This is a genomic window from Gordonia jacobaea, from assembly GCF_001186365.1.
GTDB lineage: Bacteria > Actinomycetota > Actinomycetes > Mycobacteriales > Mycobacteriaceae > Gordonia > Gordonia jacobaea.
Genome location: NZ_LDTZ01000017.1, coordinates 57,345 through 115,015 on the forward strand (window position 1 = coordinate 57,345; position 57,671 = coordinate 115,015).

Here is a 57,671-nt window from a genome sequence, read left to right on the forward strand (position 1 = left end):
CTTGACACTATTCGAAGTTTCGCGCAAACTACTAATCGCACTTCCGCGCAAAGTCGCCTTGGTTGTTCATCCGGGCGGGAATCAGGAGCAGATCATGAAGTTCTCCACCGCCCTCGATGTCGACGTCGTCGCGCATGAGTCCGCCGACGAGGTTTCCGTTCTCATCGAACTCGAGGCTCCTGACGCGCCAGTCGTCGACCGCCCGCGGTCCGCGCTGCAGATCGTTCTGGATCGCAGTGGATCGATGAACGGCGCCCCCCTCGATGGCGCGAAGAAGGCGCTGGCGGACGTGATCGCACGGCTCGACCCGCAGGATGTCTTCGGCGTCGTCACGTTCGACGACCAAGCTGAAGTCGCCGTGCCCGCCGGCCCACTGTCCGACAAACAGCAGGCCACTCAACTCGTCGACGCGATCTTCGCTGGCGGGATGACCGATCTGTCCTCGGGATACCTGCGCGGCCTACAGGAACTGCGCCGCGCCGCCAAAGCATCCAAGATTCGCGGCGGCACGGTGCTTGTCGTCAGCGACGGGCACGTCAACAGTGGGATCTGCGAGGTCGACGAGTTCGCCTCGCTGACGTCGAAGGCTGCATCCGACGGGATCGTTACCTCGACGCTCGGCTACGGCGCCGGATACGACGAGACGCTGCTGTCGGCAATCGCGCGCTCCGGCAACGGGAATCACGTGTTCGCCGAGAATCCCGACGCCGCCGGATCTGCGATCTCCGGCGAGGTGGAGGGTCTGCTGTCCAAGGCGGTGCAGGCCGTGACACTGACGGTGCGGTTCGTTCCGGAAGTGCAGCTGAGTCTGTACAACGACCTTCCCGCACACCAAGTCGCCGACGGCGAAGTGTCGATCGAACTTGGCGACCTGTACGGGTCTGAGAAACGAAAGCTGTTGCTCAAGTTGGCCGTTGACGGAGTGTCGGGGTTGGGGGTCGCGCAGATCGCCGAACTCGAGCTGCGGTACGTCGAGTCGGCAACGCTGACCGAGCACACGGTGACGCTCCCGGTGACGGTGAACGTGGTGCCCGGCGACGAGACTGCTGGCCGCGTACCGAACCCGACCGTACAGTCGGAGAAGCTGTATCAGGAGGGCCAGGCAGCGAAGCTCCGGGCGTCCGAGGCATACGAGCGCGGCGACCTGGATGCTGGAAGTGCGTTCCTCGATGCCTCGAGGCAGAGCTTGATCTCATCTGCGCTGCTCGCTTCTGCACCTGAGCGCTCGGCGATCGACGACGAACTGCAGATGATCGAGGAGTTGGGATCTGTCGCGGCCACAGGCAGCGCCGGGTACGTCTCGAAGCGGACACGGGACTCGTACCACCTGAGCAACCGGAAGCGTGGTCGACGGTAAGTGAGAAATTTGAAGCGACATACCTCAAACCCAATACGTCGCTCCGCCAATACGAATCGGATACTACTTTCTAGCACAACCCCAGCGACTCGCGAAATCCCCGATGGACCCGGAAAGTCGTTGCGCTCCGCTTGAATTTGGCATCCGGTTCAGAATGTCGCCACACCGCAGACAGTTGCCCGTTGATATTTTCTAGGAACCCTAGAACAGAATGCTCGAAGAGATTCTCAAGCACATCGATCGGGCCGCTGTCACCTGAGCTCCAGTAGCCCAGATATACCTCTTCGAATCGGTCGAAGCCGAACTGTTCACTACCAACATCCTCTAGGACTCTCCAAATTTGATTGGGAATGGAACGATCGCCGGCAATTTCGTCCTTAGTCTCCTCCAGTAAGTACCGAGAGTAACTTTCCCTCGCGGAATCGAGGCAATCATTATCGAAGTAAGTCCCGTGCATGTGATCTTGAGTCCGCAGGTGAGCCAGCATGTCGTTGAGGAACTTTATTACGTCTCGAGGACGCATGAGAGTGCTTTCACATATCTCATTGAATACCGAAGAGGGGCTGGATTCATCGTCTTGCAATTCCCCGGAGTCAAAGATATCTTCCCATAGAACATCTTGGGCGTCCGCGTTCAGTACGCTAGTGAAACGACGCTCTACCAGTTCTTTTAGATTGTTCCCATCGTTCGGCGGCAGCGAGTTCCAACGTAGACGTATGGAAGAATTTTCTGTGATTTGGTTCTTTCGATCGAAGGTGAGAGAATCGTATATATCATCTCGTAGGAATATTACCGGACTGAACTTCAGTCCAGCTTGTTTGGATGCTGCGAAAAGCTCTCGCGACGCTCGTATTAAGCCCGCCAGCATGGCCATGTACCTAGGGTCTGCAACAGAGAAGCCCTCGTCAAGTTGGTCAAAGCACAGGAGGTACTGAATATCGGGATCCATACTTGACAGGACTTGCCCTTCGATCAACCTGTTTACTTCCTGTATATGAGGAGGAATATAGACTTCCTCACGTTCTCCCGCTAGGTGCAACATATTTGGCCCAGCGTTAACGCCTTTTGCTTTCCATGCTTTACGGCCACTATTGAACAGCTTGGAGAATTTTGGCTTTTTTGAGCCATATGCATCAGCTATGAACTCTTTCAGGCTTTTGATGGATCCACTCGAAAGCGCATCCCATCGCCGGCAGCTTTCATTCTCGACGACTAGTTCCGCTGCCCGCAGCAGCAGAAAGTACTTCCATGCGGAAGTATACCGCATGTTCTCCGGGATCTTCAGGCCATCCTGGAGATTGTCGTGACGCCAAGGATAGTCTTGCAGAGTAAAACTCTTTGCTAAGATCTCGGGGTCACGCCCTGAGGTCAACTGCTTGCACATCGCAGTCTTCCCTGTGCCTTTTCTTCCAAGCACAAGGAAACCCCGCATATCTAAAACTTCCAAGTATGCTGGGTGAGTTTCAAAGCAGTCCTCCAGCAGTTCATCGAATTCAGCCTCGAGACCACCAACATTATCGACAGCCTCGAGTCCAGCCCCTTCGGAGTCGAAAGAATCTGCTCCCCCCACGGAGCCATCGTCGTTCACTTGCTACCCATCAAAGCTCGCAACAGTTCTTGCGTTTCCGGGTCCGTCGAGTAGATCCGCATCCCCCGCATGCCGCGCGTCAGCAGCACCTTGTAGGTGTTCCGAATCGCACGATCGAACGAGGCATGGTCGGCCTTCTTGACCTGGTTGTCGAAGTTGTACTCCGGCCGCGCGACCCAGCGGTCGTTGCGCCACACCAGGTCGGGACCGAAAATGACAGCGCCGTAGTCGTACTCAAATCCTTGAGCGGTGTAAACGCATCCGATCTGACGGAAGCCAGCCGGGTCAGTCGCCCACAGTTCACGGCCGGGCGCATCACCGTGACGCGTCGACTTTGGGTTGTTCCATGGTCGTTTCCAGTCGCCGATGACGATGTCGGTCGCCAAGGGCTGGCCGGTCTCGGGGTTGCTCCATCGCCAGCAATAGCCTGCAACGATGCGCGCGGAGTAGCCTTCACCGAGCATCTGCTGGAGCTTGTCCTCGACCACAGACGGCGCCTCGTCGACGCTCACTTCGAAGGTTTCGTCACCCTCCCACTCGATCGGTCCGCCGGGTTCGAGCTCGAGAAGCCTTCGGACCCAGTGGTCGTAGGCGCTGCTGCCCCCGCATCGGAACTGGCCGTCAAGTTCGATCAGTTCGAACTCAGAGCCCAGCTTCCGAGCGGCCTGCTTGATCTCCTCGACGCTGCCGCGCTCGCTCGGCTTGACCACCTGGTGCTCGTCCAGCAGAAACACCGGGGTTCGAGCCGCGTCGATCAACTCCTCAACCTGGGGCCTCCCGGTCCGATTGATCGCTCGCGTAAACCGATTGGTCGACGTTTCGCGAATGCGATGCGCCTCGTCGCAGATCAAGACTTCTAAGTCGTTCGGTTCGGAGTTGATAAAATTGTTGTAGTACGTGAATAGTTTCTGCACCCTCGGCGATCGTGCACCCGCGACCTTGCGCAGAGTCTTCGTAAATGCCGACGATCCGGTGGCGTGCACTGCAGTACGGCCCTGTCGGTACAGCTCCCCTAGGAGGCTGAGCGCGATCACTGATTTTCCAGATCCGGGACCACCAACGATCGCGACCACGCGCTTTGTGTTCGAGCGTGCTGCATCCTGCACTGCTCGGAGAACCTGCGAATAGGCAACCTGCTGTTCGTCGAGAAGGACGAACTGCTCTCGGTGCTGGACTTCTTCAGCCGCGAGTGACATCAGCTGCTTACTCGGTCGGACCGCTGAGTTCAAGAGTTGGTCGGCAGCTTCAGCACCAGATGCCTCGGCCAGGCGAGAGCGAAGAAAGTCAACGAATTCCCCTCTGCGCTGGGAGGTAAACATCCGGCCAGTCGTCGATTGGGGTCGATTCCACAGCGTCCGGATATCGTCATCGGTCGCGTTGTGCAGATAAGCGACGCCGGCCAACTGTTGCGTACTGCCATTCAAAGTCGCCATGAAGTCAGCGATGTGCGTGCAGTACTTCTCGACCTGGTCCACCGGGTGCAGGCGCTCCCCCACGCCATCCAGGTTGACGACGTCGTCTGTTCCAGCGACCATCGACGCTTTCGTCCACTGCTTGAGTTCGACGACGACGTAAGACGATTCGCCAGTCTTCGGGTGACGCCCGCAGACGATGACGTCGGCACGCTTGCTAGTCAACGGGAGGCGATACTCGATGAGCACCTCCGCCGCGTCGAGACCAGCGTCTTCGAGATCGGCTACGAGCACACCAAGACTGCGCTCCCACGAGCGCACCTCGGCCTTCGACGGGTGATACCCGAATTCGTAGACGAACTGTTCAGTCAAGGCGGGTACGAGCTTGTCTGCGGCGATCTGGCTGCGTACACCAGACACCGAACCCCGATACAGCGACACTGCGGCTCCAGGAAGACACGAAGGACTTCCCGCCCGGGTTGGAGCCTTGTCTTAGTGACGCGTCTGTCGGGCCGTGGCGGATGACGTATCGCAGACTATCGGTTCACTCCGACATCGTGCCGGTTCAACGCGCAACGGTTTCGAGTTCTCGTCGGACCGCTGTGATCTACTCCTGTGATGATCGATCCGCTGGTTCCAGGTATCTACGAGTCGGTGCTCACCGCGAGACTTCAACAGCAACTCGCTTCGTCAGAGCTCGACGCCGAGTTTGAGCACCTCACCGAGGACGACGAACCGCACGTGTATGCGCGGCATATCGCTTCCGTCGTCGAGCGCCATCTACGGTCCGTCGACAAGTCCGAGCGTCGAGATGCCGCGAATGCAATCATCAGCCGGCTGGCCGATAGTGATGTTGATAGCGTCGCGCGCAATGAGGTGCTTGGGTCGTTACATCTCCCGGGTAGGCCTGCACCAGTCAGACCAGCGACACCACTCTCCGACGTCGCCCTCCTGACCAACACCCGGGGCGAGCCGAATATGGCCAGTGAGATCGCACGCGAGCTGACAAGCGCAGACCAGGTGGATCTCCTTTGCGCGTTCATCCGCTTCGCGGGCATTGCGGTGATCGGACGCGAGTTGAGAGCGCTGAGTGAGCGGGGCGTTCAGTTGCGAGTCATCACAACGACTTACCGCGGCGCCACCGAACGCAGAGCCGTCGACGATCTAGTCACAAAATATGGTGCCGACGTTCGGATTCGCTATGAGACGGCATCTACCCGACTACACGCAAAAGCCTGGCTATTTCGGCGCAATTCTGGATTCGACACTGGATATGTCGGCAGCTCCAACTTGTCACGGTCTGCGCTTGTCGACGGCCTGGAGTGGAACGTGCGTTTATCGAGCGTCACCACACCGGCGCTAACCCGCAAGTTCGAGGCCACGTTTGACACCTACTGGAACGACCGGGGCTTTAAGCGCTACGACCCCGCTGAGGACGCGGACCGACTCGACGCTGCCCTCGCCGAGGCAGGTGGGTCGGGATCTGGCCGCGAAACGATTACCGTGTCCGGCCTTGACGTGCAACCCTATCCGCACCAGGAACGCATCCTCGAGGCGCTCGATGTGGCCCGCGTAGTCCATGGCCAGCACCGCAACCTCGTGGTCGCTGCCACAGGTACCGGTAAGACAGTCGTTGCTGCGCTGGATTACCGCCGACTCCGCGACGAAATGGGCGCAGATCTGAGTCTGCTGTTTGTAGCCCACCGCAAAGAGATCCTGGAGCAGTCTCTGCGTAAGTATCGAGAGGTGCTTGGCGACGGTAGTTTCGGTGAGCTCTTTGTCGACGGTCGTCGCCCTACCCACTGGCGACAGGTATTCGCAAGCATCCAATCCTTGAGTGGTAGAGGCGGTGAGCCCGTCCGTCTCGAGGATTTCGATGTCGTGGTAATCGACGAGTTTCATCACGCCGCCGCGTCCACGTATACAAACCTGCTCTCTCGCATAGAACCTCGAGAACTGCTCGCCCTGACAGCAACCCCTGAACGAAGCGACTCGCTCGACATTCTGCACTGGTTCGGTGATCGTGCCACTTATGAGCTGCGCCTGTGGGACGCGTTGGAGCAAGATTTGCTGTGCCCCTTCCACTATTTCGGTGTCGCCGACAACACCGATCTGCGCGGTGTCACTTGGTCGCGTGGCGACTACAACCAACATGAGCTCGAAAACGTCTACACCGGAAATGATGCTCGGACGCGGCTCATCCTGAACGCAGTTCGTGACTACGTGACATCACCCACGCGCATGCGCGCACTCGGCTTCTGTGTGTCGATCTCGCACGCCGAGTACATGGCACGCGAGTTCACGCGGCAGGGGCTCCCTTCAATTGCGGTGTCCGCGAATACCAGCGGTCCTGAACGCGCCGACGCCTTCCGTCAGCTCCGACGCGGTGAAGTCACCTGTCTATTCGCGGTTGACATCTTCAATGAAGGGCTCGACATTCCTGATGTCGACACATTGCTGATGTTGCGGCCAACGCAGAGCGCCACAGTGTTCCTCCAGCAGTTGGGACGCGGACTGCGCCGTAGCAATGGCAAGTCTGTCCTCACCGTGGTCGACTTCATCGGCCACCAACGTGCAGAGTTCAACTTCGGGCCACGCTTCACGTCGCTCACAGGCGCCCGCGGGCAGCGGCTAGTCGACGAGATCAGTGACGAGTTTCCCTACCTACCCGGCGCCAGCCGACTAATTCTCGATCAGCAATCCCAGGAAATCATCCTCGACTCCGTTAAGCACTCGCTACCCAAGAACCGTCGGCGTGCGCTCGTCGAATCGGTGCGACAAGTGCGCGCGCCAGTCCTCGGCGACTACCTACACGCGACCGGAGGTGAACTTTCTGACATCTACTCTGGCAGCGGCACCCGCGCGTGGACACCGCTTCTCCGCCAGGCAGGGCTATCGATCCCTGCTACGGGGCCAGACGAGGAACCGCTGCTGCGACGCGTTCGCGCGCTGGCGCACGTCGACGATTTGGAGCGAGCCGCCAGCTACAGGCGTCTGATTGTGTCGGACGGTCCGCGCTACGAGACGCTCACACCTCGCGAACAAACTTTCGCGCGCATGCTCTTCATGACACTCTGGCCAGACCACGGCGGGTTCTCGAGCTACGACGCGGGATTGGCATTTTTACGGCACCATCCTGCTGTGTGCTTAGAGATTAGACAAGTACTCGACGTGTCGACAGCCGGCATTCATCACGTTCCCCGTGCCATCGATGGCGAGTCCGACGTGCCACTTCTGACCCACGCGCAGTACCGGCGCGAAGAGGTGCTTGCAGCCATCGGTTTTGCGAGCATTAAGCGCAAGGCGCGCGGTCAGGCTGGTGGCGTCACGTGGAACAACAACACCGGAGCGCTGTTCGTTAACCTGCACAAGGACGAACGAGAGTTCAGTCCGACGACGATGTACCGCGACTACCCTGTGTCGCGCACCGAATTCCATTGGGAGTCGCCAAATAACACAGCCATTGAATCGGATGTGGGTCAGCGATTCGTTGAGCAGCCGGCCAACGGCCGCGAGATCCTGTTGTTCGTCCGTGACCGTCCCCAAGGCGACTTCGGCGCTGCGCCATTCATCTTCCTCGGCCCGGTCGACTACGTCAGCCATCAAGGCGAACGTCCGATCGCAATCACGTGGAAGCTTCGCCGCCCGATGCCCATCGACGTCTTTGAGAGCGGGTCGGTGGTGGCGAGTTAGGTCGACAGAGCTTGCTGCTCGTCTCTACTGCGTTGTATCTCAGTAAGCCGACAGGAATGTCGCCACACCCGGGGCAGCGAACTCCGGCCGATCCTCCCGCGACAAAATCGGACACACCCCGCAGCCACGCACGCCCGACCCTGCATAATCGACACCGTGACCGGCGTCACGACGGCGCCCTGACCCCGCGGGCGCCACAGCCCGGCACGTGAGACACAGGAGCACCCATGCAGAGCACCATGCAAGACGCCCCGCTGCAGATCGCGCAGATCCTGCGCCACGGCAGCACGGTCCACGGCGACGCCGAGGTAGTGACCTGGACCGGAGACGGCGCGCGGCGTCGAACATATGCCGAGGTCGGACGACGCTGCGCACAGTTAGCGCACGCACTGCGCGGGCTCGGCGTCGACGGTGACCAGCGCGTCGCGACGTTCATGTGGAACAACGCCGAGCACCTCGAGGCCTACCTCGCCGTGCCCGCGATGGGTGCGGTGCTGCACACACTCAACATCCGACTCTTCCCCGAGCAGCTCATCCACGTGGCCAACCACGCCGAGGATCAGGTCATCATCGTCGACCCCTCACTGCTGCCGCTGCTCAACCCGCAATTGCCTCAGCTGACCACCGTCAAGCACGTCATCGTGACGGGCGAGTCCACCGACGGCGTCGACGCTCCCGACAGCGTGCAGGTTCATGCGTACGAAGCGCTGATCGCCGAGAAGTCCGTCGACTTCGACTGGCCCGAGGTCGACGAGCGTTCTGCCGCCGCGATGTGTTACACCTCCGGCACCACCGGTGACCCGAAAGGTGTTGCCTACAGCCATCGTTCGATCTACCTGCACTCCATGCAGGTGTGCATGACCGATGGTCCTGCGCTCAAGCAAGGCGACCGCGCGCTCGCCGTCGTACCGCAGTTCCACGCGATGTCGTGGGGTCTGCCGTATGCGGCATTCATGATCGGGGCGTCGCTCATCATGCCCGACCGCTTCCTGCAGCCCGAGCCGCTCGCCGCGCTCCTCGCCGCCGAGCAGCCCACCTTCGCGGCCGCGGTCCCGACCATCTGGCTGGGACTGCACCAGTACCTGGAGCAGCATCCGCAGGACATCTCGTCCATGAAGGACGTGCTCATCGGCGGATCGGCTGTGCCGCCGTCGTTGATGCATGTCTTCGAGAAAGACCACGGCATCACCGTGCTGCACGCGTGGGGCATGACCGAGACCTCGCCTCTCGGTTCCGTCGCCCGACCACCCGCCGGCACTGAGGGCGACGAGCGTTGGCACTACCGCTACACGCAGGGTCGTTTCCCGGCGTCGGTGGAAGCGCGACTCATCGGCGACAACGGCGAAACACTCCCCCACGACGGCAAGACCGTCGGCGAACTCGAGGTCCGCGGACCGTGGATCACCGGCGCCTACTACGGCGTCGACGCCGCCGACAAGTTCGACGACGGCTGGCTGCGCACCGGCGACGTCGGCTCGATCACCCCCGACGGCTACCTCACACTCACCGACCGAACCAAGGACATCATCAAGTCGGGCGGCGAATGGATCTCCTCGGTCGACCTCGAAAACGCCGTCATGGGACACCCCGACGTCCTCGAAGCCGCCGTCATCGGCGTGCCCGATCCCAAGTGGGACGAGCGGCCCCTCGTCGCCGTCGTGCTGCGTGACGGTTCCGATTCGACGCCGGAAACGTTGCGAGAGTTCTTGTCCGACAAGGTCGCAAAGTGGCAGCTCCCGGAGAACTGGACCATCATTCCCGAGGTTCCCAAGACCAGCGTCGGCAAGTTCGACAAGAAGCGCCTGCGCTCGACGTTCCACGACGGAGGACTCGACGTCACCCGGTTGTAGGTGAAGCGAGCCCTCCGCGCGGGGGGCGAGCTACGAGAAGAACTCGACCGAGCCCCAACCCCCACGATTCGGCTTCGACTTCGGAGCCTTCTTCGGCTTGGGTTGGGGCTTGGCCTGAGGTTTCGGCTGAGCTTGCGGAGCTGGCAGCGCTTGCGGAGCGGGCTGCGCCTGCGGGGCCGGCTTCGGCGCTGGTCGCGATCCGGTCTCACACGCGACGCCGTCGTCATCGCGATCAAGTGCCGAGCGGTATCCATCCTGGCCGCGGTAGATCGGTGCGACGCCCGCGTCACGGGCCGCCTGACAATTCTTGTAGTACGCCACCGGCGTGGGCGACGGAGCCGCCGACGCAACCGGGGCAAATCCCACCAGCCCGGCCGCGACGCCTCCGGCAACCAGCCCGGCGATGGCCGAGTACTTCTTGTTCATCTCTCACCCAATCTCTCGAATATCGATGAGTGACAGTACTGGACGCCGAGTACATCGTCGGCGGTCCCAGCGTCGGCCGAACAGACGAATCTTGCTGACGCACTGGCTGATGTCGACTGCAGAAGCGCGGCGCTCAGTCCTCACCAAACGGAACCACGACGACCTTACCCCGCAGCCGGCCCGCCTCGGCCTCTTCGTGCACCTTGATCAACTCAGGTAGCGGAACCCGCTGCGCGATTTCGACTTTCAGATCCCCACTGTCGACAAGGCCCACCAGTTCGGTGAGCACAGCGGCGTCGGGGTGGAGGAAGATGGTGACTGCACGCACGCCGCGCTCGTCGTCGCCGGGAGTCGGGACCATCGGCGTCGTCGACACCACGACGCCCCCGTCGCGAACCAGGGGCACGAGCGCCTTGAAGCCCTCCTCCGTGATCGGCCCGACGTTCAGCAGAACGTCGACCGGTTCGGTCACCACGTCGAGGATGGAAGTGGTTGTGTAGTCGACGATCTCGTCGGCGCCGGCACGCGTCACTGCCTCTGCGCTACGCGGACTCACCGTCGCGATGACATGCGCGCCCGCACGCTTGGCGAGTTGTACGGCGTATCCACCGACCGAACCACCGGCCCCGTTGATCAGCACCCGCTGGCCCGGCTTGAGTTCCCCCGCTTCGAACAACGCCTGATACGCGGTGAGCGCCACGGACGGTAGGCCAGCAGCGTCGGTGAGCGGAATCGTCGTCGGCGCTGCCACGAGTGAATCAGCAGGCGCCACAACGTATTCGGCGTCGGCTCCGTCGGCGTCCATTGGAATGAATCCGACGACGCTGTCGCCGACGTTCAGGCTGGTGACACCCTCGCCCACCTCGTCGACCGTGCCCGAGACGTCGTAACCCGGGGTGTGCGGGAGCGTGATCGGGATCGGGAGGAATCCGCCGCGCAGACCGCCATCCGCGGGGTTGAACGCCGAGCCCGCGACCCGGATTCGCACTGCACCCGGACCTGCCGTCGGAGTCTCGACGTCTTCGTAGCACAGAACCTCGGGACCACCCGTTTCGTGAAACCGTACAGCCTTCATGATGTCCTCCTCGTCGGTGGTGCTTCGAATTTGAAGCACCTGACGACGACGGTATACTTACTTCGAATTCAAAGCAAGTGCTTCGAGTTAGAAGCAAGATGATAGATTCGAGAGGTGCCACCGCAGCCCGGGATCGACCCGACCGAACTCGCCGCCTACTTCGGGCTCATCGAAAGCACCAGCCTGTTGAAACATGCGGTGGAACAACAGCTTCGAGACGTCGGAGGCCTCAGCTACATCCAGTTCCAGTTACTCGCGACGCTGGGTGATTCACCGACCGGCAGCCGACGAATGACCGATCTCGCCGACGGCGTCGTCTACAGCCGCAGCGGCATGACCTACCAGGCGCAGGTCTTGGAGAAGCGCGGCCTCGTGACCCGCACACCGTCGACCGACGACGAGCGCAGCATTGACGTGTCGCTCACCGACGACGGCCGCGCCGTTCTCGCGAAGGTCTTCCCCGGCCACATCGCGATCCTCAACGACATGCTGCTCGCACCTCTCTCGCGCGCCGATATCGAGTCGCTGGCCGACATCCTTACCCGCACACGCGACCACATGCGGCAGGTCCCACCTCGCTCAGCGGCTCCGCGGCGTCGGAAGAAGGGCGCGGGCGCAGAGGAGTGAGTCTGTGTCCCCCGATCGGACCAATCGATCCGGAATCGGACATAGCGTCGGTAGGCATGCGTACGTTTACCAGTATCTGACGTCGGGGGTCGTCACACACTATCCGTCGGAGGACTGATGAAGCACGTTCGCACACAGGGTCATCTCGCGCTCTGCGCACTCGTGGCCGCTGGAGTACTCGGCCTTACCGCATGCAGTGGTTCGAGCTCGGAACCAACAACGACGACCACTACCACCACGACGGCAGAAGTGACCACGTCGCAACCCGCCGAGGTCACCGAAACAACAACGGCAACAACAACTCCGAAAGCTCCTGCCGCGGCACCGGCGACCACCGAACCCAAGGCAGCTGCCATGCCGAACGTCGTCTGCATGAACCTCCAGGAAGCACAGAACACCATCCAGGAAGCCGGCGTCTTCTACTCACGCAGCAAGGACGCGACGGGCCAGGGACGCAGGCAGGTGGTCGACAGCAATTGGATCGTCGTCGCGCAGACTCCATCCGCGGGCGCGCCTGTCACAGAGGGAGAGGCCGTGTTGTCCGCGGTCAAGATCGGTGAACCCAGCCCCTGCTGACCACAGATCGGCTCACACCGCGCACCCGTGCCCGTCCACGTGAAGCGCGGTCCGCACATCGTCGGCAATGCCCCGCGCGTACCTCGAGAGCCACGTCGACGGAAGGGGCGTCGACCCGCCTGCGTCGTCGAGTCCGAACTCGTTGTAGACCCAGGGCACACGGTCGGACATCAGCGCGATCATCGGGATATTGCCGGTCCATAGCGGCGCGCGACCCCCAAAGTCGTTGTCGGTCAACATGACCGGCACTCCTTCCGTCCGGGTGCGAGCGCTTGCTATCGCCTGGCCATAGCGCTGACTGGCGGCAGCTGTTGCCTCGTTGCGGTAGGTGATGCGCAGCGTCGCGCCGTCGGCTCCTACTCCCTCGCGATACAACCCCACGCGCTGTACGAACACGTCATTTGCGCCGGGACTCGTGTGAATACTGATCGCGACACGTGCGTGCGCCGTGACCGCGCGGTCGACCCGCTGCCGATACGTAACGTTTTCTGTGACAGCACGTTTCAGCATCACCACGTCATATCCGTTGTGTTGCAGAAGCTCTCGCACGTCGGTGGTGACCTCGAACACGTTCGCGTCCTCGGCGCCGTTGGGGTAGTCGATCTGCGACGCTCCGGTCACGGGGTCGAATCCGTCGACACGCACGGGGTTGTGGCCCGGGTCGAGCGCCACCACAACAGGAGAACAGGACGCCTTCGACGACGCGCCAGTCGCCGCCGACACCGTGGACGAATAGCCCGCGTCCGTACTCTGCGTCGCGCAGCAACCACTGAGGCAGCACGCAAGAACCACGGCACTCATCCGCAGGAGAGCCACACTCGCTTGTACGCGCACCATGCGATGATCGCAGACTGATCGCTGCGCAGACCTCGGCTCACTACACTCAACCCCGTGCCCACGGACCCCCTGACGCTCGGCCAGCAGCTCGTCGCTGTGCTCGAGGGTGGTCGGCGGACGTCCACGTACAAGCTCGCCGTGATGGTCGCGCTCCTCGACCTCGCCGTCGAATCCGTCCCCGACGATCCCAGCGCGGAAGTCCCGATCGACCTCGACGACCTGACCGACCGCGTCATGGCCCAGTACTGGACCCAGCTACGCCCGCTCAGCGAGAAGGACCACGTCACTCTCCGGCAGTCGCGCGACGGGCGCGGTGTGGTGTTCGACGCGCTGGTCACTCTACGCGAACACTGCAGTACGCCGAGCCTGCGTGAGATGCCGATCGAGAGCGCCAAACTGGCTGCACCCGAGGCGTATTCAGTGGCGCACACAAAGGTCAAGAAGAATCTCGTGCGCTATCCACTGCACCTGCTTCAGCAGGTCGGCACGGGCTCGCACGAGTGCTTCCTCTACGACGACGCGTGGATGGGCAAGGCTTCGACTCGCGCCATCGCCGATCACGGCAACCGCCTCGTGCTGTTCGCGGGCGTCTGCCACACCCTCGCGCGATTGGCACCCCTGGTGAAACCCGCGTTCCAACTCGCCTGGGTCGACGACGTCCGGCATATGAACCGCGACATCCTCGACGACGGCCCCGACATCGCCGACCACCTCTTCGGCACCGAACGCGTCTCGCTCACCCGCCCCGCAGGCATCCTCGCCGAACACTTCGGCAACGATTGCTTCTACTGCAACGCTCACTTGCGCACCAGCCGCCACGTCGACCATGTCCTCCCGTGGTCGCGCGTCGGAATCGACGGCCTCGCCAACCTCGTCCTGGCGTGCCCGAGTTGCAACACAAGCAAATCCGACGTCCTGCCCGCGCCCGCGTATGTCATCCGCGCGCTCGACCGGGGACAAGACGTCATCGACGCTCTCGCCGGCGAGATCCGCTGGCCGAGTCAGTACGGCAGGGTCGAGGCAGCGTCGCACGGCCTGTACTCCACACAACCCGATACGACGCCGATCTGGTTGGGCGCCAAACACATTCAGCCACTCAAGCGTGTCGACTTCGGGCGTTGGGACGTCGAACTCTGAGGATCGCCGTCGGTAGTCGAGGGTCGTCGAGCAGCCGCACCGGCGGCGCGGAAAGTAGGGGAAGGGATCTTTCCGTGGGTCTCGTCGCTTTCCGCGCGGAACTTCTCGAGGAAGCCAACAACCCGAGGAAGAGTTCTTCCCCCGAGTTTCTGCGCGGCACCCGGTGTCCGCGATGTCGGGCTCACCTGCGACACTCCCGGTGAGTTGCCCCGCGCACAAGACCGACCGAGAGAGTTGACGCATGCCGCACACGATCCCGCCGTCGCCCCGCTTCGCGTCGAGTACCGAGGAGTCGGTCTGGCGGCTGCTGAATGAACAACTCCTCGACGCCGACCTCCTCATCGCGAACCAACGCGTTACCGACCACGACAAAGACCACGAGATCGATCTCGTGGTGGCCATCGAGGGCGCCGGGATCGCCTGCCTCGAAGTCAAGGGTGGCGAAGTATGGCACGACGGCGAGTCGTGGTGGCAGGCGCGAACCGGCCGACCGCCGAAAGAGATCACTCCTGTCAAGCAGGCGTTGGATAGCTGCTACGCACTGCGTGAGTTCGTCGAATCCGATCCACGATGGACACAGGGGCGTCGACGCTGGGACCACTTCGTGGTCTTCCCGCACACCGAAATCCCCTCAGACTTCGCACTGCCTGAGTGTCCGCGGTGGAAGATCATCGACCGCACGCAGCTCGATCAGATCATGCCTCTCGTCCGAAGAGTGTTGTTGCAGAGGGGAACCGATGTACGGTTTCTCGACGCTGTCGGCATCGAACAACTCGAGACGACGCTCGGCGGTCGGGGTCTTCCACAGCGCGATGTCGTCGCGCGAGCGATCGAGAACGAAGGCGTCGCCGACGCCCTCACTGCGAATCAAGCCGTCATTCTGCGGGCCATCGACCAACTACCGCGCGTGGAGATCCGCGGTGGCGCGGGCAGCGGCAAGACCTTCCTCGCACTCGAGCAGGCGCGTCGCCTCACGCGTGCAGGGCAGCGCGTGGCGCTGGTCTGTTACTCACACGGACTGGCGTCGTACCTCACGCGCATCACGACGGCGTGGAAGCGTAAGGACCGTCCGGCCTACGTCGGTGAGTTCCACGACCTCGGTATGCAGTGGGGCGCCGCCGCCGGGCCTGACGAATCGGTGCGCACCGAAGCGGCGTCGCAGTTCTGGGAACATGAACTGCCACAACAGATGCACGATCTCGCCGAAGCCCTCCCACCCGGCAAGCGATTCGACGCGATACTCGTCGACGAGGCGCAGGATTTCGCCGACGAGTGGTGGCCGCCGTTGCTGGCAAGCCTGCGCGATCAGGACACCGGCGGCATCTACGTATTCAGCGACGAGGCTCAGCGCGTCTTCGACCGACAGGGTTCGCCACCCGTTCCACTCGTGCCCATCGTCCTCGATCACAACCTACGCAACACACGTCAGATCGCGAGCACATTCAGTTCGCTTGTCGGACAACGTATGCAACTGAAGGGCGGCGAAGGCCCCGACATCCGATTCGTCGCGTGCACTGCGGAGGAAGCCCTCGAAGCCGCAGACGACCAGATCGACGCGCTACTCGACGAGGGCTGGCGTGCCGAAGACATCGCGCTACTCACCACAGGCAGTCGCCACCCGGAACAGATCGAGCGGCAAGCCGAGGGCAACGCGTCGTACTGGGCGACGTTCTGGGACGACGAGCAGGTGTTCTACGGGCACGTACTCGGATTCAAGGGTCTGGAGCGTCGAGTGATTGTTTTGGCGCTCAACGAGTCCCAGGCGAGAGACCGGTCGACGGAACGGTTGTATGTCGGGCTGTCACGCGCGCGCGAGCAACTCGTGGTGTGCGGCGATCCCGAGTTCGTGCGGACAGTCGGCGGACCCGACGTCGCGCGACGGCTGGGAATCGACTGACTCGCCCCACCTTGCTCCAGCTAGTCATTTGCACGCCCCAAAGATCAGCGGTCGTACTGCCTTCGGATGAAGTTCGGGCCTTATTCCCGCAGGTCAGGCGGCTCGCCTCGCCGTAGCCCCTTGTTTCGTGCTAAAGCCACGCGCACTCTGAGAAGACGAGTCCCATCTGGTCACGCGGATAGCGGGCCGTCGAAGAAAGGAGCCGTCATGTTCACAGTGTTGTGGAACTTCTACACCGACCTCATGAACTACATTTACACCGTCATCTTCTGACAGCGAATGCAGCGAGCCCGAGTTCTGTTCTAGGCCAACTTCTTTGGCACTACGATCAGCGACTCAGAGATCAACCGACGCGTTGGTGGCGACGTCTGGCTGCTCGCCCGACACAATCGCTTTCGCATACTTCAGCAGCGCAACGGGTTTGGGGCTGTCCAGGGTCCAGTACTCGGCGGAGTCGGCGTGCACCTTCAACAGTGCGACGCCCGGGTCTTCGCGGCCCTTCTCAAACCAGGCCTCTGCGTGAGAGTTCCAGAGCTCGTCGATCAGCTTCTGATCGTGGGTCACCGACGCTGTGCCGGCGATCGAGAGATAGTTGTCGTCGGCCTGCAGGCTCACGTTGACGTGTGAATCCTCGGCAATCTGGCCGGTCTTGGGCGACGGGTCGACGGTGAAGAAGTACAGATCGCCGTCGAACTTCCGGTCCAGCACAGCGAGTGGTCGGCTCAGCAATCGACCGTCGGACTCGCTGGTGGTGACGAATGCGACGCGACCCTTGGAGATCAGCTCGCCGATGTGCTCGAATTCGGTGTTGTCATTAGTCATGGTTTTCACGCTACGCGCAAGTGCTGTCCGCGCCCACCGTCGTAGCGGCGGCAGACGCGTGCTCACTTGACGGCACCGGAAACACACAATCGCCGACCTAGCTGCCTCGCACCTACGCTGAGAACCATGCGATTCGTCATCTACGGTGCAGGGGCCATCGGCGGCGTCATCGGTGCTCACCTGGCACTTTCCGGGGCAGACACCACCTTGGTCGCGCGCGGCGATCACCTGCGCGCGATGTGTGAGAACGGACTCGTCCTCGACACCGCCGAAGGACGCCAATCCGTTTCGGCCACGCTTGCGTCAAACGCCTCGGAAGTGGACTGGAGCGACGACTCCGTCACGCTCCTCGCCGTCAAGTCGCAACAGACCGCCGCGGCGATCGCCGACCTTCGAGCGCACATGCCTCTCGACACCCCGGTCGTATCGGCGCAGAACGGCGTCGCCAATGAACGCGAGTTGCTTCGCGTCTTTCCACGTGTCTACTCGCTGTGCGTGATGCTGCCCGCCCTGCATCTCGAGCTCGGCGTCGTGGTTCAGGCGTCATCGAACAGGCCCGGCATCCTCGACATCGGGCGTTATCCGTCGGGTATCGACGAAGCGGCGCAATCTATTTCGTCCGCGCTGCGTGCCGCGACGTTCCTCTCCGAGCCACGCCCCGACATCATGGCGTGGAAGTATCGAAAACTGATCATGAACCTGGTCAACGGAATCGACGCCAGCTACCGCAACGACGGCGACGCCTTCGATGAACTTGTCCGACGCGCGCGAGCCGAAGGTGAGGAGGTCATTGCGGCGGCGGGCATCGATGTCGTCTCCGAGGCCACCGACAAGCAGCGGCGCGGCGATGCCATCATCCGTCGTGACACCGGAGAGGCTTCATTCGGCAGTTCGACCTGGCAGAGCGTCGCGCGTGGGTCGGGCAGCGTCGAAACCGACTATCTGTCAGGCGAGATCGCGCTGCTCGGTCGACTCCATGGCATTGCGACGCCGGTCAACGAGCTCGTCCAGAACGAGACCAATCGGCTTGCGCGCGAAGGACTGTCGGCAGCGAGTTCGGATGCGAGCGTCGCGCTGGAGAGTCTCGGCCGTCCGTGAGCGCACTGTCGATATCGTGCACGATCTCGTCACAGGTCTCGGCCGCAATGCCGCACAACTTCTTCGCGCGGGATGTCATCTGCGGATCGGTCGAGCGTTCGCGCCACACCTGCGACATCCTGCGCGCTGTTGCGGCGATCTCACGCGGGTCGCTGTCGGGCGAGAGCCCGAGACGTCGAGCGGGGTCGGAGCCGTGCGAACCGAGTAGCGAGACCAGTTCGTCGCGCAGGGGCGTCGGAAGATCCCTGTTCTCGCGCAAACTCGGGAACCGCTCGGTGCGCGTACTCGGACCGATGCCACGATGCGACGTCGGAACCGCGAACATCTCGGTCGGCGAGTTGGGGTCTGTGGATGTCTCGTGCATGTCTTCGACTCTGCCCGTCGACCCTTGCCACGCTCTCAACGCGACCTGAGAGCAGCCTTCGGATGCTGTTGCATCTCAACGCCCTCCGACGTGCCGGGTGACTCACGGCCCGATAACCGGATTGGCGCCTGCACGCGTTCGGCGTCGACGACTTCCCACGAAGACGTCGACGCCGAAGACGGAAACCAGGTGAACAGCGCTACTTGAACACGCCGAGTTTGCCGAACTTGTCAGCGAGCTTGTAGTACACGGCGAGCCGCGGATTGGACTTGCCGTCCTTCATCTCCGCGAGCACGTCCTTGATCGCATTGTCGAGGTAGGCGTCGGTTTCTGTCAGACCGAGCTTCTTCTTCAGGAAGTTCTCGCGCACGGTTTTGAGTTCTGCGGGATCGCTTGCCGACACCAGAGCGGCGTCGGCGTTCTGCAGCGCGAGGCGATAGGTCGACGCCATCTTCTCGACCACGGCAGGGTCGGCGTCGGGGACGTACTTCTTCACGGTTTCCAGGGCATCAGACAATGGGGACACTCCATTGGGTTGTCGCTGGTACAGGCGACACGGTACGCCCGTAAAGACGATCAAGTCTGATGAATCGCGGGTTGTCGCAAATGTCCGCCCCCTGTCGATCATCGAGCAACGACACGTCGTGCACCTCCTACCCTTGGTTCATGGCAGCCACCAGCGCTATTCGGCCGTTCACTCCACACACCGACCCGGCCGTAGTCGACGATCTTCGACGACGCCTCCGCACCACTCGGTGGACCGACGCTCCGGAAGGCAGTGGATGGTCGATGGGTACTGATGTGTCGTATGTGCGCGATCTCGCCGACTACTGGCGCACGGATTTCGACTGGGCCGCATTCGAATCAACGATCGCCGAATTGCCTCACTTCACGGCCACTATCGACGGCCTCGACATCCACGTCATCCACAGCCCTGCATCCGACCCCGACGCGGCATTTCCCGTCCTGCTGGCCCACGGCTGGCCCGACTGCTTCTGGAGATTCCTGAAGGTCATCCCGCTCCTCACCGACCCCGCCGCACATGGCGCCGATCCGGCCGACGCCTTCACGTTGATCGTTCCCGACATGCCTGGGTTCGGATACTCAAGTCATCCCAGCGGGCCGACGCCCGACACACGAGACATCGCGCGCATGTGGGGTCAACTGATGCACTTACTCGGGTACGAGCGGTACGGCGTCGCGGGCGGCGACATGGGCAGCCACGTGGCCCGCTATCTCGCACTCGCCCAGCCTGACCGCGTCGTCGCGGTGCATCGCACCGACGCCGGGCTACCTCCCGCGACCATCGACAGGTCAACGTTGAGTCCCGAGGAGATCGCCTGGATCGACGACGCCGCGCGCTGGTCGGCCACCGAGGGCGCGTATGCGGCGATGCACAGCACCAAACCTCAGACTGCCGCGATCGGCCTGGCCGATTCACCGGTCGGCGTGGCGTCGTGGATCGTCGAGAAGCTGCGGTCGTGGAGCGACTGCGACGGCGACCTGGACAGCATCTACACGCGAGACGAAATCCTCACGCTCGTCACGCAATACTGGGTCACCAACACGATCGGATCGTCGATCCGCACATACCGAGCCAACGCGGCCATACCGGTCGAGGACCGTATGCGATACGTCGACGTCCCGTCCGGGTTCTCGATCTTCGGTGGCGATGTTGTTCGACCGCCCCGCGCCTGGTTGGAGCGTACGGCGAACACGGTGTATCACTCCGAGCCTGCTCGCGGCGGGCACTTCGCGCCGTTCGAGGTGCCGGAGAGCTACGCCACCGAACTGCGCACGTTCTTCCGTCCCTACCGCAACGCATGAGCGGCGTCGGAAACCCCTGAACCCCAACCAAGCATTCGCTTGGTTTGTTACCGTCCAGGCTGCGGCACCCATCGGCAGTGAGGGCGGAACATTGGGGTTCATCACACAGACCAGACCCGACGTCGACTTCCCGACATGGAGTCAGGGTTCCCGAGCCGAGAAGATCCGGCCGATGGCGCGCCAGTGGGCCGAGGTCGGGTTCGGCACGCCCATTGTCTTGCACCTGTTCTACGTCGGCAAGATCCTGGCTTACGTATTCGTCGGCTGGGCGATCGTCGCGGCGACGCCGGGCATCGGCGGGTTCTTCGACGTCGCGTCGTGGTACAACGAGCCGGTCGTCTTCCAGAAGGTCGTGCTCTACACGATGTTGTTCGAGGTCATCGGCCTCGGTTGCGGCTTCGGCCCGCTCAACAACCGCTTCTTCCCGCCGCTGGGCTCGATTCTGTACTGGTTGCGCCCCAGGACAATTCGTCAGCCACCGTGGCCTTCACGTGTGCCACTGACGCGCGGCGATGTGCGCGGGCCGGTCGACATCGCGCTCTACGCAGCACTTCTCGTGATGCTGGTCGTCGCACTCATCAGCCCGGGTAGTAGGCCACTCACCGATCTGGATACGGCAACCGGCGCGTTGCCGCTATGGGAGATCTGGACGATTCTCGCACTTCTCGCGCTGATCGGGTTGCGCGACAAGACAATCTTCCTCGCCGCGCGCGGCGAGGTGTACGGCGCGCTGTGTGTGACGTTCCTGCTCACCGGTGTCGACATGATCGTCGCGGCCAAGGTCATCTTTCTGGTGATCTGGCTCGGCGCCGCAACGTCGAAGCTGAACAAGCACTTCCCGTTTGTGATCGCGACCATGATGTCGAACAACGCGGTCATCCGGTCTCCGAAGATGAAACGACTGTTCTTCGAAGACTTTCCGGACGACCTGCGGCCGGGTAGGCCGTCGCGGTGGATCGCTCACTTCTCCACTGCGGTCGAGGGTCTCGTGCCGATCGTGCTGTTCTTCTCCCATGGCGGATGGCTCACGTGGATTGCTGCGGCGATCATGCTGATCTTCCACTTCGGCATTCTGAGTTCCATTCCTATGGGAGTTCCGTTGGAGTGGAACGTCTTCATGATGTTCGGAGTTCTCGCACTCTTCGTCGGCCACGCCGATCTCGGCCTCGCCGACCTCGAGCAGCCGTGGTGGGTTGCCCTGCTGTTCGTCGTGGTGGCGGGCACCGTGGTGATCGGAAACCTCCTCCCGCGCAAGGTGTCATTCCTACCGGGAATGCGCTACTACGCGGGCAATTGGGACACCGGGATCTGGTGCATGACGCCGTCGGCGTCGGAGAAGTTGGAGAAGAACGTGGTCGCGATCGCGGCTCTGCCGGCGTCTCAGCTACAGCGGATCTACGGTAGCCCGGAGGCAGCGCAGGTGGCGTTGTACATGGGATATGCGTTCCGCGCCTTCAACAGTCACGGGCGTGCGTTGTTCACGCTCGCCCACCGCGCGATGGGCGGGCACGACGAATCGAACTACATGCTCACAGACGGCGAACGCATCTGTTCGACGGCCATGGGCTGGAACTTCGGCGACGGCCACCTCTCCAACGAGCAACTCATCGCGTCGCTACAGAAGCGCTGCGGGTTCGAGCCGGGCGAGGTCCGTATCGTGCTCGTCGACGCCCAGCCCATTCACAGGCAGACTCAGCAGTATCGCCTGATCGACGCTGCCACAGGAGAATTCGAGCGAGGCTATGTCCGTGTCGCGGACCTGGTGACCCGTCAGCCGTGGGACGACGAGGTCCCGGTCACCGTGACCTGGACAGCGACACCCGCTGACCGGCAATCGCAGTGATCGTCTTGTCCTCGCCCGGCCGGCCGTCGAGTCGATGGGTCAGCCAGCTGACCGCGAGGGGTCCTGAGAGCGGCAACAGCGAATAGTGTTCTGTGACAAGGTCGCGCACGTAGGTGACGGGCACGCCGAGATCACGGTACCGCTGCGCCTGCGCGTCGACGTCGGCAGCGTCGATCACCTCATCGTGCACTGCCTGCATGACCAGCAGCGGCACGGCAGGCGCGTGTGTACCGAGTTGCAGGTCGTCCATCATCTTCACGACGCCCGGATCCGCCAGCACGTCGGCGAGCGGGATGTCGAAGTAGTCGTCGAGATCGTGGTTGCGGAAGCGCCGGATCGCCGCGAGCGTCGGAAGAGTGGCGGCCTCGTCGAGGCTGCGGCGCCCGAATTCCGTTGCGTGCTCGGTGATCATGCGTTCGAGCGCGGGATAGACCCTACGCAAGCCGGCCACCACGAGGATCGGAAGCCCTGCGTGCAGGCCGCCGTTGAGCCGTAGTAGCGTCGACGCCATGTCGCCGACGGGCGAACCGAGAACGGCACCAACGATATTCAGCTCGGGCGCATAGTCCGGAGCCATCTCGGCGGCCCACGATGTGGCGAGTCCGCCGCCCGAGTATCCCCACATTCCGATCGATGCCGTCGCTTCGAGGCCGAGAGGCTCGAACGCCAGCGCGGCCCGAATGCCGTCCAACGCACGGTAACCCGGCTCACGGGGCGCACCCCATGCTCCCTTGGCACCCTCGTGGTCGGGGATCGAGACCGCCCAACCCTTCGAGAGCGCACGACGCACCACCATGAACTCGAACGGTGCGACGGCGCGCGACGCGTCGGCACCCTTCTGCAGGGCATACGACGGGAAACACTGCGACGTCACGGCGTCGATCGCGCACTGGAACGACAACAGCGCCGGATTCGGATGCTTGGTGCGATCGGGCACGACGACCGTCGTGACAGTCGCATCGGGGTTGCCGTCGAGGTCGGTCGATCGATAGAGCAGCTGCCACGCCTGATGATTCGACGCCCAGAAGTTCTTGAGCTCGACCTGTCGTGACCGGATCACCTCACCGGGCCGGTAGTCACCGAGATCCGCCGGGGCGTCGTAGAAATGGTCGTCGACGGGCAGCAACGGACCGGCAGATACGTCGTCCTGGTTGTCACGTACTGCGGTCGATGCACCTGCCGACGTCGTTGTCAGCGTTTGCGCTGTCATGGTCACTCCCCTCGCTACTACTTGTAGTTACCAACATTGATCGCCGGTGGAGAATTCCGAGTCGCTCGTCTCATCTTGGAGTGAAAGAGACGAAGCAACAGGCCTGAACTGGACAAACACGACGTGTCAGACCCTGCGGCTACCTTGCATCTCGAACACACATTCGCACCTCGGCGAGTGCTCCAGGGTGCACAACAGGATGGGGAACCGCATGTCCACCCACGGCTTCGACAATCTCATCGAGAACGCATGGCGCGAGTTTGCCGCCACCGTGACATCACGCGTACCCGACCTCGGGCGCAAGGAGTTCCTCGAGATCGCCCGCCAAGACGGCCAGCGATATCGCGTGCTGCTCGTCTTCACCAAGACGGGCTCCGGAAAGGTGCGGTGCACGCTCGACGGCACTGCGCTGCCGTGGGCCGGGCGAGCGGAGTGGATACGCATTCGTGGTCGCCTGGCACAGCTCGGATGGCGGTTCCTCCCCCGAAAGGGCCAGCACATCGCCGAATCCGGCCAGCGTGACGCGAGCGCAGTCGCCGACGTCGCCGTGTCGACGCTGCGTGAGATCTTCGACGTTGCTCACCCCGTGTTCGTCGCGGTGAACGATCCCTTCGGCACGCACTCCGACGCGGGGCAGGTCGACGAGACCGGGGCCGCCACCGAACGTCAGCTGACCGTCGTTCCGCAGGCGCCCGACCGAAACGTCGAGCCGCCGACGGATGAGCACTACACCGCGGAGATGCGTGAGATGGCCGGAGCCATGGATGCGCTTCCCGAATGCATCGCACCCGGATTCGTCATCTCGGGTGTCGACGAACTACTCGAAGTCACCCGGAGCGTGCTCGCGAGGCATTTCGGATGGCAGGTGTCAGTCGTCAACAGGTGCATCGAACTGCCCGCCTTCGACGCCGTACCGTGCACGATTGTCGGTTCCGATGTCGGCCCGAGCCTCGTTTTCACGACGACGCTCACGCACCGACTCCTCGATCCCGCACTTCTCGGCACTCTGACCGCCGAATATTCGTCGAGGTGGTCGGGGATCACCATCGTGGTCCACGATCAGCACGTCTATGCGCAGCGAGTCGTCGACGCCGCAGTGTTCCATCCGCACAACCTCGACGCGGCGCTGCGCACCTGGCGGCGCTTTCTGAACAATGAGGCGGGCGAGTTGATCGACGCGCTCAACTCCGGCGGCCCCGGTGCTCACACCTGCGCACAGAGCTCCGTACCCGTCGGGCTCCAGACGTTGTTCGACTTGGGCTTCTCCGAAGCACTCACACCCGAACGCGTCCTGCATCTGACGAACGGGAAGGTCGGTCGGCTCACCGACTATCTCCGTGTGTGTCGCGAGCTCCTCGCCAACGCCACGGTGTTGGCCGCGGAATCGCGCATCCGTGGCGCCGCGTCGGAGGAGATCGAATTGCACACGGACACAGTCGATTTCTACCGCCAGTTCTGCCTCTTGCTCGAGCAGGCGATTACTCGCGCGACCCCGAAAGGTGCGTGACGCGATGGGCGCATATCGTCGAGTGAATGGCGAGTGTTCTTCCCCCCGACGGCCCGGTTCGCGATGAGACAGTCCTCGACAACCCCGCCCGTTCCGCCCTCCTCGGGCCGCATTCGCGATTCGCACAGACACACGGCAACGCGCTGCGCTATCCCGCCGACGTCGCACCTTGGTGCGCCCTGCCGGATGATCCGACGATCTCCGACTGGGAGGATGCGGCGGAGCTGGTCGGTCCTGACGGTTCCATCACGCTCGCCACCGTGACTGTCGAGCCGCCGGAGGGCTGGACGAGCTCGATGCGGATAACCGGCGTTCAGCTGATCGGCGACGCCGTCGAGGGGTATACCGACCCGCGGGTGGTCGAACTCGACGACTCCGACGTCGACGACATGCTCGATCTCGTGGAAAGGACACGTCCGGGACCGTTTCGACGCCACACCATCGATCTCGGTACCTACCTGGGTATCCGACGCGACGGCAAGCTGATCGCGATGGCAGGCGAACGCATGCATCCGCCTGGGTGGAGTGAGGTCAGCGCGGTCTGCACCGACCCGGCGTTCCGTGGAGAGGGATTGGCCAGGGCGGTGGTCCTCGCGGTCGTGGACGTGATTCGCGAGCGCGGTGACCTGCCGTTCCTCCATGCGTCGGCCGATAATGTCTCGGCGATCCGGCTCTACGAGAACGTGGGTTTCACCCGTCGACGAAAGGCGATCTTCCAGGCTGTGCGCGCCCCACAGTGACGCGCCCGGCAGGATGGATGTCATGGACGACGCCGAGCTGCTGACACTGCCCAAAGCCGAACTACACATCCACATCGAGGGCACCCTCGAACCGGAGATGGTGTTCGAGCTGGCAGCCCGCAACAACGTCGCACTCCCCTACGCGTCCGTCGACCATCTGCGCGCCGCGCACGCCTTCGCCGACCTTTCCCACTTCCTCGACCTCTACTACGCCTGCATGGCCGTGCTGCGTACCGAGGACGACTTCGCCGATCTCGCCGCCGTCTACCTGCGCAAGGCGGCGTCGCAGGGCGTCACACATGCGGAGATCTTCTTCGATCCGCAGGCGCACACGTCGCGCGGCGTCGACCTCGGTGTCGTCGTCCGCGGGCTGCGTCGTGGACTGGATACGGCGTCGGCGGAGACACGTGTGCATGCCGATCTCATCGCGTGCTTCCTACGCGACCGGCCGGTGTCGGAGGCTCTCGACACGCTTGACGCGTTGGAGCCGTTCTTCGGCAGCCTCATCGGGGTCGGGCTCGATTCTGCCGAAGTCGGCTTTCCCCCAGGACAATTCGCGCCTGTCTTCGACCGCGCGCGAGAGGCGGGCCTGCACGTCGTGGCGCACGCAGGAGAGGAGGGTCCGGCTCAGTACATCTGGGAGGCCCTCGACGTGTTGGGCATCGAGCGCGTCGATCACGGCGTCCGCGCCCTCGAAGACCCCGCACTGCTCAGGCGTCTGGCCACCGATCGAATCCCGCTCACCACGTGTCCGCTCTCGAATGTGCGGCTGCGCGGCGTCGAAAAGCTCTCCGATCATCCACTGCTCGATCTACTCGACGCCGGACTGGTCGTCACCATCAACTCCGACGATCCGGCCTATTTCGGCGGGTACGTCGGTGACGCATTCGTCGAGGCGCGGCGCGAGCTCGACCTGAGCGACGAACAGCTCCGCGCCATTGCGCAGTACTCGTTCGACGCGTCGTTCACCACTTCGTAGAGACTTTTGGTCGGCACATGTATTTGGGATGATCCGCGGTTCCAGACTGAACGGCCACCATGCTGCGGCCTCCCGCCCTCGTACACGCGTAGTTGCGGGACACCCCTCTGATTGGACCCGGAACAATCGAACCCGGAGCCACCAGCGCGATGATCGCCGCGCTCGCGACGGCGACGAGAACCGCTATCAACGCGACACGGCGGGTGCGTCGGCTTGTTCGCTGCTGTCGAATCGGTTTCTCGGACATGCGTCCTCCAGACAGTTCTGCCAGACGGACCTCGTGCACCCGCCGACACCTAGTCTCGCGGGTCGGCCGCCGAGTCGTATCCGCAATCCGATACGCGAGTTATCGGCGCAGCACTACCTAGGAGACCCCCGGCTACTCGCCGAGGCCACCCGGAGGAGCGAAGATCTCCTGCAGCCACCCCTGGTCGCCCCTTGTCATCACCCTGATTCCAAGTAGTCATCACGTCGGGCGCGGTCGTAACGTCACGCGCATGGCCCAACCCCAACCACTGAAATTCGCCGCGTTCGCGATGAACACGACGTCGCACATCCTGCACGGAGCCTGGCGCGCACCGGAGGCGCAGCAGACGAACTTCAACGACCTCGATCATTGGATCTCGCTCGCGAAGACGTTGGAGCAGGCCAAGTTCGACTTCATCTTCTTCGCAGACGTCGTCGGCCTCTACGACGACTACCAGGGTGACTGGAAGAAGTTTGTCGACTCGGGGCTGCAGATTCCGAGCAACGATCCACTGGTCCTCGCTTCGGCATTGGCCTCGCACACCGAGAATCTCGGTATCGCCGTGACGAGTTCGATCCTGCAGGAGCATCCGTTCGACTTCGCGCGCAAGATCTCGACACTCGATCACGCCTCGCGGGGGCGGGTCGCGTGGAACATCGTCACCAGCCTGTCGAGCAACGCGTGGCGCAACTTCGGCTACGACGGCATCACGCGCCACGACGACCGTTACGCCTGGGCGCAGGAGTACGTCGACGTCGTCTACAAACTGTGGGAGGGCTCCTGGGACGACGACGCGCTCATCCAGGACAAGGAATCCGGTCTGCACGCCGACTTCGACAAGGTGCACAAGATCCATCACGTCGGCGAGCGGTACCGCGTCGAGGGACCGCATCTCGTCGCGCCATCTCCGCAGCGCACACCTGTTCTCTTTCAAGCAGGTTCGTCACCCGCAGGACGACGCTTCGCCGCCCGCAACGCCGAGGCGCAGTTCATCGTCTCGCCGAATCCCGCTGCGGCGAAGGGACTTATCGACGACACTCGACGGCTGGTCGCTGGAGCCGGGCGTGATCCGCAGGATCTCACGTTCTTCCAAGGGCTTTCGTTCGTGATCGGCTCCACCGAAGAGGAAGCCGCGCGGAAGGCACGCGAGCTCGACGACCTCATCGACCCCAGCACGATCATCGCGCACTCCGCCGGCGGACTCGGCATCGACCTCGGCCACTACGATCTGGATACGCCCATCGGGGACATCGAGACCCAGGGCACCCAGAGCACCCTGCTATGGCTGCGCGAGGCGGTATCCGATCGGGAGCCGACGGTCCGCGACCTCGCTGAGTTGCGCAGCCGCTCAGGACGAGTCGTGGGAACTCCCGAACAGATCGCCGACCGCCTCGAGTTGTGGCGAGACGCAGGCGTCGGCGGCGTGAACGTCATCAATGCGACCATCCCGGGGAGCTACGTCGAATTCGCGGAGCATGTCCTGCCGGTTCTGTGCGATCGTGGTCTGGCACAACGTGATTACGCACCGGGCACCGTGCGTGCGAAGTTGACCGGTCGCGACCGGCTACCGGATACGCACCCCGCTGCGGGCTACCGCGGCGCATTCACCACGAACCGTGAAGAGGTGTCGGCATGACTGCGGCAACGAGAGTCGTCGCCGATCGTGCTTCGGTGCTCGCCGAGATCGCAGCCGGATCGGCCGAACGTGAACGGGCGGGCCAGGATCCGCGTGTTCAGATCGAGCTACTGCGTGACGCAGGACTCACCGCTCTCACACTCGACTCCGAACACGGAGGTGGCGGAGCCGATGTCGTCGAACTCGTTGAGTTCATCATCGATCTCGCGCGGGCCGACCCGATCGCTGCCCACATCCTCCGCGCGCACTACTGGTTTCTCGAACAGGTGAAACGTCTTCCCGACGGGCCAGTCCGTGACCGATGGAGTGCCCTGATTGCCGACGGTGCCATCTTCGGCAACGCCACAAGCGAGCGAGCCGGTACGGCTGGCGCTCGCAGATTTGCCACGACCATCCGCCCCACCGATACCGGCTGGCTACTCTCCGGCGAGAAGTTCTATTCGACCGGAACGGCTTTCGCCGATTTCATCGCCGTCCAAGCGACGGTCGACGATGCACAGGGCGGAGAACGACTCGCACGCCTCATCATTCCCGTCGACCGCGCGGGTGTATCGGTGATCGACGACTGGGACGGAATCGGCCAGCACCGCACCGGGACCGGTTCGACGCAGTTCACCGATGTGGTGGTCAACGCCGACGACATCCTCGGGATCGTCGACCTCGCGGCAGCGGATGCTCCGCGAATCGCCAACGACGCTCCCCTGCTTCAGCTCTTCCTACAGGCGCTCATCACCGGAATCCTGTTGTCGGTGAACGACGATGCGATCGAGCTTGTGCGTGGTCGCACACGCACCTTCGACCACGCACCGGCCGACGAACCACGTCACGATCCCGTGCTACTCAAGACAATCGGCGAGATCGACGCCACTGCACACGTCGCACGCGCCGCTGTTCTCGCCGCAGCGCGCGACGTCGAAGCGGCATTCGAGTGCGCGCGGCAGGGCGTGATCGACGCCTCCCTCTTCGAGCGGGCCTCCGTCGCCGCCGCGCGCGTGAAGGTGCACGTCGACTCCGTCGCATTGCCCGCTGCCACAGCACTATTCGATGTTGGCGGAGCGTCGTCGGCCAGTCGCGCACGCAATCTGGATCGACACTGGCGCAACATCAGGACGATCACACTGCACAACCCGACGTCGTACAAGGCGATCGCACTGGGCGATCTTGCGGTCAACGGCACCGCGCTTCCGGCGAACGGCTATTTCTGAACCGACCTACGTCGAACTGCTTTCAGTCTGCGCGTCGTCAACAGCCGGAGAGTCTGGCCCATACATCGTCAACCAGTAGGCGCGGGCGAGTGATGCGGCGAACTCGGCGTCGAATTTCTCCGGGGCGTTCGTGAGGTCGAGGAGGCTGCCCCGCGTGGTGACGGTGATGAATCGTGCGGTCTGGTCGGGGTCGAGGTCGGCAGGGGCCAGGCCGTCCGCCTGATCCTGGCGCAGACGTTCTGCCATCTTCGCCGTATACAGCTCGAGGAAGCCGCCGAACTCGGTCCTCAGCCTGGCGTCGAGATCGACCGTTTCAAGAAAGGCGCGCCAGACGGGACCGTGCTCTCGCCCGAGTTGGAACATGCGTGTGATGGTGTCGGCGAGGTCGTCAGGGCCCATCGGCTCGGTTCGCATCCACCACTGGTCCGACACCTCCCAAAACGCGGTGAAGAAGGGCTCAGCCGCGTTCTCGATCAGATCGCCCTTGTCGTCGAACCATTGGTAGAAGGTCGACCGCGACACGTTGGCTGTTGTCAGAATGCGCTCGACCGGGACATCCGCGTAGCGCACGCCGGACTCGAGAATGGTGGCCACCGACTCGAGGATCCGCGCCCGTGACGATGTCCGACGCTTGACCGGGGCACGTGACATGCAGGTCAGAGTACTCGCTGATGCTCGCATGGCAGCGCTCCTGGCCGACTGTGCAGACGGTCGTCCGGCACGGGAGCCAAGCTCATTGACGAACTCTTAGCGCTGTTGTTGAAGTCTTAGCGCCTCGCATGCTGTCGTCGGGAAGGCGTCGAGCGTAGACCGAAGTGGTGACATTGTTCGACATACTGCCCTCTCTGAAAGGGGTCACCGTGGCCAGATCGTTCGATTCGACGAAGTGGCGCTTGCCTATTCGCTGCGCGGGGTGCGACTTCCTCGTGAATGACCTCTCACTGCGGGAGGAGTCGTTGCGGCGCAAGGTCGCGTTCTTCCTCGACGAGTCGGGAGAGCCGGTCAGTCAGGCGCTGTGCCCCGAGGCGGTGTGGTTTCCCGCGCTTGTCACTCGGATCAGCAGTGCGCAACTCACCGCGCAGCGCGCCGTGCTCCACGTCGACGCCGCGCTCCCACTCACCACCGCCATCGCCGACGTCGCATTCCCCGGCAACGAACTCGCAGGCGCACACCTCGCCGACATCACGGTGGTCGACGCTTCGGGGCATCGACGCACCCTCAACGCCGAGCTGCCCCCACATGTATCGGTGACGGGAACCATCGTGCTCGCGCTGCGCGGCGTGTCGACGCACCTCCCGACAGTTGAGGACTCGACCCGCCAGAGCCAACTGACGGTCGACGGCCAGCGATAGCCGAGTAGCGCTCGCTACAGGTACGTGCCCGTCGGCAGCGCGGCCTCGTGCGCGCGCGAACCGATCACCGACAAGAGCGTCGCTGTCGTGATTTCGGCTCCGTCGACGAGGATTGCGCGACGGACGATCTCGCTCACGTCAGCACCACTGCGATCACGAGGCAGTGCTGCGACGACCCGTGCGACGTCGACATCGAGGGCACCGATTCTCGCGAGCACACCCGACAGAATCGCTGCTGCCGCAGCATCATCGGGCGGGTCGAGCTCGATCACCGTGTCGAAACGGGCTGCGCGCGTGGCGGCGCCGTCGAGGGCGCGCGGATCGTTCGTCGTCGCGATCGTGAGAACGCGGTCATGGGCCGTCGCTCCGTCCAGCGCCGCCAACAACGCACCGAGTGCGGAGTCGTCGCCGTCGCCCCGTCGTCGGACGTAGAGGTCGACGTCGTCGAGGATCACGACGAGCGGCCCGAGGACATCGGCCATGGCGTAGACGGACCCGAGCTTGGCCATGACTGCGGCGGATTCGACGATGACCACGGTGAAGTCACCGAGCAGTTCACCGGCGATCGTCCGAGCGATCGCCGTCTTACCGACACCGGGACGCCCGGCGAGCAGCACACCGCGACTCGTCGACATTCCTGCCGCGGTGAGGATCTCGTGACGAGAAGTGACCGCGGAGACACTCAGATCCACCTCGCGCCAGACGCTGTCAGGGATCGCGATGTCGGCGCGGGTTGTCGACGGCTCGGGAGCAGCCGCCAGCGAGATCTCGTTATAGATCACCGATACCGATAACACTCGGCCGCGCAACGGATTACGCGCATCGATACGACGACGCAGCTCGACGACGGCACAAGACACCATGTCGCGAAGTTCATTCGGCGCGTACAGCGAGATAGTGGCTCTCGAGTTGTTATCGCTGAGCAACGACGAAATGACCAACGGTCCACTGCCGAAGGGGTTGTCGGGGGTGAAAGCCAGCGAGATGTCGGCGGGTACCGAGAACTCGTCGTCGCCGATACTGCGCTCTGCCCACCGCGGAGGTGCGTCGTCTTCGTCCGGACCGATTGCGGGCGAATCAGTTTCGATCAGGTCACCGAGCACGAGGCCTGCTGCGATTCTACTGGCCGGGTTGATGGACATGACCTGGACGAAGAGTTCGTTCCGGTCAGCGCGCAGATGTGTCTTCAGGAATGTGTCGATGGACGCGGGGGCTTCGGGGAGCGCATCGTTGAGCAACTGTGCGACCACGGTGACGGCGCGTCGGACATGAGGGTGCTCCGTGGCGAGCGCGTCGAGCGTGGATGTTGTTGCGGGCGTGGTGTCCTCCTTCTGTGGGCAAGCGTGTCAGCTTGGCACCGATCGACGACGCGATGCAAGAGGTTTTCACGCGGCGAGACCCCGCCTGGGTCAGGCGGGGTCTCGCGAAAGTGGTGGGGCAGCGCCGATCAGTTGACCCACACCCAGTTCCAGCGCCGGGTGCGCGAGTCGAAGCGACGCACCCGGCGACGACGCTGTGCCGGAGCGGGGTTCTGGCGCTGCTGCTGGTTGTTGTTCGGGATGGGCATGACTACCTCTTTCACTTCGGCGGACCGCTCGTCGGTGAGCGCTCTCTCTGACATCACCGACAATGCCAACCGAGACTTGCGAGGCACTCGACGTCGACTGGGAGATCGCTGAGTGACTGGAGATGACTGGGACTGAGAGATAATTGGGTGCGGACGCTGAATGCCGTTGATAGGCGCGGCATCACAGATTGCTGCGAGGTTGGCTGTTCGGCTGGCAGACGGGGCAATCATTCGATAGTGTCCGAATTGTCATCACCGGGGGATCGCACCGACGAGGAGAACGTCCCGATGCACAGACGCCCACCCCGGCCGACCCTCCCCCACTCGTTACGACGCCGCGTCGCATCGCGGCTGCGCCGCCTGACAGGTCCGGTGACACTCACACTTGTCGCTTCGTTGACGGCCTTGGGGCTTTCACATGTGGCGCCTGCTCGTGGAGCCACGTTGGTGTGGTCTGACGAGTTCAACGGTGCGGCCGGCAGTTCGCCGTCGACGTCGAACTGGAACTTCGAGACCGGTGGCGGTGGCTGGGGTAACAACGAGTGGCAGACCTACACCAATTCGCGGCAGAACTCCTACCTCGACGGCAACGGCCGACTGGTGATCGCCGCCCGCTCCGACGGCACGTCGATCACGTCGGCACGCCTCAACACTCTCGGCAAGGTGGCATTCACCTACGGGACGGCGTCGGCCCGGATCAAACTGCCCGCGGGAAAGGGTCTGCTGCCGGCGTTCTGGCTGATGGGCACGGACATCTACTCGGTGGGGTGGCCCGCGAGCGGCGAGATCGATGTGATCGAAACTCCCTCGGTGACAACGTCATACACCAACCACGTGCACGGGCCGACGACCTCGGGCGGGACATGGAAACTCGGCAACTCCGGTGCGATCGCCGATCTGTCGACCGACTTCCACACGTACTCGGTCACGAAGTCGCGAGATGCGATCACCGTCGCGCTCGACGGACGGACGGTCGGCAGCTACCGGGCGTCGCAGTTGAGCGCCGACAAGAAGTGGGTATTCAACAAGCCGACGTACCTCCTGCTGACGCTCGCGGTCGGCGGGGACTGGCCCGGCGACCCCGACCTCACGACACCGAATCCGTCGTACATGACGCTCGACTGGATCCGGGTGTACTCGAGCTGAGGTGGTCTCGACAAGCTCGACCAGCGGGGGCCTTTTCCGCTGATTGAGCCGGCCGCGAGCGGAGCGAGCTGCCGAGTCGAAATCACCTGCGGTGGTCTCGACAAGCGGGCGGGGTGGTCTCGACAAGCTCGACCAGCGACGGTCGCTCGACCAGCGGGTTCGGCTCGACCGGCGGGTGGGGTGGTCTCGACAAGCTCGACCAGCGGATGGGCGGTTCGACCGGCGGTGGGGTGGTCTCGACAAGCTCGACCAGCGGGAGTTGGCTCGACCAGCGACGGTCGCTCGACCGGCGGGTGGCTCGACCGGCGGGCTTAGGCGGTCAGATGGCCGAGTCGGGGAACGCGATGACCGAGAGGAACCGGATCGGGAGTTCGACCAGTTCGACCGGCCCGTGGGCGCCCTCGCCGTCGAGTTGTAGCGAATCGCCGGGGCTGAGTCGGTAGACCGAACGTGAGTGCGCGTAGTCCATCGTTCCGTCGAGCATGAAGATGAACTCGGTGCCTGGATGCTGGAACAGCGGCTGCGTCACCGACTTCTCGGTGAGCGTCACCAGCAGGCATTCGAGGCGCTTGTGCTCGCCGCGGAGCGAGCCGAGCATCTCGTACTCGTGGCCCTCGCGGGAGCCTTCGCGCACGATCTGCGAGCCCTCCCCCGCCTTGACGAACACGGCGGACCGTTCGAGGTCGGCGCCACGGAAGAGCGAGGTCACCGAGACGTCGAACGCGGTGGCCAGCGCGGCCAAGGTGCTCAGGCTGCAGGACGTCTGCGCGTTCTCGATCTTGGAGAGCATGGCCTTGGAGATGCCGACCTTGGCGGCCATGTCGCCGACCGACAGCCCCTCCTGCCTGCGGAGACGTCGGACGTTGTGCGCTATCGCCGATTCGAGTTCGAGTTCTTCGACCGGTTGATCGACCGGACGTTCGCGCGCGGTCCCCGACTGGTTACGGATCAGAGCGTCGTCGGTCACCTCGCCAGCATATCGGTAGACGGACTTCACTCGGGGTAGACGCCGGGGTCCGGCGGACGTCGGTGTTCCGCCGTGGAGAGCACACATCCGCTACCGCATCTCGCCCGCACCGACGTACGGGAATTTGGTCTTGAGCAGGTCGCCGTCGTCGAAGCGGGAGAGCCGGAAGTTCGACTCCGGGATGCGCGGATCGTTGCTGCGACCGTCAACGACGAGGTCGGCGACGAGACGTCCGACGGCAGGCGAGATCTTGAAGCCGTGTCCGCTGAAGCCCGCGGCGATGACGAGTCCATCGAGCGGACCGGTGGAGATCACCGGGTTCCAGTCGGGTGTGACGTCGTAGCAGCCCGCGTAGCTGCTGGTGATGCTCGCGTCGGTGAACGCCGGGAATCGGGTACCGACCTTGTCGACGGTGAGGTCGAGGAATGCCTCGTCGGCGCGATTGAGGTAGCCGTCGGGGTTGGCGACCTCGAGCTCGGCGAGATCTGAGTTTCCGAACAGGATCTCCCCGCGGACGTCGGGTCGGACGTACTGCAACGACACCAGATCCGAGAACACCGGCACCGCAACGAGTTCCATGCCCGGATGGATCATCACGATCTGCTCGCGGTGCACCGTGATCGGAACGTCGATGCCGTACGTGTCGAGGAAGGGCTTGGTCCAGACACCTGTCGCGACCACGACGGTGTCGGCGGAGATGGTCGAGTGGTCGGCGAGTTCGACTCCGGTGACACGCTCTCCGTCGGTCAGCAGACCGGAAACGCTGGTGCCCTGTTTGATTCGGACACCGGCTGCTCTCGCCGACGCCGCGAACGCCTGCGCGGTCTGATACGCGTCGCCATAGCCACCGCGTTCTTCCCAGCCGAACGCGGCGAACGGTTCCAGATCGGCTGCGGGCCAGAGCTTTGCCACCTCGGAGACATCCATCTCCTCGGTCTGCACTCCGACCTCGCGCTGGGCCGCCAGGCTTTTCCGTAGGTTCTCGACGTTGGGCTCTCCGACCCCGACCACGTAGCCGGTCTGTCGGAAGCCGATGTCGGTGCCGAAGATCTCCTCGGCCTTTTCGAACACCTCGAGGCCGATGGCAGCCATGGCCGCGAGCGAACTGACACCGTAGTGGCAGCGGACGATGCCCGACGACTTGCCCGTCATTCCACCGCCGACGGTATCTCGCTCGCACACAACAACATCGGTGATGCCGCGCTGCGCCAGTGCCCATGCCGTCGCGACGCCCTCGAGGCCACCGCCGATGATGACGATGGATGCGGTTTCGGTACTCACAGACCCGCTCCCGTCCCGGGAATCCAGTTGGTGCCCGCGAGAGGAACACGCGCCATGGCTGCGGCCTCGATCGAGATCGCCACCAGGTCTTCGGGTTCCAGGTGATGCAGGTGCGCCTTGCCGCAAGCGCGGGCGATGGTCTGCGCCTCCATCGTGGTCACGCGCAGGAAGTTGGCGAGTCGTCGGCCACCGGCGATCGGGTCGAAGCGCGCGGAGAGCTCCGGATCCTGGGTGGTGATACCGGCCGGGTCCCTGCCGTCCTGGAAGTCGTCGTAGAAGCCTGCGGCCGATCCCAGTGCCGCGTACTCGTCCTGGTAGCGAGGATCGTTGTCGCCCAATGCGATGAGCGCTGCGGTACCGATCGCCACGGCGTCGGCTCCGAGTGCCATGGCCTTCGCGACGTCGGCTCCGTTGCGGATGCCGCCGGAGACGATGAGCTGGACCTCCCGGTGCACTCCGAGCTCTTGAAGTGCCTGCACCGCTTGGGGAATCGCGGCGAGTGTGGGGATGCCGACGTGCTCGATGAAGACTTCCTGGGTCGCGGCTGTTCCGCCCTGCATGCCGTCGACCACCACGACGTCGGCGCCGGAATGCACCGCGAGCTTGACGTCATAGTAGGTGCGGGTGGCGCCGACCTTGACATAGATCGGCTTCTCCCAGTCGGTGATCTCGCGTAGTTCGTTGATCTTGATCGCGAGATCGTCGGGGCCGGTCCAGTCCGGGTGCCGCGAAGCGCTTCGCTGGTCGATACCGACAGGGAGGGTGCGCATCCCGGCCACTCGCTCGGTGATCTTCTGTCCCAACAGCATTCCGCCGCCGCCCGGCTTGGCTCCCTGGCCGAGGACGACCTCGATCGCGTCGGCCTTGCGCAGGTCGTCGGGGTTCATCCCGTAGCGCGACGGAAGGTATTGGTAGACAAGGTTCTTCGACTGCCCGCGCTCCTCGGGGGTCATGCCGCCGTCGCCCGTGGTGGTCGACGTCCCGACCTCCGACGCTCCTCGTCCGAGCGCCTCCTTGGCGCCAGCCGATAACGCGCCGAAGCTCATGCCCGCGATGGTGACCGGGGTGTCGAGGTGCAGCGGGTACTTCGCGTTGCGGGTGCCGAGCGTGACGTCGGTGCCGCAGCGCTCGCGGTAACCCTCCAATGGGTAGCGCGACATGGAGGCGCCGAGGAACAGGAGGTCGTCGAAGTGCGGCAGTTTGCGCTTGGCACCCCACCCGCGGATGTCGTAAACGCCTGTCTCCGCGGCGCGTTGGATCTCGGCGATGGTTGAGCGATCGAAGGTCGCCGACTCGCGCAGACCGCGCTGCGCGTTGTTGAGGTTGGACATGGGATTCTCCGTTGTGGGTAGTGGTCTCGACGGGCTCGACCAGCGAGAGTGGGGCTCGACCAGCGGGGCGGGTGCTCGACCAGCGGGGCGGGTGCTCGACCGGTGGGGTGGGTGGTCTCGACAAGCTCGACCGGCGGGGGTTGCTCGACCAGCGAGAGTCGGGCTCGACCAGCGGTTGGGCGGTGGTCTCGACAAGCTCGACCAGCGAGAGTCGGGCTCGACCAGCCATTGGGCGGTGGTCTCGACAAGCTCGACCAGCCGGGGTGAGCGGGCGTCAGTAGGAAGACGAGTTGTCGGCGTGGAAGTGGTAGAGCTCGCGGGCGGAGCCGTAGCGGGTGTACGCGGACAGGTCGTCGTCCTTGAAGCCGGCAGCCTTGAGGAGTCCGGCGAGTTCTTCGAGGTGCTCACTGCGCATCGGCTTGGCCACGCAGTCGGCGCCGAGGGATGCGACGGAACCTCGCACGTACAGACGGGTTTCGTAGATCGAGTCGCCGAGTCCGTGTCCGGCGTCGCCGCGGATGACCAGGCGGCCTGCCTGCGCCATGAATGCGCTGCTGTGGCCGACGTTGCCGCCGACCACGATGTCGACACCCTTCATCGAGATGCCGCAACGGGCCGCGGCGTCGCCCTCGACGACCAGCAGTCCGCCGTGGGCGGTCGCGCCGGCCGACTGGGACGCGTTGCCCTTGACGACGACCGTTCCGCTCATCATGTTCTCGGCGACACCGGTTCCGGCGTTGCCGTTGATGATGATCTCGGCCTGCTGGTTCATGCCGGCCGCGTAGTAGCCGACGTGCCCGTTGACCGTGATCTTCACCGGAGCGTTCACGCCTGCCGCAACGCTGTGGGCGCCGTGCGGGTTGTCGATCGTCACCTCGCCCGAAATGTCGCCGTGCAGAGTCGAATTGACTTCGCGAAGAGGTGTGGTGTCGAGATCGAAGTACAGGTCGGTCATCGGATTCTCCGTGGACGGGGATATGGATGGGGTTGCTGTCAGCGTGTCCATGCGTAGACCACCTCGGGCTCGGGCTCCCAGATGCGAGCCTCGTCGACTCCGGGAAGGTGTGCGAGAGCGCGATACTCGCTTGCCATCGCGACCCAGTCGGGTGTTTCGGCGATGACTGCGGGCTTGCAGGCGATCGCGTCGCGGACCACCGCGAAGGAGTCGCGGTTGGAGACGAGGAGTGTGTAGAAGCCGTCGAAGGTTGCACACACTTCCTTCAGCGCCGTTTCGACGTCCTTGCCCTGCGCGAGCTGATGAGCGACGAAGCGTGCGCCGACCTCGGTGTCGTTCTCGCTGTCGAATTCGACGCCCTGAGAGCGCAATTCGCGACGGATTGTCGCGTGGTTGGAGAACGAACCGTTGTGCACCAGGCACTGTTCGGGGCCGACGGCGAAGGGATGTGCACCCGACGGGGTCACAGCCGATTCCGTCGCCATACGAGTGTGTCCGACGCCCTGCCAGCCCGACGCCGCCGCCAGCTCCCACTTCTGTGCAAGATCGCGGGGCGCGCCAACACCTTTGAGCACGGTCAGGTCGGAGCCGAATCCCGCGACGAGCGCCGTCGGAAAGGCCGAGCGGGCAGCGTCGAGGAGGGTTGCGGAGTCGAGATCGGCCGACACGACCAGCGTCTCGTCGACCTTCTGCGCGGCGACGGGTGTGCCGAGCGTCGAAGTGAGAAGGGCTGCGGCGTCTGCAGGTTCGACGTCGGTGTCGAGGAGGCAGACGCAGCCGTGCCCGGCGGGCGCCCAGTCCGGGTTGCCGTAGACGGCGATGCCCGCGGAATCTGCTCCGCGGTCTTGCATTTCGCCCAGCATTCCGGAGAGGAGTTCCCCGAGACGGGGGTAGAGATCGGGGTTGCGCAGGTGCAACCCGACGATTCCGCACATGACATGGACCTTTCGTTGGTTGGGGTGATCTCGACAAGCTCGATCAGCGGTGGTCGGCTCGATCAGCGGTTTGGGTGATCTCGACAAGCTCGATCAGCGGTGGTCGGCTCGATCAGCGGGGTGGGGCTCGATCGGCGGTGGGGAACTCGATCGGCGGGTGGTCTAGAAGGCCGTCAGGTACTGGTCGACCTCCCAGGGCGAGACGGCGGAGTGCCAGGCGAAGAACTCCTCGCGCTTGAGGTGCGAGAAGTACTGCGAGACGGTCTGTGAGTCGGCTGGCCACTCGTCGGGGATGGCGGCGTCGAGCGTGGCTGTGACAACCGTGTCGGCTTCGAGCGCTTCGACGGCGTGCAGCAGAGTGAGCGGCAATGAGGAGATGTGCTTGGGGCAGGTGCCGAGCGCGCCGGGGTCGAGGCTGCGCTTGATGCCGTCGAGTCCCGCGCCGAGTGCGGCCGCGATGGCCAGGTACGGGTTGGCCGAGCCGTCGCCGCCACGCAGTTCCACGCGCTGCTCGTCGGGGATGCGTACGTAGTGGGTTCGGTCATTGCCGCCGTAGGTGGGAACTCGCGGTGCCCACGAAGCGCCCGAGCGGGTTGCGGTGGCACCAGTCCGCTTGTAGGAGTTGACCGTTGGCGCCATCACAGCCTGCAGGGCTGGGGCGTGCTCGAGGATGCCACCGACGAATCCGTATGCCTGTGGTGAGAGGCCGAGGCCGCGCTCATCGTCGTCGGCTGCGTTCGGGAACACCGGGTTTCCTGCCGAGGTGAGTGAAAGGTGAAGGTGCAGACCGGAACCGGTGCGTTCGGCGAAGGGCTTGGGCATGAAGGTGGCGACCATGCCGCGCTCGGCCGCGAACGTGGAGAGCAGGTAGCGCAGCGTGATCACACGGTCGGCGGTGGTCAGCGCATCGGAGTAGGCGAAGTTCTGCTCGAACTGGCCGTTGCCGTCTTCGTGGTCGTTGGCGTAGTTACTCCAGCCGAGCTGGTTCATCGCCGTGGAGACGGTGGTGAGGTGGTCGTACATGCGGGTGAGGCCGCGGACGTCGTAGCAGGGTCGGTCGGAGTCGTCGGCCGCGTCTGCGGTGATCAGCGAGCCGCTGGCGTCGCGCTTGAGCAGGAAGTACTCGACCTCTGCGCCGACCCAGGGCTCGAAGCCGGCGTCGGCGGTCTGCGCGATCAGGGACTTGAGGATGTTGCGAGGAGCGAACGGCCACGGCTTTCCCAGTACGTAGGGATCGCAGTGGACGATGGCCAGCCCCTCCTTGATGAACGGGACCGGGAGGAACGACGAGACGTCGGGGATGGCCATCAGGTCAGGATCTTTGGGCTCCTGTCCGATCGCGCCGACGGCGTAACCGGCGAAACCGACTCCGTCGGTGGCCAGTTCGTCGACGGCCTCGACCGGGACGAGCTTGGCGCATGGCTTGCCACGCAGGTCGACGAACATGGCGAGGATGAACTTGGTGTTGCTGGCCTCGCACAGCTCGGCGAGGGTCTGGGTGTCAGTCATGGTTGCTCCGGGAGTTCGGGTGGGAGTGAATCCAGTATGTCTACTCGTATGAACCTTTGTCTAGTCCTAGTAGACACTTGAGGTATTGCGGTTACGTTAAGCCCGCGTGAGGTCGTGGTATCGGGATGGCCGGTGCACGCTCGGCGGGAGGGAGCGCCCAGTCGGCAGGATGTTGCGCCCGGTGGACGGGAGGAAGCGCCCAGTCGGCTGAGAATGACGCCTGGTCGGCGGGCATGGGCCCGTCTGGACGCGGAACGCCCGTGAGTTGGCGGGTCGTTCCGCACTCACGGGCGTTCTCACGGTCGAGGATTGCTCAGGATGACGTTGCTGTCGTGGCTCCCGCCGGTTGGGTAGTTGTGGCAGTGGGTATTTCGTGCTCGAGGTTCTCGGCAGCCCGCTCGGGGTGAAGACCGGAGAAGCCACCCGGCGCGTGTCCGACGCCTGCTGCGGGGATCTCGTAGGCGGTCTCGGCGTGGATGGTGGAGTCCAGGCCAAGGGTCTCGGTCTCGGCGTCGACGCGCAGGCCAATCGTCTTGTCGATCGCCTTCGCGATGAGCCAGGTCATCACGAACGAGAACGTGCAGGTGATCACGATGCCCGCGAGTTCGCGCCAGAGGAGACCGAAGTCGCCGCCGAACAGGATGCCCGTCAGACCTGCGGGTGCGGCGGACGCTGCGAAGAGCACGATGCAGAACGTTCCGACGATGCCGCCGATGCCGTGGACGATGAAGGCGTCGAGGCTGTCGTCGACCTTGAAGCGCGACTTGATGCTCATCAGGAATGCGACGACGCCTGCCGCGAGCAGTCCCACGCAGAGTGCACCAATCGAATTGACCGCATTGGCCGACGGAGTGATGCCGACGAGGCCGGCGATCGCGCCGGTGATGACGCCCAACGATGTCACGTGGCCTTCACGAATCTTCTCGATGATGGCGAAGCCGATCATGCCAGCGCTACCGGCCAGCAGCGTGTTGAGGATGACGAACTGGGTCAAGAAGGTCGCGCCCAGGGCACAGCTGCCGTTGAAACCGAACCAGCCGAACCACAGGATGCCGCCACCGAGAAGAACCATCGGCACGTTGTGTGGGCGCTCCATGCGCTTGCGGCGCGCGCCGAGCACAAATGCGAGCGCAAGAGCTGCGACACCCGCATTCATGTGCACCGCGGTGCCGCCCGCGAAATCGTGGATGCCGATCTTGTTCAGCAGGAAGCCGCCCTTGGCGTCGTCGGTGTCTGCGCTGAATACCCAGTGGGCGACCGGGAAGTAGACGAGCGTCAACCAGATGGGAACAAAGACCAGCCACGCCGAGAACTTCATACGACCGGCCGCGCCACTGGCCACGATCGCCACGGTGATCGCCGCGAACAGGATGAACCACGCTGCGTAATAGAGAACTTGGGTTCCCCCGGAGCCGTCATCGGTCTGGAAGTTCAGGAGCCCGATGTAGTCGGCTGGATTGCCGATCAGCCCCCATCCGTTGACCGAAGGGCCCGAAACCAGTCCATACCCGTACACGACGTAGAGCACGCTGGTGATGCCGAGGGTGATCAGCACCATCGTCATCATGTTGAGCACATTGCGCGACCCGAGCATGCCTCCGTAATAGAAGGCGAGCCCGGGAAACATGAGCAGAACGAACACGAATGCGGCAAGCATCCACGACAGATCCGCATGGGCGGCAAGTTGTTCCATGGAAGGTCCTCGGGTTGGGTGATCTCGACAAGCTCGATCAGCGAAGGGTTGGGTCGATCAGCGGGTTAGTGATCTCGACAAGCTCGATCAGCGGTGGTGGGTCGATCAGCGGTGGTGGGTCGAAGAGCGGAGGGTGGGTCGATCAGCGAAGGGTGGGGCGATCAGCGGGTTAGGCGGGTTGGCGGAGATATGCGACGACGTCGTCGCGGTAGTCGAGGAAGCCCTTGTACGCGGCGATGCGCTCGTCGAGGGTCTCGATGACGGTGGCCAGCTGGGCCGACCACTCGGGGATACGTCGCACATCGTCGAGCGACGCCATGAACGTTCGAATATTGAAAGTGACGGCTCCCGACATCGGGAGTCGAATGAAGTGCTCGAGCTCGATGCGCAAGCGGGCCGAACCGAAGTTCTTGTCCCGTACCATAGCCGGGATGTCGCGCCCCCACTCGGGAAGCTCTTCGAGGCTGACGTCGAGCTTGTGCGAGTCCGACGCCGAGAGGGTCCAATTCACGCGGCGGTAGACCTGATCGGCGGGCAGCCTACGCAGGAACTGCTCGGCCCTAGCGACGATGCCATCGCGGATCAAACCTGGTACAGGAGAATGTATTTCGTACATATCCATGCCGACGTCGAACGACACCGACCAGGCTGCGGCGAAGGTCACCACACCGGCGTCGAAGTACAGGCGGCCGTCGCGTTCGACGACGAGCAGAAGATCGTCGGGGACCTCACGCGCGAGGAAGTCCATCGGTCCGTTGGGCAGTGTTGAGGTGTCGCCGAGGGTGAACCCGGCGTCGGTGCCGAGAAGGTCGTTGCGCCAATGGAATCGGCCGGAGCCCAGTTCATCGAGGTGCATGAATTGCGGGTAGGCGAGCGCGAGGTCGCGTAGGTAGTACAGCAGCAGATCCCAGCACGCGATCTCCATGCCGGGTCGGATACGCACGCGAGACGGATCGGCGTCGAGTATTCGCCTGCGCTCAGCCATGATCGAGGCGTACTCGGCTCCGCCCAAGTCGACGAGGTTGCGGCCCCACTCCCCTCCGCGTGTTCGACGCGGGGTACGGGCCGGCTCGACGTTGACGGAGTAGTTGAACTCCTCGAGCTCGTCGGGGAACGGCCACGGGATGTTCGACAGGTGGTCGACGGGTTGCGCGAGAAAGTCGGCCGCCGCGCCGGTAGGCGCGTGGGCTGGCGACTGGTCTGCGGTGAGTGTCATGTGGTCACCTCGAAATCGGTTGGGCGGGTTGGGCTGGTGATCTCGACAAGCTCGATCAGCGGTGGGGGTAGCTCGGTCGGCGGGTGGGTGATCTCGACAAGCTCGATCAGCGGTAGGGGGCTCGGTCGGTGGGGGGGCTCGGTCGGTGGGGGCTCGATCAGGTAGGCGATGTGGGGGCGACGTCGAGGACCAAATCGCCTGCACCGCGTGAGACGCAGCAGAGCATTGCGTCGCCGGTTGCCTTCTCCTCGTCGGACAGTACATAGTCGCGGTGCGTTATCTGACCGGCGCGCACGGGGATTCGGCATTCGCCGCAGACCCCCTGTCGGCACATGTTGCTGACGTCGACACCGTTGTCGAGGAGTCGTTCGAGCAGGGAGACCCCGGGCGGCACGTCGATCGCAGTGCCGTCGGCCAGGCTCACCGAGAAGGGATCGCCGGGGTCTTGCTCAGGTGCGGTGAATCGCTCCAGATGGACTCGCGCCGCCGGCCAGCCTGCCGAGGAGGCCAGCCGCGTGTAGGTGTCAAGCAACGGCGCGGGTCCGCAAGCGTAGGCGTGAGTGCCAAGCGGTTGGGCAGCAAGACGTTCGGCGAGGACTGCGACCGTCTCTTCGACACTGGTCGCCTCGTAGAGGGTGACGTCGGGGTGGTCGGCGAGCGCCCGCAGGTCGTCGAGATGTGCGCCCTGCCCCGGCCGGTAGGAGTAGACAACCTCCACAGGCAGACCCTCTCGTGCTGCGGCACGTGCGTGCGAGAGGATCGGTGTGATGCCGATGCCGCCGGCGACGAGCAGCGCACGATGTTGGTCGAGGACGGGCGCGAACATCGGTCGCGGACCTTCGATTTCGATCAGTTCACCCTCGACGAGGTTGGTGTGCAGCCACTGCGATCCTCCCCCGGTGTCCTTGCGCAACACGGAGATCCCGTACGAGTCGGGATACATTCCGTCGTCGACGAGCGAGTAGGCGTTACGTGTCGCACCCGCTTGCACAATGAGGTGGCTGCCGGGTTGGTACGGGGTCAGTGTGCCGTCGATAGGCACGAACCGGAAGTGCGTGATGGCGTCGGTGAGAGGTCGGACCTCGACGACTCGCATCGTGCGGGTTCCGGTCTGATAGCCGTCGTGTAGGTGTGCGGGTGCCGCCGTGATCGTCATGACGGTGCCTCCAGGTCCCTGGCGTCGACGGCCGAGGCAAGGAAGCTGCCGCGGGACGCCGAGTGGTGCTCGTGGATCTCCAGACGTCGTGCGCAACCCGGACATTCGACGACGCCGCCCGGTGCGCCGACCCCACGGAATGTGCCCCGGCAATGCGCGCAGTACACCGGAAGATCAGTGGTGTCGGTGACGAACGCCGAGAGTTCGTCGGCGATCGCACCTGACTCGCGTGCGAGTGCAAGTGCGGTCAGTACGTCGTACTGGCCGCCGGTCACGAGAATCCGTGCGCCCGTGTGGGTTGCGGCCAGGGCGTCGACCAAGGTGGTTCGGTCGTCGTCGTGTGTCAGCGAATCGAGCACGAGCAGGCGTGTCGGGCCGATGCTCTCGGCGGTGCGCACCCAGGCGCGTGCGGTGTGGGCGGTCTCGTCGGCCGCGCCCGCCGCGACGATGAGGAATTCCGATCCCGCGGCGTCGACCTCTGGCGGTCGCGACGGCCAGTCGGGCAGGCCGTGAGCGGGTTCCGTCGCGACGCTATGCGCGCTGTCGAGTTCTGTTGTGGACGTGATGTTGTCGTCGGCGGAGGGCTGCGGTACTGCGTGCGCGCGGAGCCACTCCGACGCTCGTGTGCGGTACTTGATGATGCCCTTGTAGTCGGCCATGTCGTCGGGAAGCTCCGCGAAGACCTCCGCAGCGCGAACCCGCCACGGTTCGACGGTTGCCAATGCCTCCAGGGGCAACAGGTAGGTGCGGATCACGAACATGATCGCGCCGGAGTCGGGAAGGCGAATGAGGTGTTGGACCTCGACGCGCAGGTGCACGAGACGTCCGAACTCGGCGTCGTCGACATGTTGGATCATTTCCCGATCCGGGCCCCACTCGGGGTAGCGCTCCGTGGAGACGTCGAGGCGACGTCCGATGGTCATAGTCCAATTGGTGCGGCGGTACGGTTCGTGCGGTTGCAGGCGCTTGAGGAACTCGTGTGCACGCGTGATGACACCCATCTTGCGTACCCGCGGAACCGGGCCATGAATCTCGAGGAAGCTCATTCCGACGTCGAATCCGAAGCTCCAGTCGGCGGCGAAGGTGATGACGCCCGCATCGACGAAGAGTTGGTCATCACGCTGGTCGAGAAGGGCGATGTCTTCTTGTACCTGAGTCGAGAGGTAGTGCAGCGGGTCGTCGCCGAGGCTTGCCTCGTCGCCGTAGCGGAAGGTGCGCTCGTCGGCGAGAAGGTCGTTGCACCAATGCCATTCGTCGTCTCCGAGCGAGGTGAGGTGCATGGTGTCGGGGTAGGCGTGTGCGAGTTCACGCAGCATGGTCATGAGCGCGTCCCAGGCGGCAGGTCGCATGTGCGGTAGGACTGCTCGTCGCGTCGGGTCGGCGTCGAGGACTGCAGCGCGTTCAGCGAGTTCGCTGTGGTACTCGGAGTCGATCACGGCTACCGAGTCTCCCCACTGGCCGGCTGGTGTGATCACCTGTTGGTTCGCGGGTTCGACGTTCGTGCTGTACCGATAGATGTCGTCGACGAAGGGAAATGGGAAGGCCGAGACCAGGTCTGGGGTCGTCATCTGTCGTCGGACCGGGGCCGTTGTCACAGCGGTACCTCCAGGGTGCATCCGTCGCCTGCGCGCGAGACACAGGGCATGATCGCGGTGCGCGACTTCTTTTCGTCGTCGGTGAGGAACAGGTCGCGATGGATGGGTTCGTCTCCGCCGCACAGGTCGATACGGCATTCGCCGCACACGCCCTGTCGGCAGAGGTTCGGGACGGCGATGTCGTTTGCCTCGAGGGCCTCGAGAAGGCTCGTCCCCGACGGAACGTCGAGAGTTCGGTCGCTGCGAGTGAGCCTGACCCGGAAGGGATCTCCCGCATCCAACGCATCGATACCGAAGCGCTCGGAATGCAGCCGCGACGACGGCCACCCCGCGGCGGTAGCGGAGTCGAGGACATGATCGATGAAGCCGGCGGGACCGCAGACGTAGAGGTGCGTCCCCACCGGCTGTTCTTCGAGTGTCGCGGCGAGCCTCGTCGAGAACTCGGCGCGTGTTGTGAAGAGTTCCGCTCCCGATCCGGCAAGCCGGGAAACATCGTCGACGTGGGCGGCATAGCCGGGCCGAAATGCGTAGAGTACCTGCACGTTCCGCTGCCACCTCGCTGCAGCGCGAAGGTGCGACACGATAGGTGTCACCCCGATACCGCCTGCGACGAGGAGGTGCTTTGCGGCGCGGGCTGCGGGCGCGAATGCGCTTCGGGGAGGTCGGACTTCGAGTTGATCACCCTCGGCGAGTTCGTCGTGCAGCCATCGCGAACCGCCGTTTCCCTCTTCGACGCGGAGCACCGAGATTGTGTATTCGGTGGGATTCGCACCGTCGGAGACGAGGCTGTAGGCGTTGGAATGTCTCCCCGCCGCGACGACGAGGTGACTCCCGGGAACAAATCCGGGCAGTGCTGAGCCGTCCGGGTATGCCAGCGTGATCGTTCGTATCCCGTTGGCGCTGTTGATGATCGACGTCACCGTCAACGTCAACGTGGTCGGCGGTGTCACTGTCTGTGGCGTCGCGGGCGCGGCGTCGGCATCCGCAAGTGCTGTCATCGCGGGACTCCTGGGGATTCGGCGGTCTCGGCGTCGACCATGAAGCCGAGGAAGGCGCCGGTGCGTCGTGAAACGTGGTAGTAGACGAGGAGGTCGCGGTCACAGCCGTCGCACGAGATCACGTCGTCGATGGCCGCGATGGTGCGAGTTGTGGTGCGACAGTGCGAGCAGAAGATGTCGACTGGGCCAGAACCGACGGGGACAACGCTGATCTCGTCGTCTTCGAGTCCAGCGTCGATCGCGGTGGCGCGCAACCGCAGGCACGTGCCTGTGGGTCCCGCTATCACGACGCGGACACCAACAGTGCTGTCGCGCAGTGTTTCTCGGAGCTGGCCCGCGAGGGTGTCAGCTTGATCACCGAGGAGCACGGAACGTCGGATTTCAGGAGACAGCACCTGTGCCCATGCGCGCACCAGGTCGATGGCCGACGGCGCGCCGGCCATGGGCTGCGCAGCGGGATCGCCCACACCGATGAGCACGTACTCCCGGCCGGTGGCGTCGGGAAGGTCGGTGCTCGGCGGCGGGGTCACATCCTGCGTGCGCGCCCAGGCCGGAACGCTCGAGTATGCGAGCTGCGACATCGGATCTACAGGAGCGTCGAATCGCGGTGGCCCGCGTAGAACGCGAGCGCGTAGTCGGGAGTGCTGAAGTAGATCTTGGAGCCCTTGGGGAAGAAGATGGCGTCCTTTGCCTTCGCAACAGTCTTCTGTCCGGTCTCCTTGTTCTCGAGGAGGAACTCGCCTTCGAGGACAACCTTCATCTCGTCGTACTCGTACTCGTAGTAGAGAGGCGAGTCGGTGTGGCGCAGTTCGAAGTAGCCGCTGCACATCTCGCTACCGTCCGGGTTTTCGTAGACATCGCCGATGAAGCCCTCGGTGCCGGGGTACTCGGCGTCGGGCATCTTGGGGAGGTTCTCCCAGGCACCTGGGGTGACGCGGAATTCGAGTGCGCTCGTGCTGTCGATCGACATTGTTTCTCCTATCCTGGTGGGAAAGATCGGTTCAATCCGTTTTGCCGGTTTTAATCGACTGTTCGGCGTGATTCATGTGAGTGGACTTCGTTCCCTTATATGAGACAACCCGTGTGTTTCGGCCGAGTGACGGCGACGTTGACTTGTGTGACACTTTGTCTACTGATATGAAACTGCGGTCGATCGCGACCGTTCCGTCATTCACAGGCACGAATTGATCAACACCCACGACTCGCCATGCCCGCATCCCAGATTTCTCCCAGGTTCTGCCGATACGGTGACCCGGTGAGTTCTCTGTCCGCAGCGCACCAGACACGTGGCCGCCGACCCATCGGGTATGTGGTCAGTGCTGTGTTGGCAGCGCTGCTGGCTTTCGCCGCAGCAGGTGGCATCTTCGTCTTCGCGGTGCGGACATCGGCGGGACAGGTCATCGATCAGCGGCTACTGGAATATGGACGTGAACTACCGGCAGCGACGCAGGTGCCCTACTGGCTGTCGATGAGCGTCGTCTCGAATCCGTTGACCTGGGTCATCGGTGCGGCGATCGTCGTTTCGCTCGTGGTTGTCGGCGCGGTGTTGCCGTCTGAGCGCGGCCACCGAGGCGTCGGATCACGGATCGCGACGACCGCCACGCTTCTGCTGTTTCCGCCGGTCACCATCGTCCTCATCCGTGCCCTCCGTGACGGCACGTACCGCCCGCATTTCCACGACTGGATCGAGGAGACCAACAACTCTGCGCCCAGTGGGCACGCTGCCGCGATCGCGGCGCTGGTCGTCGCGGTGACGCTGGCCGCTCCCCCGCTGCTGCGTCCGTGGGTTGCCGCGCTTGGCGGAACCTGGGCGGCGATCATCGACTTCGGTCTCGTTGCCGCGGGTTGGCACCGCCCGAGCGATGTCGCGATCTCGACCTTGCTCATCGTCGGCGCGGCCGTGCTGTTGCCCGACCCGCATCGCGGATCCACGACGACCATCCCCCGGGTCGTCGGGTTTGCCGTCTGCCTACTGACTGTCGTGGCGGCGTCGATCACCGTCGCCGTGTACTACCCACGAATCGAGCAGGTCGTCATCGCCGCGCTCGTCGCGGGCGTCGTCGGCGTGTGTCTCGGCATTCTGGTCGCGTTCAAGTCCGGCGACCGCGCCGGGATCGCGGGGCGCCGCGTCGACGATCCGTGGACCCAGCAGCGCCGCGACCACCACCTCGTCGGCTGACGCTCGACGCCCAGTCGGCGCGACAGAGCGCACAGTCGGCAGTCTGCAGCGCACAGTCGGCAGGATCTCGCGCACAGTCGGCAATCTGCAGCGCCCAGTCGACGGGATTTGGCGCACGGTCGACGGGATAGAGCGCCCGGTCGACGGTCAGTCCTGGGCTAGCACCTCGGTGCCGAGGAACTCGCACACGGTCAGGGCCAGGGCCAGGTCGAGGCGGTCGGTGGTGCGGGTGTCGCGCATGGCCTTGTCGACGCGGTACTTGACGGTGTTGCGGTGCAGGTTGAGCTTCTCGGCGGTGTGTAGGTGACTCTCGCCGGTGGCGAAGTAGACCGACACCGTCTCGCGGAGTGCGGCGGCGTTCGGTGAGTCCTCGGCCAGTGACCCCAGGACCTCGTGAACCCATGCGCGGGTGAACTCGAGGTCGCGGGCCAACCGCGACACCACGGCCACTCCTCGGTCGCCGAAACCGACGACGTCGGCGACCAGGCTTCCGGGCATCGTCGCGAGGCCCCACGCTGCGAGTGCTTGCTCGTGGGAGCGTCGAAAACCGGCGATGCCGGAGGCGTTGAGTCCCAACGCGACGCGCACACCGGCCGGGAGGGTCACCCGCTGCGCGACGTCGGACGTCTCGACGACGCGGTCGCTGCGCCCCAGCGGCAGCCAGATCCAGGCGGTGCTGCGGTCGATCGCGGTGATGAGCGGTGGTCCCTCGGCGAACAGCCTCGTGGCCATCATCCGCGCGGCGCGGTCGAGCACGGCGAGATCTCTCGAGCCCTCGTCGGCCGACCACATGATGACCGCGACGTGGTGCTGGTCGAGGGAATAGCCGGACTCGCGCTCGAACGAATCGGTGTCGACGTCGGGCGTGCGAAGGATCTCGTGAATACGCGAGGACAGGACGTTGCCCTCGGCGCCGATCCAGCGTCGACGTTCGTCCTCGTAGGCCTGGAACACGTAGAGGGTGATCCACTCGATGTACTGCGAGACGACGTCGGAGATTCGACGCATCACCACGAGGCTCTCGTGCTTGGAGAGATCGAGCTCGTCGACGTAGCCGAAGATGATGCGCAGCATCTCGTTCTGCCCCATGTGGTACGCACGTACCAATGAGTTCGACGGCACGTCACGCTGAGCAAGGCGTAGCGCGTACTCGACCGCGGCCGTCGTCGGTTGGAGATGCTCGACGGGGATATCGTTGCTCAGCACATGCAGGATCGTCGAGACGTTGCCGTGCACACTGGCTTCGAGCATCTCGACCAGGGCGGGATCGACGTCGAGCTGGTCGATATCGCGCGTCATCAACGACGTGAGATAGCGAACGATCTCGGACTCGTTCTCTCGCAACCGCTTGCCCACCTGCGCAACTGCCGCCCGCACCTCGGGTGTGGCGGACGGCGGCAATTGCGAATCATGCAGGGGCAGGCCCGGTATCGAGGTACTCACCGCTTGCGACCCAGCCTCTTCAGTGCCGACGTGGCGGCGTTGACACCGCACAGCCCGTGCACACCGGCGCCGGGCGGCGTCGACTGTGAGCACAGGTACACGCCGTCGACGCCGAGCCAGTACGGGTCGAGTGCTGTGCGTGGTCGCATCAGCATCTGTAGCCCGTCGTTGGCTCCGCCGATGATGTCGCCCGAGGCGAAATTGGCGTTGTAGTCGTGCAATTGACGGGTTCCTGTGCTGCGCGTCGCGAGGATCCGATCGCGGAAGCCCGGTGCGAAACGCTCGATCTGCTGCGTGACGAGGTCGGTGGCGTCGCCTTCGTAACCCTTGGGCACGTGGGCGTAGGCGTACACGGGATTGACGTTGCCGGCGCTCCGGGTGGGGTCGGCGACGTACTGCTGACCCAGCAGCACAAAGGGATTCGGCACCATGACACCGCCGGCGCGACTGGCTTCGGTGGAGGCCACCTCGTCGAAAGTGCCGCCGAGGTGCACGGTTCCGGCACGACCGCAGTCCGGGTTGGTCCACGGGATGTCGCCGTCGATCGCGTAGTCGACCTTGAACGCCGACGATCCGACGCGGTATCGCCGATACGACCGCGCGATCCGCGACGGCATCTCGTCGCCGTAGATGGCGAGAGCCTGCTCGGGTGAGACGTCGAGGAGAACGAGATCGGCGTCGGGGATGTCGGTGCGGGCGCTGACCCGGACCCCGGTCTCGATCTTGACGCCGTACGAGCGCAACGCCGATACCGCGGCGTCGATGATTGCGCCCGAACCCCCTTCTGCCACAGGCCATCCGTAGCGATGTCCGCTCGCGGCGATCATCATGCCGAGAGACGCGGTCATCGGACGGTCGAGGCGGTTGAACGCGTGCGCAGCGATACCTCCGAACAGCCCGCGCGCCCGCGGTGTGCGGAACACGCGTGCGACGGCAGACGCAGGCAATAGCGCACGCGGCCCGAATGCTGCCAGCCGCAGGGGATGTCGAGGGATGTTGATGATCGGGCGGAGCAGGTCTGCGGACAGGTCGTCGAATCCGCTTGCCACATCACCGAAGAGCAGGCGCCAGCGTCGACCATCCTCGCCGAGCGCCGCGGCCGTCTCGTCGATCGACTGATAGAGCAGGCCTGCGTCTCCGGAGTCCAGCGGGTGGGCGCAATCGATCTCGGGCCACCGCCACACGAGTCCGTATTGCTCGAGTCCGACGTCTCGCCAGAACGGTGAACCGACGGCGAGCGGATGGAATGCCGAGCAGTGGTCGTGGATGACGCCGGGCAGCGTCAGCTCTCCCGACCGCGCGCCACCGCCGACGGTGTCGGCGGCTTCGAGCACGGTGACGTCGACGTCGTTGCGAGCAAGGTGCAGGGCGGCGGCGAGCCCGTTGGGCCCGCCGCCGACTATGACCGCTGAGGTCACTGGCTACACCTGCTCCTGCGCGCCTGCGCCGCGCATCTTGGGTTCGGTCATCACCTCAGGATCAGTCAACGCGCGGGCCACGTCAACGTCGAGCGTCCATTCGACGTTGATCGGGATCGGCCCGTTGGGCAGCCACGGCTGCTCGGCGATGGCATCGGTGACCCGATACGTACCCCGCTCGATGACACCGAGCGCGGCGTCGATCACCTGGTACTCCTGGGTGCCCTTGTGGATGGGCTGCGACTCGATCCACACGACGAGGAACTCGCCCGGAGCGAAGTTGCAGCGTCGCTGGAGGGCGGCGATCATCTTCGCGTTGTGCAGGTGGCCGTCACCGAAGTTGAACGCCACCAACGAGTTACACGCGAACTCGCCTTCACGCAGGGTGTAGGTGTTGATGTCGTCGCCGAGGTGGCGGCTCATCAACGAGTACAGCGCACGGCCCTGGCTGTGCATCGACCTCCAGGCAAGCATCTGATGCATCACGACGTCGGCGACCTCGGGCGGGTACGACGCCATCAGCTGGGTGCGGGTGTTGGGTGACGAGCGGACGATGTGCTGTTCCAGCTTCTCCTCAGCACCAGGCGCGAATGCCCAGGTGGCCGACGCCCAGTTGCCTGCGTACTGCCGCATCGACGGGAGGAACGACACGAGATCCGGGCGCAGGTTGCCGAGCACCGGGAAGAAGCAGAGCGCGATAGCGATGAGGACCATTGCCCACGGCATCGTCGTATCGGTGAGTGCGAAGCCGTCCCATGCGGGGTAGCCCCAGAACAGGAAGATCGCTGCATAGGCGAACAGGAGGTTCCATTCGAGCGGGACCGCGAGGGGGAACGTCGAGAAGATGAACAGGTGGAAGCCCACCATCAACACCACCGCGGCGAGTGTGAGCCACTTGTTGGTGGAGAACAGCAGGACCAGTGGCGTGGCCACCTCGACGATGGTGCCGAGCACGTGGCCGATACCGCCTGCAACCTTCGACGGTCGGAGGTCGTTGGGGAAGTCGCGGTAGTTCGCGCGCTTGAGGGCCTTGATCGTCAGCCATGGCGTGTTCGACATCATCGGCGGGATGACCATCGAGAAGTGGTGTCCCAGTTTGGAAACACCCGCGCCGACCCATACCGTGACGATCAGCAGCTTGAGCGCGAGGATCATGTCGACGAAGGGCAGGAAGCCGAAGAAGATCAGGGCGGGGAGGTACTGCTCACCGCGCGCGGCGATGAAGATGACCTTGTCGCGCAGGCCGATGATGACCAGCAGTGCGATCACCGGGTAGATCAGAACCGGATTGACCAGGCCGTGGGAGGTGGGTGCCACGGCGTTGAGCCAGCTCGACTGCACACCCGGAAGTACCAGTGCGACAACGGTGGCGACCAGGAGCAGTGCGTAGATCGCGACGTCGAAGACGGTGCGCGAATCGCCCTTGGTCAGCGGCACCTTGCCGGGCCACGGTGGGAGCCGGATCGTCTGCGGGCGCAGCCAGAACAGCAACCCGCCGGTCATCGGCTTGAAGTGGCCGGCGAGCGGTCCCCAGGAGCCGCCGAGTCCGAGCACCTCGATCAGCAGGGTCCAGAGAATGGCCTTCTGGTAGATGATCGGCTCGTTCCACCACTGCGACACGTGCAGCACGTTCAGGCCGGAGGTGAAGGTCGCGATGCTCAGACCGATGGCCAAGTAGAGCACCAGGATCTTCACCAGGTAGATCACCTGGAGCATCTTGGGTGTACCGAAGCCGTACTCGGCCCAGTGCGTGCTGAGCACGCGCATCCGGTCGAAGAATGGTTTGTCGAGGAAGGTTTCCGGGTCAACCGGTGGGAAGTCGGGTTGTACGAGACCCATGGTGTTCTCCTTATCTGAAGGTCTTCGGGCAGGCGCTATCGACCGAGGACGCGGTCGGGCGCTCGGAACGTGTTGTGCGGGCTGGGTTCTACGTTGGTTGGGTTCTACGTTGGTTGGGGTTCGCGGACTTGGCGTCGTAGTCCTGGTTTGTCGATCTTGCCCACCGGGTTGCGGGGAAGTTGATCGACGACGTTGATCTCGTTGGGCCGCTTCGCTTTTGTGAGGATCGAGGCGACGTGGTCGGTCAGTTCGGCTTCGCGAACCGGCTGGTCCGGGTAGGCGACCACGAACGCGACCGGTACCTCGCCGTAGATGGGGTCGGGGGCTCCGACCACCGCGCACTCGAGAACCGACGGGTGGGTGGCGAGTGCGTTCTCGATCTCCTTGGGGTAGAGGTTCTCTCCACCGCGGATGATCATGTCCTTGATGCGATCGACCAGGGTGAGATAGCCGTCGGCGTCGAGGGTTCCGACGTCGCCGGTGTGCAGCCAACCGTCGACGACGGTGCTGGCGGTGGCGTCCGGGCGGTTGAGGTAGCCGCGCATGACGTTGGGGCCGGAGATGAGTACCTCGCCGGGTTCGCCGGTGGGTACGTCGTTGCCGTCGGGACTGACGATTCGGATGGTCTGGCCGGGCAGCGCAGGTCCGACGGTTCCCGTCTTCCGTTGTCCATCAAGGGGATTGCACGCCGAGGCGCAGGTGCCCTCGGTGAGTCCGTAGCCCTGCAGGATCGGGACGCCGAACGTCGACTCGACGTGGTCGAGCAGTTCCTTCGAGATCGGGGCGGCGCCACAGATCGCAAATCGCAACGAGGCGAAGGCCTCTGCGCTGACGTCGGGGTGGGAAACGAGTAGCGCGTAGATCGTCGGCACTGCCGAGAAGTAGGTCGGCGCCAGCGAGTGCAGGTCGGTGAAGAAGCGCGACGGCGAGAACTTCCCGGTGATGCTGAGTTGGCCGCCGGCCAGAATCGGCGCGAGGAAGCTGACGCAGATCGCGTTGACATGGAAGAGGGGCAGCACCAGCAGCGCGTGGTCGGCCGAGGTCAACGACATCAGGTCTTTCATCGTCGACGCCATGTAGTACAGGTTGTCGTGGGCCAGACGCACACCCTTGGGGCGGCCGGTCGATCCCGAGGTGTAGATGAGCAGCGCGTCGTCGGACATCGCCGGAGGCTCCGGAGGTGTCCACGACGAGCCGGAGGTTGCGAGGTCGTCGACGTGAAGAATGCTGCGCTCAGACGTGCCGGACAGGGCGTCGTCGTCGACGAGGACGAGGCGGGAACCCGAGTCGTCGAGCTGATACTGCGCCTCACTCGCGGTGAACGCCGGGTTGACCGGTGTCGCGATGGCGCCGAGGCGCCAGGCGGCGGCGATCGCGATGAGAAGTTCGACCCGGTTGGGCAGGAACGTCGCGACGACGTCGCCGCGTCGGACTCCGAGTGCGTCGAACTGCTCGGCTGCGGCGTCGACTCTGGCGGCAAAGCTCGCGTAGTCGAGTTCGGTGTGGTCGTCGCGGACGCATGGTGCGGCTGCACGATGGGCCAGCTCCCAGGGAAAATACGACGGTGCGCTCACGATGAATAGGTCCTCTACTAGGTGGATGTGAGCCAGAACACTAATAGCAGTCCGTGTGACCGAGAACGGCCCCGCGCACCAGACTTTCGTCGGACCTTTGTGCTCTGAGCACAGAACCGCCGTTGGCTTGCATATTCGTCGCAAGCGCTGCCGTCGAGCGACGCCGACCGTAGCATCGGATGATGAGCGCACCCAGATTCACGCTGGTGAGGATGATCGTTGCGCTCGCGGTCGCCGGTGGCGCGGTGACCGGAGCGGGCGCAGCCGTGGCTACGCCGACGGCCGGTGCTGATGTTTCACAGGCGTGCGGTAGCCCGCTGTCGGCGAGCGAGGTCCGGCGGATCGTCGAACTGTCGGACACCGCGGACGCGTCACCGGGTACGACGGCGCTTCCGGTCCTGGAACGTCAGGTAGGTCGCCTGTGGCAGATCACCGACATTCTCACCGCGCACCGTGACCGGCGAGGGTTGTTCGCCCTCGGATTGGCGGCGGTCGAGCGGGACGCGGTAATGCCGCTCCAGCACCAACCGTCGACGTTCCGCAACCCGCGTTGGGCTCCCGTGATCAGCCTGCGACTGCTCAACCGCTTCCTCGACGCGACGCACGCCGAGTTCTCGGGTGGCTCGGTGCCACCGCATTGGCAGCGGTACTTCGGATCGGCGCGCACCTGCAGCGTCTCCGGTGAACGCGCCGCGCTCAGCGGGTACAACGCTCACATCACCGTCGACCTTGCGTATGCCACCGCAGATGCGCGCACAACGGTCGACGATGCGTCGGACTACTTCCGGCTCGTCGATGCCATTGCCGCACATGGTGATTCGATCGTCCGTGAGACAGACCGTGCGTATCACGTCGACCTCGGACCGACGTTCCGCTTCTACTTCTTCGGTGAGGGACTCGACCGGCTGGTCGGAGCCGGAAAGGCGACTGGGCCGATGCTGCGCGCGGCCGACGTCGGCTACAACGTGCTGACGTTCGGCAACGGGTTGGCGCTGCAGGATCGTCGGACTCACGACGCCGCCGTCGTCGATATCGACGCACTGTGGAATACCGGCGACGCCGCACTCGCCGCATTCGAAACATGGGGTGCACTACGGTGATTCGGACATTCGCGACGTTGGCGCATTCTTCTGTGGAGTCGCGGGGCCTTCCGTAGGGTTAAGCGTCGGTAACTGACATGCCCGCACACATCGGGCCGTACCGCCACAAGCAGCACCCGCACCACATCGGGTCAATACCGTTTCGAAGGGACGTCATATAGCGATGGCAACCACCGAGTCACATAGCTCCACGGAGGAAGCGCCCACCTCGCTGGGGTCGAATCTGAAGCCCCGGCACATCACCATGATCTCGATCGCCGGAGTCATCGGCGCAGGTCTGTTCGTCGGATCGGCGAACGCCATCGAGAAGGCCGGACCGGCCGTGCTGATCTCCTACGCTTTGGCCGGCACCCTGGTGGTGCTGGTGATGCGGATGCTCGGTGAGATGGCGACGGCAAACCCCGACACCGGTTCGTTCTCGGTGTACGCCGACCGCGCGCTCGGCCGCTGGGCGGGTTTCTCCG

47 protein-coding genes (1 of these 47 only partly in view) are annotated in these 57,671 nt (G+C 64.0%); 20 read left to right on the top strand and 27 right to left on the bottom strand.

The window, feature by feature from the left end:
• Window positions 1-94: 94 nt before the first annotated feature.
• A complete protein-coding gene (locus ABW18_RS11470; protein WP_049699124.1) occupies window positions 95-1,357 on the top strand; it encodes a vWA domain-containing protein in 1,263 nt (420 codons plus the stop codon).
• 70 nt (window positions 1,358-1,427) lie between these two features.
• Here ABW18_RS11470 and ABW18_RS11475 read toward each other — a convergent pair whose 3' ends face one another.
• The gene (locus tag ABW18_RS11475; protein ID WP_049699125.1) at window positions 1,428-2,945 is read right to left on the bottom strand and encodes a P-loop ATPase, Sll1717 family; all 1,518 of its coding nucleotides are present in this window, start codon (window positions 2,943-2,945) and stop codon (window positions 1,428-1,430) included.
• Complete coding sequence (locus tag ABW18_RS11480) at window positions 2,942-4,777, bottom strand: DUF2075 domain-containing protein (RefSeq protein WP_049699429.1); 1,836 nt, start codon at window positions 4,775-4,777, stop codon at window positions 2,942-2,944. The genes ABW18_RS11475 and ABW18_RS11480 overlap by 4 nt, the downstream gene beginning before the upstream one ends.
• A 198-nt stretch (window positions 4,778-4,975) precedes the next feature.
• Between ABW18_RS11480 and ABW18_RS11485 the strand changes: the two genes are divergently transcribed.
• Window positions 4,976-8,050 carry a DEAD/DEAH box helicase gene (locus tag ABW18_RS11485; RefSeq protein WP_049699126.1) on the top strand — a complete coding sequence of 1,025 codons (3,075 nt, stop codon included), beginning with the start codon at window positions 4,976-4,978 and terminating at the stop codon, window positions 8,048-8,050.
• Between the two features lie 227 nt (window positions 8,051-8,277).
• Window positions 8,278-9,900, top strand: coding sequence for a long-chain fatty acid--CoA ligase (locus tag ABW18_RS11490; RefSeq protein WP_049699127.1), 1,623 nt, complete (start codon window positions 8,278-8,280; stop codon window positions 9,898-9,900).
• Between the two features lie 30 nt (window positions 9,901-9,930).
• On the opposite strand, the gene ABW18_RS22995 is transcribed toward ABW18_RS11490, so the two are convergent.
• Window positions 9,931-10,326, bottom strand: coding sequence for an excalibur calcium-binding domain-containing protein (locus ABW18_RS22995; RefSeq protein ID WP_083444377.1), 396 nt, complete (start codon window positions 10,324-10,326; stop codon window positions 9,931-9,933).
• Between the two features lie 133 nt (window positions 10,327-10,459).
• Window positions 10,460-11,401 (bottom strand): NADP-dependent oxidoreductase, encoded by a 942-nt coding sequence (locus ABW18_RS11500; protein WP_049699431.1) that lies wholly within the window; start codon window positions 11,399-11,401, stop codon window positions 10,460-10,462.
• A 114-nt stretch (window positions 11,402-11,515) separates the two neighbouring features.
• Here ABW18_RS11500 and ABW18_RS11505 point away from each other — a divergent pair, with 114 nt between their 5' ends.
• Together ABW18_RS11505 and ABW18_RS11510 are read left to right on the top strand one after the other, a co-directional pair.
• On the top strand, window positions 11,516-12,028 hold the full coding sequence (locus tag ABW18_RS11505) for a MarR family winged helix-turn-helix transcriptional regulator (RefSeq protein ID WP_152930074.1): 513 nt from the start codon (window positions 11,516-11,518) through the stop codon (window positions 12,026-12,028).
• A gap of 249 nt (window positions 12,029-12,277) precedes the next feature.
• Complete coding sequence (locus ABW18_RS11510) at window positions 12,278-12,604, top strand: PASTA domain-containing protein (protein WP_235434356.1); 327 nt, start codon at window positions 12,278-12,280, stop codon at window positions 12,602-12,604.
• A 12-nt stretch (window positions 12,605-12,616) separates the two neighbouring features.
• Here the strand turns inward: ABW18_RS11510 and ABW18_RS11515 are convergent, their stop codons facing one another.
• Window positions 12,617-13,327 carry an N-acetylmuramoyl-L-alanine amidase gene (locus ABW18_RS11515; protein ID WP_235434357.1) on the bottom strand — a complete coding sequence of 237 codons (711 nt, stop codon included), beginning with the start codon at window positions 13,325-13,327 and terminating at the stop codon, window positions 12,617-12,619.
• A 168-nt stretch (window positions 13,328-13,495) separates the two neighbouring features.
• Between ABW18_RS11515 and ABW18_RS11520 the strand changes: the two genes are divergently transcribed.
• Together ABW18_RS11520 and ABW18_RS11525 are read left to right on the top strand one after the other, a co-directional pair.
• Window positions 13,496-14,578, top strand: a complete 1,083-nt coding sequence (locus ABW18_RS11520; protein ID WP_049699131.1) for an HNH endonuclease — start codon at window positions 13,496-13,498, stop codon at window positions 14,576-14,578.
• Between the two features lie 241 nt (window positions 14,579-14,819).
• Window positions 14,820-16,475: a nuclease-related domain-containing DEAD/DEAH box helicase gene (locus tag ABW18_RS11525; protein ID WP_049699132.1), complete on the top strand. Its 1,656-nt coding sequence runs from the start codon at window positions 14,820-14,822 to the stop codon at window positions 16,473-16,475.
• A gap of 336 nt (window positions 16,476-16,811) precedes the next feature.
• Here the strand turns inward: ABW18_RS11525 and ABW18_RS11530 are convergent, their stop codons facing one another.
• A complete protein-coding gene (locus ABW18_RS11530; protein ID WP_049699432.1) occupies window positions 16,812-17,297 on the bottom strand; it encodes a pyridoxamine 5'-phosphate oxidase family protein in 486 nt (161 codons plus the stop codon).
• Window positions 17,298-17,423: 126 nt separating this feature from the next.
• Between ABW18_RS11530 and ABW18_RS11535 the strand changes: the two genes are divergently transcribed.
• Window positions 17,424-18,395: a ketopantoate reductase family protein gene (locus ABW18_RS11535; RefSeq protein WP_049699133.1), complete on the top strand. Its 972-nt coding sequence runs from the start codon at window positions 17,424-17,426 to the stop codon at window positions 18,393-18,395.
• A gap of 563 nt (window positions 18,396-18,958) precedes the next feature.
• On the opposite strand, the gene ABW18_RS11545 is transcribed toward ABW18_RS11535, so the two are convergent.
• Entirely contained in the window at window positions 18,959-19,276 is a 318-nt protein-coding gene (locus tag ABW18_RS11545) for a DUF2853 family protein (protein ID WP_005207148.1), read from the bottom strand.
• 149 nt (window positions 19,277-19,425) lie between these two features.
• Here ABW18_RS11545 and ABW18_RS11550 point away from each other — a divergent pair, with 149 nt between their 5' ends.
• Both ABW18_RS11550 and ABW18_RS11555 read left to right on the top strand, forming a co-directional pair.
• Complete coding sequence (locus ABW18_RS11550) at window positions 19,426-20,586, top strand: epoxide hydrolase family protein (RefSeq protein WP_049699135.1); 1,161 nt, start codon at window positions 19,426-19,428, stop codon at window positions 20,584-20,586.
• Window positions 20,587-20,677: 91 nt separating this feature from the next.
• Complete coding sequence (locus ABW18_RS11555) at window positions 20,678-22,429, top strand: DUF3556 domain-containing protein (RefSeq protein WP_049699136.1); 1,752 nt, start codon at window positions 20,678-20,680, stop codon at window positions 22,427-22,429.
• On the opposite strand, the gene ABW18_RS11560 is transcribed toward ABW18_RS11555, so the two are convergent.
• Window positions 22,383-23,639: a lipase family protein gene (locus tag ABW18_RS11560; protein ID WP_049699433.1), complete on the bottom strand. Its 1,257-nt coding sequence runs from the start codon at window positions 23,637-23,639 to the stop codon at window positions 22,383-22,385. The genes ABW18_RS11555 and ABW18_RS11560 overlap by 47 nt on opposite strands.
• 211 nt (window positions 23,640-23,850) lie before the next feature.
• On the opposite strand from ABW18_RS11560, the gene ABW18_RS11565 reads away from it, so the two are divergent.
• From ABW18_RS11565 to ABW18_RS11585, 5 genes are all read left to right on the top strand, one after another.
• Window positions 23,851-25,146, top strand: coding sequence for a TY-Chap domain-containing protein (locus tag ABW18_RS11565; protein WP_049699434.1), 1,296 nt, complete (start codon window positions 23,851-23,853; stop codon window positions 25,144-25,146).
• 26 nt (window positions 25,147-25,172) lie between these two features.
• Window positions 25,173-25,886, top strand: coding sequence for a GNAT family N-acetyltransferase (locus ABW18_RS11570; protein ID WP_049699137.1), 714 nt, complete (start codon window positions 25,173-25,175; stop codon window positions 25,884-25,886).
• Between the two features lie 22 nt (window positions 25,887-25,908).
• Window positions 25,909-26,865: an adenosine deaminase gene (locus ABW18_RS11575; RefSeq protein WP_197494620.1), complete on the top strand. Its 957-nt coding sequence runs from the start codon at window positions 25,909-25,911 to the stop codon at window positions 26,863-26,865.
• A gap of 497 nt (window positions 26,866-27,362) precedes the next feature.
• Window positions 27,363-28,748: an LLM class flavin-dependent oxidoreductase gene (locus tag ABW18_RS11580; protein ID WP_049699138.1), complete on the top strand. Its 1,386-nt coding sequence runs from the start codon at window positions 27,363-27,365 to the stop codon at window positions 28,746-28,748.
• A complete protein-coding gene (locus ABW18_RS11585; protein ID WP_049699139.1) occupies window positions 28,745-29,953 on the top strand; it encodes an acyl-CoA dehydrogenase family protein in 1,209 nt (402 codons plus the stop codon). The genes ABW18_RS11580 and ABW18_RS11585 overlap by 4 nt, the downstream gene beginning before the upstream one ends.
• A 6-nt stretch (window positions 29,954-29,959) precedes the next feature.
• Here the strand turns inward: ABW18_RS11585 and ABW18_RS11590 are convergent, their stop codons facing one another.
• A complete protein-coding gene (locus ABW18_RS11590) occupies window positions 29,960-30,604 on the bottom strand; it encodes a TetR/AcrR family transcriptional regulator (RefSeq protein WP_049699140.1) in 645 nt (214 codons plus the stop codon).
• A gap of 164 nt (window positions 30,605-30,768) precedes the next feature.
• On the opposite strand from ABW18_RS11590, the gene ABW18_RS11595 reads away from it, so the two are divergent.
• Window positions 30,769-31,305 carry a hypothetical protein gene (locus ABW18_RS11595; RefSeq protein ID WP_083444380.1) on the top strand — a complete coding sequence of 179 codons (537 nt, stop codon included), beginning with the start codon at window positions 30,769-30,771 and terminating at the stop codon, window positions 31,303-31,305.
• Between the two features lie 14 nt (window positions 31,306-31,319).
• On the opposite strand, the gene ABW18_RS11600 is transcribed toward ABW18_RS11595, so the two are convergent.
• The gene (locus ABW18_RS11600) at window positions 31,320-32,555 is read right to left on the bottom strand and encodes an AAA family ATPase (protein WP_083444381.1); all 1,236 of its coding nucleotides are present in this window, start codon (window positions 32,553-32,555) and stop codon (window positions 31,320-31,322) included.
• A 764-nt stretch (window positions 32,556-33,319) separates the two neighbouring features.
• Here ABW18_RS11600 and ABW18_RS11610 point away from each other — a divergent pair.
• Window positions 33,320-34,018 carry a glycoside hydrolase family 16 protein gene (locus ABW18_RS11610; RefSeq protein WP_235434358.1) on the top strand — a complete coding sequence of 233 codons (699 nt, stop codon included), beginning with the start codon at window positions 33,320-33,322 and terminating at the stop codon, window positions 34,016-34,018.
• Window positions 34,019-34,337: 319 nt separating this feature from the next.
• Here the strand turns inward: ABW18_RS11610 and ABW18_RS11615 are convergent, their stop codons facing one another.
• The 13 genes from ABW18_RS11615 to ABW18_RS11675 all read right to left on the bottom strand — a co-directional run bounded on the left by ABW18_RS11615 (window position 34,338) and on the right by ABW18_RS11675 (window position 48,624).
• Window positions 34,338-35,072, bottom strand: coding sequence for a helix-turn-helix domain-containing protein (locus ABW18_RS11615; protein WP_416259128.1), 735 nt, complete (start codon window positions 35,070-35,072; stop codon window positions 34,338-34,340).
• A gap of 3 nt (window positions 35,073-35,075) precedes the next feature.
• A complete protein-coding gene (locus tag ABW18_RS11620) occupies window positions 35,076-36,266 on the bottom strand; it encodes an NAD(P)/FAD-dependent oxidoreductase (protein ID WP_049699142.1) in 1,191 nt (396 codons plus the stop codon).
• Complete coding sequence (locus tag ABW18_RS11625; RefSeq protein ID WP_049699143.1) at window positions 36,263-37,597, bottom strand: FMN-binding glutamate synthase family protein; 1,335 nt, start codon at window positions 37,595-37,597, stop codon at window positions 36,263-36,265. Before ABW18_RS11625 ends, ABW18_RS11620 begins: the two co-directional genes overlap by 4 nt.
• 274 nt (window positions 37,598-37,871) lie before the next feature.
• The gene (locus tag ABW18_RS11630; RefSeq protein ID WP_049699144.1) at window positions 37,872-38,603 is read right to left on the bottom strand and encodes a GltB/FmdC/FwdC-like GXGXG domain-containing protein; all 732 of its coding nucleotides are present in this window, start codon (window positions 38,601-38,603) and stop codon (window positions 37,872-37,874) included.
• Window positions 38,591-39,487: a class II glutamine amidotransferase domain-containing protein gene (locus ABW18_RS11635; protein WP_049699145.1), complete on the bottom strand. Its 897-nt coding sequence runs from the start codon at window positions 39,485-39,487 to the stop codon at window positions 38,591-38,593. The genes ABW18_RS11630 and ABW18_RS11635 overlap by 13 nt, the downstream gene beginning before the upstream one ends.
• Window positions 39,488-39,649: 162 nt before the next feature.
• Window positions 39,650-40,996, bottom strand: a complete 1,347-nt coding sequence (glnT, locus tag ABW18_RS11640) for a type III glutamate--ammonia ligase (RefSeq protein WP_049699146.1) — start codon at window positions 40,994-40,996, stop codon at window positions 39,650-39,652.
• Between the two features lie 313 nt (window positions 40,997-41,309).
• On the bottom strand, window positions 41,310-42,689 hold the full coding sequence (locus ABW18_RS11645) for an ammonium transporter (RefSeq protein ID WP_049699147.1): 1,380 nt from the start codon (window positions 42,687-42,689) through the stop codon (window positions 41,310-41,312).
• A gap of 169 nt (window positions 42,690-42,858) precedes the next feature.
• Complete coding sequence (locus ABW18_RS11650; RefSeq protein WP_049699148.1) at window positions 42,859-43,905, bottom strand: heme-dependent oxidative N-demethylase family protein; 1,047 nt, start codon at window positions 43,903-43,905, stop codon at window positions 42,859-42,861.
• A gap of 157 nt (window positions 43,906-44,062) precedes the next feature.
• Window positions 44,063-45,061, bottom strand: coding sequence for a PDR/VanB family oxidoreductase (locus ABW18_RS11655; protein ID WP_049699149.1), 999 nt, complete (start codon window positions 45,059-45,061; stop codon window positions 44,063-44,065).
• Window positions 45,058-46,629: a heme-dependent oxidative N-demethylase family protein gene (locus ABW18_RS11660; RefSeq protein ID WP_152930075.1), complete on the bottom strand. Its 1,572-nt coding sequence runs from the start codon at window positions 46,627-46,629 to the stop codon at window positions 45,058-45,060. Before ABW18_RS11660 ends, ABW18_RS11655 begins: the two co-directional genes overlap by 4 nt.
• A gap of 23 nt (window positions 46,630-46,652) precedes the next feature.
• Window positions 46,653-47,654, bottom strand: coding sequence for a PDR/VanB family oxidoreductase (locus ABW18_RS11665; RefSeq protein ID WP_049699151.1), 1,002 nt, complete (start codon window positions 47,652-47,654; stop codon window positions 46,653-46,655).
• Window positions 47,651-48,235 carry a dimethylamine monooxygenase subunit DmmA family protein gene (locus ABW18_RS11670; RefSeq protein ID WP_049699152.1) on the bottom strand — a complete coding sequence of 195 codons (585 nt, stop codon included), beginning with the start codon at window positions 48,233-48,235 and terminating at the stop codon, window positions 47,651-47,653. Before ABW18_RS11670 ends, ABW18_RS11665 begins: the two co-directional genes overlap by 4 nt.
• A gap of 5 nt (window positions 48,236-48,240) precedes the next feature.
• Window positions 48,241-48,624, bottom strand: a complete 384-nt coding sequence (locus tag ABW18_RS11675; protein ID WP_049699153.1) for a cupin domain-containing protein — start codon at window positions 48,622-48,624, stop codon at window positions 48,241-48,243.
• A 285-nt stretch (window positions 48,625-48,909) separates the two neighbouring features.
• Here ABW18_RS11675 and ABW18_RS11680 point away from each other — a divergent pair, with 285 nt between their 5' ends.
• Window positions 48,910-49,833, top strand: coding sequence for a phosphatase PAP2 family protein (locus ABW18_RS11680; protein WP_235434359.1), 924 nt, complete (start codon window positions 48,910-48,912; stop codon window positions 49,831-49,833).
• Between the two features lie 147 nt (window positions 49,834-49,980).
• Here the strand turns inward: ABW18_RS11680 and ABW18_RS11685 are convergent, their stop codons facing one another.
• From ABW18_RS11685 to ABW18_RS11700, 4 genes are all read right to left on the bottom strand, one after another.
• A complete protein-coding gene (locus ABW18_RS11685) occupies window positions 49,981-51,276 on the bottom strand; it encodes a PucR family transcriptional regulator (protein ID WP_049699154.1) in 1,296 nt (431 codons plus the stop codon).
• Entirely contained in the window at window positions 51,273-52,694 is a 1,422-nt protein-coding gene (locus tag ABW18_RS11690) for a phytoene desaturase family protein (protein ID WP_049699155.1), read from the bottom strand. The genes ABW18_RS11685 and ABW18_RS11690 overlap by 4 nt, the downstream gene beginning before the upstream one ends.
• Window positions 52,695-52,697: 3 nt before the next feature.
• Entirely contained in the window at window positions 52,698-54,533 is a 1,836-nt protein-coding gene (locus tag ABW18_RS11695; protein ID WP_049699156.1) for a DUF3556 domain-containing protein, read from the bottom strand.
• 104 nt (window positions 54,534-54,637) lie between these two features.
• Window positions 54,638-56,107: a class I adenylate-forming enzyme family protein gene (locus tag ABW18_RS11700; RefSeq protein ID WP_049699157.1), complete on the bottom strand. Its 1,470-nt coding sequence runs from the start codon at window positions 56,105-56,107 to the stop codon at window positions 54,638-54,640.
• 182 nt (window positions 56,108-56,289) lie between these two features.
• Here ABW18_RS11700 and ABW18_RS11705 point away from each other — a divergent pair, with 182 nt between their 5' ends.
• Window positions 56,290-57,207, top strand: coding sequence for a DUF5995 family protein (locus ABW18_RS11705; RefSeq protein ID WP_235434360.1), 918 nt, complete (start codon window positions 56,290-56,292; stop codon window positions 57,205-57,207).
• Between the two features lie 163 nt (window positions 57,208-57,370).
• Window positions 57,371-57,671 carry the start of an amino acid permease gene (locus tag ABW18_RS11710; RefSeq protein WP_049699158.1) on the top strand. Its footprint extends 1,121 nt past the window's final position, so only the first 301 of its 1,422 coding nucleotides appear in the window; the start codon lies at window positions 57,371-57,373; the stop codon falls past the right edge of the window.

Coding starts and splice junctions, on each gene's coding strand:
- ABW18_RS11470 (WP_049699124.1), top strand. CDS start 95: ATGAAGTTCTCCACCGCCCTCGATGTCGACGTCGTCGCGCATGAGTCC.
- ABW18_RS11485 (WP_049699126.1), top strand. CDS start 4,976: ATGATCGATCCGCTGGTTCCAGGTATCTACGAGTCGGTGCTCACCGCG.
- ABW18_RS11490 (WP_049699127.1), top strand. CDS start 8,278: ATGCAGAGCACCATGCAAGACGCCCCGCTGCAGATCGCGCAGATCCTG.
- ABW18_RS22995 (WP_083444377.1), bottom strand. CDS start 10,326: ATGAACAAGAAGTACTCGGCCATCGCCGGGCTGGTTGCCGGAGGCGTC.
- ABW18_RS11500 (WP_049699431.1), bottom strand. CDS start 11,401: ATGAAGGCTGTACGGTTTCACGAAACGGGTGGTCCCGAGGTTCTGTGC.
- ABW18_RS11525 (WP_049699132.1), top strand. CDS start 14,820: ATGCCGCACACGATCCCGCCGTCGCCCCGCTTCGCGTCGAGTACCGAG.
- ABW18_RS11530 (WP_049699432.1), bottom strand. CDS start 17,297: ATGACTAATGACAACACCGAATTCGAGCACATCGGCGAGCTGATCTCC.
- ABW18_RS11535 (WP_049699133.1), top strand. CDS start 17,424: ATGCGATTCGTCATCTACGGTGCAGGGGCCATCGGCGGCGTCATCGGT.
- ABW18_RS11550 (WP_049699135.1), top strand. CDS start 19,426: ATGGCAGCCACCAGCGCTATTCGGCCGTTCACTCCACACACCGACCCG.
- ABW18_RS11560 (WP_049699433.1), bottom strand. CDS start 23,639: ATGACAGCGCAAACGCTGACAACGACGTCGGCAGGTGCATCGACCGCA.
- ABW18_RS11565 (WP_049699434.1), top strand. CDS start 23,851: ATGTCCACCCACGGCTTCGACAATCTCATCGAGAACGCATGGCGCGAG.
- ABW18_RS11570 (WP_049699137.1), top strand. CDS start 25,173: ATGGCGAGTGTTCTTCCCCCCGACGGCCCGGTTCGCGATGAGACAGTC.
- ABW18_RS11575 (WP_197494620.1), top strand. CDS start 25,909: ATGGACGACGCCGAGCTGCTGACACTGCCCAAAGCCGAACTACACATC.
- ABW18_RS11580 (WP_049699138.1), top strand. CDS start 27,363: ATGGCCCAACCCCAACCACTGAAATTCGCCGCGTTCGCGATGAACACG.
- ABW18_RS11585 (WP_049699139.1), top strand. CDS start 28,745: ATGACTGCGGCAACGAGAGTCGTCGCCGATCGTGCTTCGGTGCTCGCC.
- ABW18_RS11590 (WP_049699140.1), bottom strand. CDS start 30,604: ATGTCACGTGCCCCGGTCAAGCGTCGGACATCGTCACGGGCGCGGATC.
- ABW18_RS11615 (WP_416259128.1), bottom strand. CDS start 35,072: ATGTGTGCTCTCCACGGCGGAACACCGACGTCCGCCGGACCCCGGCGT.
- ABW18_RS11625 (WP_049699143.1), bottom strand. CDS start 37,597: ATGTCCAACCTCAACAACGCGCAGCGCGGTCTGCGCGAGTCGGCGACC.
- ABW18_RS11630 (WP_049699144.1), bottom strand. CDS start 38,603: ATGGACACGCTGACAGCAACCCCATCCATATCCCCGTCCACGGAGAAT.
- ABW18_RS11635 (WP_049699145.1), bottom strand. CDS start 39,487: ATGTGCGGAATCGTCGGGTTGCACCTGCGCAACCCCGATCTCTACCCC.
- glnT (WP_049699146.1), bottom strand. CDS start 40,996: ATGACTGACACCCAGACCCTCGCCGAGCTGTGCGAGGCCAGCAACACC.
- ABW18_RS11645 (WP_049699147.1), bottom strand. CDS start 42,689: ATGGAACAACTTGCCGCCCATGCGGATCTGTCGTGGATGCTTGCCGCA.
- ABW18_RS11650 (WP_049699148.1), bottom strand. CDS start 43,905: ATGACACTCACCGCAGACCAGTCGCCAGCCCACGCGCCTACCGGCGCG.
- ABW18_RS11655 (WP_049699149.1), bottom strand. CDS start 45,061: ATGACGATCACGGCGGCACCCGCACACCTACACGACGGCTATCAGACC.
- ABW18_RS11660 (WP_152930075.1), bottom strand. CDS start 46,629: ATGACGACCCCAGACCTGGTCTCGGCCTTCCCATTTCCCTTCGTCGAC.
- ABW18_RS11665 (WP_049699151.1), bottom strand. CDS start 47,654: ATGACAGCACTTGCGGATGCCGACGCCGCGCCCGCGACGCCACAGACA.
- ABW18_RS11670 (WP_049699152.1), bottom strand. CDS start 48,235: ATGTCGCAGCTCGCATACTCGAGCGTTCCGGCCTGGGCGCGCACGCAG.
- ABW18_RS11675 (WP_049699153.1), bottom strand. CDS start 48,624: ATGTCGATCGACAGCACGAGCGCACTCGAATTCCGCGTCACCCCAGGT.
- ABW18_RS11695 (WP_049699156.1), bottom strand. CDS start 54,533: ATGGGTCTCGTACAACCCGACTTCCCACCGGTTGACCCGGAAACCTTC.
- ABW18_RS11705 (WP_235434360.1), top strand. CDS start 56,290: ATGAGCGCACCCAGATTCACGCTGGTGAGGATGATCGTTGCGCTCGCG.